The organism is Actinomadura chokoriensis, from assembly GCF_039529475.1.
GTDB lineage: Bacteria > Actinomycetota > Actinomycetes > Streptosporangiales > Streptosporangiaceae > Spirillospora > Spirillospora bangladeshensis.
Genome location: NZ_BAAAMW010000003.1, coordinates 337149 through 390320, shown reverse-complemented (window position 1 = coordinate 390320; position 53172 = coordinate 337149). Strand labels below are relative to the sequence as shown.

Annotated in this window: 64 protein-coding genes, 2 tRNA genes, 1 other RNA gene and 1 pseudogene (2 of these 68 running past the window's edge); 28 read left to right on the top strand and 40 right to left on the bottom strand. The window is 71.7% G+C overall.

The genetic code is table 11. The features are described 5' to 3' along the window. A protein-coding gene (metG, locus tag ABFX46_RS09885) for a methionine--tRNA ligase (RefSeq protein WP_346041189.1) crosses the window boundary here: on the top strand, nt 1–381 show its final stretch. The gene continues 1098 nt to the left of window position 1, outside the view; only the last 381 of its 1479 coding nucleotides appear in the window; its start codon lies beyond the left edge, outside the window; the stop codon is at nt 379–381. Nucleotides 382–484: 103 nt separating this feature from the next. Continuing rightward, nucleotides 485–2143: a catalase gene (locus ABFX46_RS09880; RefSeq protein ID WP_346041187.1), complete on the top strand. Its 1659-nt coding sequence runs from the start codon at nt 485–487 to the stop codon at nt 2141–2143. A gap of 83 nt (nt 2144–2226) precedes the next feature. On the opposite strand, the gene ABFX46_RS09875 is transcribed toward ABFX46_RS09880, so the two are convergent. The 4 genes from ABFX46_RS09875 to ABFX46_RS09860 all read right to left on the bottom strand — a co-directional run bounded on the left by ABFX46_RS09875 (nt 2227) and on the right by ABFX46_RS09860 (nt 5699). After that, nucleotides 2227–2679, bottom strand: coding sequence for a PucR-like N-terminal domain-containing protein (locus ABFX46_RS09875; RefSeq protein WP_346041185.1), 453 nt, complete (start codon nt 2677–2679; stop codon nt 2227–2229). Next, nucleotides 2676–3554, bottom strand: coding sequence for an SDR family oxidoreductase (locus tag ABFX46_RS09870; protein ID WP_346041183.1), 879 nt, complete (start codon nt 3552–3554; stop codon nt 2676–2678). The genes ABFX46_RS09875 and ABFX46_RS09870 overlap by 4 nt, the downstream gene beginning before the upstream one ends. 90 nt (nt 3555–3644) lie before the next feature. After that, nucleotides 3645–4388 carry a MerR family transcriptional regulator gene (locus tag ABFX46_RS09865; RefSeq protein ID WP_163062151.1) on the bottom strand — a complete coding sequence of 248 codons (744 nt, stop codon included), beginning with the start codon at nt 4386–4388 and terminating at the stop codon, nt 3645–3647. 204 nt (nt 4389–4592) lie between these two features. Then, a complete protein-coding gene (locus tag ABFX46_RS09860; RefSeq protein WP_346041181.1) occupies nt 4593–5699 on the bottom strand; it encodes a diaminopropionate ammonia-lyase in 1107 nt (368 codons plus the stop codon). A gap of 90 nt (nt 5700–5789) precedes the next feature. Between ABFX46_RS09860 and ABFX46_RS09855 the strand changes: the two genes are divergently transcribed. The 3 genes from ABFX46_RS09855 (at nt 5790) to ABFX46_RS09845 (ending at nt 7267) form a co-directional block, all read left to right on the top strand. Continuing rightward, nucleotides 5790–6710 (top strand): LysR family transcriptional regulator, encoded by a 921-nt coding sequence (locus ABFX46_RS09855; RefSeq protein WP_346041180.1) that lies wholly within the window; start codon nt 5790–5792, stop codon nt 6708–6710. Nucleotides 6711–6802: 92 nt separating this feature from the next. Further along, nucleotides 6803–7075 (top strand): hypothetical protein, encoded by a 273-nt coding sequence (locus tag ABFX46_RS09850; RefSeq protein ID WP_346041178.1) that lies wholly within the window; start codon nt 6803–6805, stop codon nt 7073–7075. A gap of 30 nt (nt 7076–7105) precedes the next feature. Further along, nucleotides 7106–7267: a hypothetical protein gene (locus ABFX46_RS09845; RefSeq protein ID WP_346041176.1), complete on the top strand. Its 162-nt coding sequence runs from the start codon at nt 7106–7108 to the stop codon at nt 7265–7267. A 3-nt stretch (nt 7268–7270) separates the two neighbouring features. On the opposite strand, the gene ABFX46_RS09840 is transcribed toward ABFX46_RS09845, so the two are convergent. Further along, nucleotides 7271–7501: a hypothetical protein gene (locus ABFX46_RS09840; protein WP_346041174.1), complete on the bottom strand. Its 231-nt coding sequence runs from the start codon at nt 7499–7501 to the stop codon at nt 7271–7273. A gap of 120 nt (nt 7502–7621) precedes the next feature. Here ABFX46_RS09840 and ABFX46_RS09835 point away from each other — a divergent pair, with 120 nt between their 5' ends. The 3 genes from ABFX46_RS09835 to ABFX46_RS09825 all read left to right on the top strand — a co-directional run bounded on the left by ABFX46_RS09835 (nt 7622) and on the right by ABFX46_RS09825 (nt 11259). Beyond that, complete coding sequence (locus ABFX46_RS09835; RefSeq protein ID WP_346041172.1) at nt 7622–8374, top strand: MerR family transcriptional regulator; 753 nt, start codon at nt 7622–7624, stop codon at nt 8372–8374. A 71-nt stretch (nt 8375–8445) separates the two neighbouring features. Continuing rightward, entirely contained in the window at nt 8446–10215 is a 1770-nt protein-coding gene (locus tag ABFX46_RS09830; protein ID WP_346041170.1) for a S9 family peptidase, read from the top strand. 582 nt (nt 10216–10797) lie between these two features. Next, nucleotides 10798–11259 (top strand): hypothetical protein, encoded by a 462-nt coding sequence (locus tag ABFX46_RS09825; RefSeq protein ID WP_346041169.1) that lies wholly within the window; start codon nt 10798–10800, stop codon nt 11257–11259. A gap of 41 nt (nt 11260–11300) precedes the next feature. Here ABFX46_RS09825 and ABFX46_RS09820 read toward each other — a convergent pair whose 3' ends face one another. The 3 genes from ABFX46_RS09820 to ABFX46_RS09810 form a co-directional block, all read right to left on the bottom strand. Beyond that, a complete protein-coding gene (locus ABFX46_RS09820) occupies nt 11301–11969 on the bottom strand; it encodes a TetR family transcriptional regulator (protein ID WP_163062158.1) in 669 nt (222 codons plus the stop codon). Between the two features lie 100 nt (nt 11970–12069). Beyond that, the gene (locus ABFX46_RS09815) at nt 12070–13128 is read right to left on the bottom strand and encodes an aspartate-semialdehyde dehydrogenase (RefSeq protein ID WP_346041434.1); all 1059 of its coding nucleotides are present in this window, start codon (nt 13126–13128) and stop codon (nt 12070–12072) included. 177 nt (nt 13129–13305) lie between these two features. Further along, nucleotides 13306–14580, bottom strand: a complete 1275-nt coding sequence (locus ABFX46_RS09810; protein WP_163062159.1) for an aspartate kinase — start codon at nt 14578–14580, stop codon at nt 13306–13308. Nucleotides 14581–14959: 379 nt separating this feature from the next. Between ABFX46_RS09810 and ABFX46_RS09805 the strand changes: the two genes are divergently transcribed. Next, the gene (locus tag ABFX46_RS09805; RefSeq protein WP_131936036.1) at nt 14960–15322 is read left to right on the top strand and encodes a hypothetical protein; all 363 of its coding nucleotides are present in this window, start codon (nt 14960–14962) and stop codon (nt 15320–15322) included. Between the two features lie 288 nt (nt 15323–15610). Beyond that, complete coding sequence (locus tag ABFX46_RS09800; RefSeq protein WP_346041166.1) at nt 15611–15889, top strand: hypothetical protein; 279 nt, start codon at nt 15611–15613, stop codon at nt 15887–15889. Between the two features lie 22 nt (nt 15890–15911). Here the strand turns inward: ABFX46_RS09800 and ABFX46_RS09795 are convergent, their stop codons facing one another. From ABFX46_RS09795 to ABFX46_RS09785, 3 genes are all read right to left on the bottom strand, one after another. Beyond that, nucleotides 15912–16463, bottom strand: a complete 552-nt coding sequence (locus tag ABFX46_RS09795; RefSeq protein ID WP_346041164.1) for a DUF5063 domain-containing protein — start codon at nt 16461–16463, stop codon at nt 15912–15914. After that, nucleotides 16456–17055: a recombination mediator RecR gene (gene recR / locus ABFX46_RS09790; protein ID WP_131936043.1), complete on the bottom strand. Its 600-nt coding sequence runs from the start codon at nt 17053–17055 to the stop codon at nt 16456–16458. The genes ABFX46_RS09795 and recR overlap by 8 nt, the downstream gene beginning before the upstream one ends. A 93-nt stretch (nt 17056–17148) precedes the next feature. Then, complete coding sequence (locus tag ABFX46_RS09785) at nt 17149–17514, bottom strand: YbaB/EbfC family nucleoid-associated protein (protein WP_239067764.1); 366 nt, start codon at nt 17512–17514, stop codon at nt 17149–17151. 244 nt (nt 17515–17758) lie between these two features. Here ABFX46_RS09785 and ABFX46_RS09780 point away from each other — a divergent pair, with 244 nt between their 5' ends. Further along, nucleotides 17759–18337 carry a sugar O-acetyltransferase gene (locus ABFX46_RS09780; protein ID WP_346041161.1) on the top strand — a complete coding sequence of 193 codons (579 nt, stop codon included), beginning with the start codon at nt 17759–17761 and terminating at the stop codon, nt 18335–18337. A 96-nt stretch (nt 18338–18433) separates the two neighbouring features. Further along, on the top strand, nt 18434–18781 hold the full coding sequence (locus ABFX46_RS09775) for a VOC family protein (RefSeq protein WP_346041159.1): 348 nt from the start codon (nt 18434–18436) through the stop codon (nt 18779–18781). Between the two features lie 28 nt (nt 18782–18809). Here the strand turns inward: ABFX46_RS09775 and ABFX46_RS09770 are convergent, their stop codons facing one another. Together ABFX46_RS09770 and ffs are read right to left on the bottom strand one after the other, a co-directional pair. Continuing rightward, the gene (locus ABFX46_RS09770; RefSeq protein WP_346041157.1) at nt 18810–21059 is read right to left on the bottom strand and encodes a DNA polymerase III subunit gamma and tau; all 2250 of its coding nucleotides are present in this window, start codon (nt 21057–21059) and stop codon (nt 18810–18812) included. A 39-nt stretch (nt 21060–21098) separates the two neighbouring features. After that, nucleotides 21099–21194: signal recognition particle sRNA small type (ffs, locus tag ABFX46_RS09765), an RNA gene on the bottom strand. A 59-nt stretch (nt 21195–21253) separates the two neighbouring features. On the opposite strand from ffs, the gene ABFX46_RS09760 reads away from it, so the two are divergent. From ABFX46_RS09760 to ABFX46_RS09740, 5 genes are all read left to right on the top strand, one after another. Then, on the top strand, nt 21254–21598 hold the full coding sequence (locus tag ABFX46_RS09760; RefSeq protein WP_346041155.1) for a DUF952 domain-containing protein: 345 nt from the start codon (nt 21254–21256) through the stop codon (nt 21596–21598). A gap of 10 nt (nt 21599–21608) precedes the next feature. After that, nucleotides 21609–21693, top strand: a tRNA-Ser gene (locus ABFX46_RS09755). Between the two features lie 115 nt (nt 21694–21808). Beyond that, complete coding sequence (locus ABFX46_RS09750; protein ID WP_346041153.1) at nt 21809–22078, top strand: type II toxin-antitoxin system Phd/YefM family antitoxin; 270 nt, start codon at nt 21809–21811, stop codon at nt 22076–22078. Beyond that, a complete protein-coding gene (locus ABFX46_RS09745) occupies nt 22068–22538 on the top strand; it encodes a type II toxin-antitoxin system VapC family toxin (protein ID WP_346041151.1) in 471 nt (156 codons plus the stop codon). The genes ABFX46_RS09750 and ABFX46_RS09745 overlap by 11 nt, the downstream gene beginning before the upstream one ends. Before the next feature lie 109 nt (nt 22539–22647). After that, nucleotides 22648–22956, top strand: a complete 309-nt coding sequence (locus tag ABFX46_RS09740; RefSeq protein ID WP_163062168.1) for a type II toxin-antitoxin system VapB family antitoxin — start codon at nt 22648–22650, stop codon at nt 22954–22956. On the opposite strand, the gene ABFX46_RS09735 is transcribed toward ABFX46_RS09740, so the two are convergent. From ABFX46_RS09735 to upp, 7 genes and pseudogenes are all read right to left on the bottom strand, one after another. Further along, nucleotides 22957–24207 carry a CynX/NimT family MFS transporter gene (locus ABFX46_RS09735; protein ID WP_346041149.1) on the bottom strand — a complete coding sequence of 417 codons (1251 nt, stop codon included), beginning with the start codon at nt 24205–24207 and terminating at the stop codon, nt 22957–22959. Between the two features lie 66 nt (nt 24208–24273). After that, nucleotides 24274–24966 carry a FadR/GntR family transcriptional regulator gene (locus tag ABFX46_RS09730; RefSeq protein ID WP_346041147.1) on the bottom strand — a complete coding sequence of 231 codons (693 nt, stop codon included), beginning with the start codon at nt 24964–24966 and terminating at the stop codon, nt 24274–24276. Between the two features lie 145 nt (nt 24967–25111). After that, on the bottom strand, nt 25112–26596 hold the full coding sequence (locus tag ABFX46_RS09725; protein ID WP_346041145.1) for a helix-turn-helix domain-containing protein: 1485 nt from the start codon (nt 26594–26596) through the stop codon (nt 25112–25114). A 400-nt stretch (nt 26597–26996) separates the two neighbouring features. Then, nucleotides 26997–27506: pseudogene (locus ABFX46_RS09720) on the bottom strand (PH domain-containing protein); the annotation flags it as partial. Between the two features lie 7 nt (nt 27507–27513). Beyond that, complete coding sequence (locus tag ABFX46_RS09715) at nt 27514–27672, bottom strand: hypothetical protein (RefSeq protein WP_165965273.1); 159 nt, start codon at nt 27670–27672, stop codon at nt 27514–27516. A gap of 90 nt (nt 27673–27762) precedes the next feature. Continuing rightward, nucleotides 27763–28020 (bottom strand): hypothetical protein, encoded by a 258-nt coding sequence (locus ABFX46_RS09710; RefSeq protein ID WP_346041143.1) that lies wholly within the window; start codon nt 28018–28020, stop codon nt 27763–27765. 242 nt (nt 28021–28262) lie between these two features. After that, entirely contained in the window at nt 28263–28901 is a 639-nt protein-coding gene (gene upp, locus ABFX46_RS09705) for a uracil phosphoribosyltransferase (protein ID WP_346041141.1), read from the bottom strand. 222 nt (nt 28902–29123) lie between these two features. On the opposite strand from upp, the gene ABFX46_RS09700 reads away from it, so the two are divergent. Together ABFX46_RS09700 and ABFX46_RS09695 are read left to right on the top strand one after the other, a co-directional pair. After that, nucleotides 29124–29336 carry a hypothetical protein gene (locus ABFX46_RS09700; protein ID WP_163062052.1) on the top strand — a complete coding sequence of 71 codons (213 nt, stop codon included), beginning with the start codon at nt 29124–29126 and terminating at the stop codon, nt 29334–29336. Nucleotides 29337–29491: 155 nt separating this feature from the next. After that, nucleotides 29492–29977 (top strand): tRNA adenosine deaminase-associated protein, encoded by a 486-nt coding sequence (locus ABFX46_RS09695; protein ID WP_163062174.1) that lies wholly within the window; start codon nt 29492–29494, stop codon nt 29975–29977. 8 nt (nt 29978–29985) lie between these two features. On the opposite strand, the gene ABFX46_RS09690 is transcribed toward ABFX46_RS09695, so the two are convergent. After that, the gene (locus ABFX46_RS09690) at nt 29986–31311 is read right to left on the bottom strand and encodes an alkaline phosphatase family protein (RefSeq protein ID WP_346041138.1); all 1326 of its coding nucleotides are present in this window, start codon (nt 31309–31311) and stop codon (nt 29986–29988) included. Between the two features lie 189 nt (nt 31312–31500). On the opposite strand from ABFX46_RS09690, the gene ABFX46_RS09685 reads away from it, so the two are divergent. The 3 genes from ABFX46_RS09685 (at nt 31501) to ABFX46_RS09675 (ending at nt 32529) form a co-directional block, all read left to right on the top strand. Beyond that, on the top strand, nt 31501–31938 hold the full coding sequence (locus ABFX46_RS09685) for a tRNA adenosine deaminase-associated protein (RefSeq protein ID WP_346041136.1): 438 nt from the start codon (nt 31501–31503) through the stop codon (nt 31936–31938). Between the two features lie 55 nt (nt 31939–31993). Beyond that, on the top strand, nt 31994–32431 hold the full coding sequence (tadA, locus tag ABFX46_RS09680; RefSeq protein ID WP_346041432.1) for a tRNA adenosine(34) deaminase TadA: 438 nt from the start codon (nt 31994–31996) through the stop codon (nt 32429–32431). Between the two features lie 10 nt (nt 32432–32441). Continuing rightward, nucleotides 32442–32529 (top strand) — tRNA-Ser (locus tag ABFX46_RS09675). A gap of 74 nt (nt 32530–32603) precedes the next feature. Here ABFX46_RS09675 and tgmC read toward each other — a convergent pair. The 8 genes from tgmC to ABFX46_RS09635 form a co-directional block, all read right to left on the bottom strand. Then, nucleotides 32604–33779, bottom strand: coding sequence for an ATP-grasp peptide maturase system methyltransferase (gene tgmC, locus ABFX46_RS09670; protein WP_346041134.1), 1176 nt, complete (start codon nt 33777–33779; stop codon nt 32604–32606). Next, nucleotides 33776–34744: an ATP-grasp ribosomal peptide maturase gene (tgmB, locus tag ABFX46_RS09665; protein ID WP_346041132.1), complete on the bottom strand. Its 969-nt coding sequence runs from the start codon at nt 34742–34744 to the stop codon at nt 33776–33778. Before tgmB ends, tgmC begins: the two co-directional genes overlap by 4 nt. Before the next feature lie 7 nt (nt 34745–34751). After that, a complete protein-coding gene (gene tgmA / locus ABFX46_RS09660; RefSeq protein WP_346041130.1) occupies nt 34752–35114 on the bottom strand; it encodes a putative ATP-grasp-modified RiPP in 363 nt (120 codons plus the stop codon). A gap of 174 nt (nt 35115–35288) precedes the next feature. Beyond that, nucleotides 35289–35798, bottom strand: a complete 510-nt coding sequence (locus tag ABFX46_RS09655) for a hypothetical protein (RefSeq protein WP_346041128.1) — start codon at nt 35796–35798, stop codon at nt 35289–35291. Beyond that, nucleotides 35795–36052: a hypothetical protein gene (locus ABFX46_RS09650; protein WP_131939673.1), complete on the bottom strand. Its 258-nt coding sequence runs from the start codon at nt 36050–36052 to the stop codon at nt 35795–35797. Before ABFX46_RS09650 ends, ABFX46_RS09655 begins: the two co-directional genes overlap by 4 nt. Nucleotides 36053–36300: 248 nt before the next feature. Next, nucleotides 36301–37011 (bottom strand): GntR family transcriptional regulator, encoded by a 711-nt coding sequence (locus tag ABFX46_RS09645; protein ID WP_346041126.1) that lies wholly within the window; start codon nt 37009–37011, stop codon nt 36301–36303. Between the two features lie 3 nt (nt 37012–37014). Then, a complete protein-coding gene (locus ABFX46_RS09640; RefSeq protein ID WP_346041124.1) occupies nt 37015–37455 on the bottom strand; it encodes a GntR family transcriptional regulator in 441 nt (146 codons plus the stop codon). Between the two features lie 185 nt (nt 37456–37640). Beyond that, complete coding sequence (locus tag ABFX46_RS09635) at nt 37641–38258, bottom strand: dihydrofolate reductase family protein (RefSeq protein WP_346041122.1); 618 nt, start codon at nt 38256–38258, stop codon at nt 37641–37643. Nucleotides 38259–38362: 104 nt separating this feature from the next. On the opposite strand from ABFX46_RS09635, the gene ABFX46_RS09630 reads away from it, so the two are divergent. Next, on the top strand, nt 38363–38932 hold the full coding sequence (locus tag ABFX46_RS09630; protein ID WP_346041120.1) for a TetR/AcrR family transcriptional regulator: 570 nt from the start codon (nt 38363–38365) through the stop codon (nt 38930–38932). 19 nt (nt 38933–38951) lie between these two features. Here the strand turns inward: ABFX46_RS09630 and ABFX46_RS09625 are convergent, their stop codons facing one another. The 3 genes from ABFX46_RS09625 to ABFX46_RS09615 form a co-directional block, all read right to left on the bottom strand. Next, nucleotides 38952–39833, bottom strand: a complete 882-nt coding sequence (locus tag ABFX46_RS09625; RefSeq protein WP_346041430.1) for an EamA family transporter — start codon at nt 39831–39833, stop codon at nt 38952–38954. Beyond that, nucleotides 39833–40498: a B3/B4 domain-containing protein gene (locus ABFX46_RS09620; protein WP_346041118.1), complete on the bottom strand. Its 666-nt coding sequence runs from the start codon at nt 40496–40498 to the stop codon at nt 39833–39835. The genes ABFX46_RS09625 and ABFX46_RS09620 overlap by 1 nt, the downstream gene beginning before the upstream one ends. Nucleotides 40499–40576: 78 nt before the next feature. Then, a complete protein-coding gene (locus ABFX46_RS09615) occupies nt 40577–40984 on the bottom strand; it encodes an HIT family protein (RefSeq protein ID WP_346041116.1) in 408 nt (135 codons plus the stop codon). Between the two features lie 294 nt (nt 40985–41278). Between ABFX46_RS09615 and ABFX46_RS09610 the strand changes: the two genes are divergently transcribed. After that, a complete protein-coding gene (locus ABFX46_RS09610) occupies nt 41279–41842 on the top strand; it encodes a helix-turn-helix domain-containing protein (protein ID WP_346041114.1) in 564 nt (187 codons plus the stop codon). A 126-nt stretch (nt 41843–41968) separates the two neighbouring features. Next, nucleotides 41969–42961, top strand: a complete 993-nt coding sequence (locus ABFX46_RS09605) for a hypothetical protein (protein WP_346041112.1) — start codon at nt 41969–41971, stop codon at nt 42959–42961. A gap of 6 nt (nt 42962–42967) precedes the next feature. Here the strand turns inward: ABFX46_RS09605 and dnaN are convergent, their stop codons facing one another. The 3 genes from dnaN to ABFX46_RS09590 all read right to left on the bottom strand — a co-directional run bounded on the left by dnaN (nt 42968) and on the right by ABFX46_RS09590 (nt 46172). Then, nucleotides 42968–44113 (bottom strand): DNA polymerase III subunit beta, encoded by a 1146-nt coding sequence (gene dnaN, locus ABFX46_RS09600; protein ID WP_346041428.1) that lies wholly within the window; start codon nt 44111–44113, stop codon nt 42968–42970. A 65-nt stretch (nt 44114–44178) separates the two neighbouring features. Then, entirely contained in the window at nt 44179–44691 is a 513-nt protein-coding gene (locus tag ABFX46_RS09595; RefSeq protein WP_346041110.1) for a methylated-DNA--[protein]-cysteine S-methyltransferase, read from the bottom strand. 8 nt (nt 44692–44699) lie between these two features. Continuing rightward, nucleotides 44700–46172 (bottom strand): AlkA N-terminal domain-containing protein, encoded by a 1473-nt coding sequence (locus ABFX46_RS09590; protein ID WP_346041108.1) that lies wholly within the window; start codon nt 46170–46172, stop codon nt 44700–44702. A gap of 95 nt (nt 46173–46267) precedes the next feature. On the opposite strand from ABFX46_RS09590, the gene ABFX46_RS09585 reads away from it, so the two are divergent. Next, a complete protein-coding gene (locus ABFX46_RS09585; protein ID WP_346041106.1) occupies nt 46268–47326 on the top strand; it encodes a hypothetical protein in 1059 nt (352 codons plus the stop codon). A gap of 24 nt (nt 47327–47350) precedes the next feature. Here the strand turns inward: ABFX46_RS09585 and ABFX46_RS09580 are convergent, their stop codons facing one another. The 3 genes from ABFX46_RS09580 to ABFX46_RS09570 all read right to left on the bottom strand — a co-directional run bounded on the left by ABFX46_RS09580 (nt 47351) and on the right by ABFX46_RS09570 (nt 50460). Beyond that, nucleotides 47351–47575, bottom strand: a complete 225-nt coding sequence (locus ABFX46_RS09580; protein ID WP_346041104.1) for a hypothetical protein — start codon at nt 47573–47575, stop codon at nt 47351–47353. Next, a complete protein-coding gene (locus ABFX46_RS09575) occupies nt 47509–48732 on the bottom strand; it encodes an MFS transporter (RefSeq protein WP_346041102.1) in 1224 nt (407 codons plus the stop codon). The genes ABFX46_RS09580 and ABFX46_RS09575 overlap by 67 nt, the downstream gene beginning before the upstream one ends. A 72-nt stretch (nt 48733–48804) precedes the next feature. Next, nucleotides 48805–50460 (bottom strand): protein kinase domain-containing protein, encoded by a 1656-nt coding sequence (locus tag ABFX46_RS09570; RefSeq protein ID WP_346041100.1) that lies wholly within the window; start codon nt 50458–50460, stop codon nt 48805–48807. A 73-nt stretch (nt 50461–50533) separates the two neighbouring features. Here ABFX46_RS09570 and ABFX46_RS09565 point away from each other — a divergent pair, with 73 nt between their 5' ends. Continuing rightward, complete coding sequence (locus ABFX46_RS09565) at nt 50534–51391, top strand: helix-turn-helix transcriptional regulator (RefSeq protein WP_346041098.1); 858 nt, start codon at nt 50534–50536, stop codon at nt 51389–51391. Here the strand turns inward: ABFX46_RS09565 and ABFX46_RS09560 are convergent. Continuing rightward, nucleotides 51388–51756: a YrdB family protein gene (locus ABFX46_RS09560; protein ID WP_346041096.1), complete on the bottom strand. Its 369-nt coding sequence runs from the start codon at nt 51754–51756 to the stop codon at nt 51388–51390. The two genes, ABFX46_RS09565 and ABFX46_RS09560, sit on opposite strands and share 4 nt — an antisense overlap. 18 nt (nt 51757–51774) lie before the next feature. On the opposite strand from ABFX46_RS09560, the gene ABFX46_RS09555 reads away from it, so the two are divergent. After that, on the top strand, nt 51775–52911 hold the full coding sequence (locus tag ABFX46_RS09555) for a methyltransferase (protein ID WP_346041094.1): 1137 nt from the start codon (nt 51775–51777) through the stop codon (nt 52909–52911). Between the two features lie 16 nt (nt 52912–52927). On the opposite strand, the gene ABFX46_RS09550 is transcribed toward ABFX46_RS09555, so the two are convergent. After that, nucleotides 52928–53172, bottom strand: the 3' end of a protein-coding gene (locus ABFX46_RS09550; RefSeq protein ID WP_346041092.1) for a helix-turn-helix transcriptional regulator. 616 nt of this gene lie beyond the right edge of the window; only the last 245 of its 861 coding nucleotides appear in the window; its start codon lies off the right edge, out of view — the gene reads right to left on this strand; its stop codon occupies nt 52928–52930.

Below are 53172 nucleotides of genomic sequence, written 5' to 3'. Positions count from 1 at the left end.
CACCGGTACCGGGGCGGGCTCGTGCCGGCGGCCGAGGAACCCGGCGAGCTGGCCGAGGTCTGCGGGGAGGTGGAAGGACGCGTCGGCGCCGCGCTCGGCGACTTCGATTTCCGGCGGGCGACCGCCGCCGTCTGGGAGATCGCGGACGAGGCGAACCGCTACGTCAACCGAGTCCGCCCCTGGGAGCTGGCCAAGAGCGGGGACGGGCGGCTCGACGCCGTCCTCGCGGAACTCGTCCTCGCCTGCCGGGTCCTGTCCGAGCAGCTCGCGCCCTTCCTGCCCGGCCTGGCCGCACGGATCGGACGGCAGTGCGCCGGGGACCGGCTTCCGAGCCCCGACCCCGTCGTCGCGCGGCTCCCCGTGCCCGAACCGGAGAGGTGACGCCTCCCGCCTCCGTACCGCCGGGCGTTTACCTGTTTCGGGCCGTTTACTTGCCGGGTTTCGGGTAGGGCCGCACTCGAACCCGTGGAGAGGAGCAGGCGTCGTGACGGACGTTGCGAGCAGGGGACCGGAGCCGGGGGACGACCGTTCGGTGCTGACTAACCGGCAGGGCCACCCGGTGTACGACAACCAGAACCAGCGGACGGTCGGGTCGCGTGGCCCGGCGACGCTGGAGAACTACCAGTTCCTGGAGAAGATCAGCCACTTCGACCGGGAGCGGGTGCCGGAAAGGGTCGTCCACGCGCGTGGCGTGACGGCGTACGGGTTCTTCGAGGCGTATGGGAAATGGGGCGACGAGCCCATCGCGAACTACACCCGGGCCAAGCTGTTCCAGAGCGAGGGGAAGCGCACTCCGATCGCGCTGCGGTTCTCCACGGTCATCGGCGGGCGGGACTCCTCGGAAGCGGCGCGCGACCCGCGCGGATTCGCCATCAAGTTCTACACCGAGGACGGCAACTGGGACCTCGTCGGCAACAACCTGGCGGTCTTCTTCATCCGGGACGCCATCAAGTTCCCCGACGTCATCCACTCCCTCAAGCCGGACCCGGTGACGTTCCGGCAGGAGCCGGCGCGCATCTTCGACTTCATGTCGCAGACGCCCGAGGCGATGCACATGCTCGTCAACCTGTTCAGCCCCCGGGGAATCCCGGCCGACTACCGGCATCAGCAGGGCTTCGGCGTGAACACCTACAAGTGGGTGAACGAGTCGGGCGAGACGAAGCTCGTCAAGTACCACTGGATGCCGAAGCAGGGCGTGCGGAGCATGACCGGCGAGGACGCGGCGAACGTGCAGGCCAACGACCTCGGGCACGCGTCGAAGGACCTGAAGGACGCCATCGACCGCGGCGACTTCCCGGAATGGGAACTGCTCGTCCAGATGATGGACGACCACGACCATCCGGAACTCGACTTCGACCCGCTCGACGACACCAAGGTGTGGCCGGAGAACGAGTTCCCCGCGAAGCCGGTCGGCCGGATCGTCCTCGACCGGAACGTCGACGACACCTTCGCCGAGAACGAGCAGATCTCGTTCGGTACCGGCGTCCTGGTCGACGGCCTCGACTTCTCCGACGACAAGATGCTCGTCGGGCGGACGTTCTCCTACAGCGACACCCAGCGCTACCGCGTCGGGGCGAACTACCTGCAACTGCCCGTCAACCGCGCCAAGGGCGCGAATGTGCGGACGAATCAGCGCGACGGCCAGATGGCCTATCAGGTGGACGCCTGCGGCGAGAACCCGCACGTGAACTACGAGCCGTCCATTACGGGCGGGCTGCGGGAAGGCGAATACCCGACGCATGACGAGCAGGGCCCGGAGATCCGCGGCCGGCTGACGCGCATGCGCATCGCGCGGACGAACGACTACAAGCAGGCGGGCCAGCGGTACCGCCTCATGGAGGACTGGGAGCGCGACGACCTCGTCCGCAATTTCGTCGAGAACATCTCGCAGGCGGCGCGTAACGTCCAGGAGCGGATGGTGTGGCATCTCCTGCTCGTCGAGGACGACCTCGGGCTGCGCGTCGGCGAGGGCCTCGGCATCGGGCCGGACGACGTCGAGCACCTGGACCCGCTGCCCGGCCAGACCCTCACCGACGAGGACAGGCAGCGCCTCGCGAACCTGGGCAAGAACGGCCCCCGGGACGTCACCGGCCTGAAGATGACGCACTGCGTCCCGAACGAGCGAGCCGTCCAGCAGCGCTGAGCACCACTTCGTTGATCTGCGGCGTGTTGTTGTTATGGAGGCGCTCATAACAACAACACGCCGCAGGTCAACGTGTTGCGGGGTTAGTTTTCGGTGAGGAGGGGGTGGAGGCGGCGTGCTACGGCGGGGCGGGCCGCGCGGCGGTTCGCGTCGATGGCGGCGCCGACGATTTCGGTCTCGGCCGTGAACGCGTTCTCCATCACCGCGATGAACTCGGCCGTCGGCGGGTAGAGGCGGGCCGCGGCGCCGGCCGTCCGGCGGACGAGGACGCGGGCGCCGGTGCGCAGCGCCGACTCGAAGTGCCCGGCGTCGTGCCCGGCGCACGCCTCGCCGGCGCCGAGCGCGCGGAACACCGGCAGCACGGCGCGCGGCTCGCGCGCCCCGGAGTAGACGGCGATGGCCTCCGCGACGAGGTTGGCGATCTCGGCGGGGCGCAGGTGCGCGTAGGCGGGGACGCGGGCGGCGATCTCGGCGGCCGTCTCCGCGGCGATCTCGTCGATGCGGTCGGCCAGGAACCGGTACAGGTCGGGCTTCATGGGACGTTCCGGATCTCGTTGGCGGCACCGCCCGCGCCGACCAGGCGGGTGTCCGCGCCGCCGGCGAGCCACTGGGACTCGGCGTCGGCGAGGTGCCGGCGCGCGTGCCGGGTCACGGTCGCGGGCACGAAGCCGCGGACGGCCTGCAGGAGCGGCAGCCAGCGCTGCCCGTACACGTGCGCGCGGCGGCGCAGGATGCCGGCCACCAGCCGATCGACCGTCGGTTCCAGCGGATAGGTGCGGTTGGTCGGGAACGGGAGCTTGGCCCGCATCTCCGCGAGCGCGGCGTCCTGGTCGGCGCCCCGGACCATGTCGGTGTCCGTCCAGCTCAGGTAGCCGATGCCGACGCCGACGCCGTGGTGGGCGACCTCGGCGCGCAGGCTGTGCGCGAACGCCTCGACGCCCGACTTGCTGGCGCAGTACGCGGCCATCATCGGCGCCGAGCACAGCGCGGCGAGCGACGCGACCTGGAAGAAGTAGCCCTTGCTCTCGCGGAGCGCGGGCAGGAACGCGCGGGCGGTGGCGACGCTGCCGAGCAGGTTGACCTCGATGACGCGGTTGAACGTGCGCGGGTCGGAGTACTCGACCGGGCCGCCGGTGGCGATGCCCGCGTTCGCGATCACAATGTCGATCCGCCCGTACACGGCCTTGATCTCGGCGGCGACCCGGGCGAGGGCGGCGTCGTCGGTGACGTCGGCCTCCCAGTGCCGGGCGTCGCGGCCGCAGGCGGCGGCGGTCTCGGCGAGCTCGGCGGGCTCCAGGCCGAGCAGCGCGACCTTCATGCCCCGGTCGGCGAGGCCGCGGGCGAGCAGCGCGCCGAGTCCGCGGGCGGCGCCCGTCACCACTGCCACCCGGCCGTCGTTCGTCCCTGCCACCGTGCCTGCCCCCTCCGCGACTCGCTCCCAGTTGAGACTGGGATTGTTGGCCGAGAGTAACCAATCCCGCGGGGATGCGGTAGGGGTATGTTACCGGCGCGTAGGCCGGATTCGCTCCTTGATCTCCGAAATGTCCTTGGTGAGGCGGCGGTCCATCGCGCGGGCGAAATGCTCGTCGGCGACCGTCCTGGCGAGCGGCCGCAGCCGCCCGACCAGCGCGGCCAGCCGGTCCAGCTCCTCGGGGGACGGGTCGCCGGCGGGACGGTCGGGCAACTGCCCCCGCACCAGCTGGACGAACCCGAACGCCATCCGGTCGAACGCGGCCTCCAGCTCCCAGCTCATCGCGAGGATCGAGCGCAGCGGGATCCCGGCGCGGGCCAGCTGGACCGCCGCGTCGAACAGCCGCGGGCTGCTGATCACGACCCGCTCGCCCTCGACCGCCACATACCCCAGTTCGGCCGCCTCCGCGAGGATCTCCGGGGTGAGCCGGCCGTCGAACACCGCGGCCAGCTCCGCCAGGCTCATCTCGGCGGACTCCCGGTCGGCCCAGGGCGTGGCGGCGGCCCACTCGTAGCCGAGCAGCTCGGTGACGTCGCGGCCCTCGTCGGCGGCGGCGATCAGCTCCTCGATGCCGTCCAGCCGGTGGCCGCGGTCGAGCAGCTCGGCGATCAGCCGCAGCCGGCCGAGGTGGGAGGCGTTGTAGAGGGCGACCCTCCCCTGCCGCCGGGGCGCGGGCAGCAGCCGCCGCTCCTGGTAGTAGCGCAGCGTCCGGACCGGGATGCCCGCCGCGTCCGCCAGCTCCTCGACCCGGTACTCGCGGTCCTCGTCGCCCATTCGCGCTCACCTTAACAATCGGGACTGGAAGAATCAGACGCGCTCGGCACGGAACGTCCGCACGCTCATACGCGCGTGCCGAGCCACCTCGCTCAACGACAGAGCACGCCGCAAATGCTCCAGCGCCACGACACCGGGACGAGCACCCGATGCGCGGCCAGATCTTTCCACACCGCACGATCCGGCCGACGGCGGTCGGCCGGGTCAGGGGAGGGACGGGTTGGCCGCCCGGCCTTCCGTGTTCAGGAGGACGATCGTCTCGCCGTGCTCGGGGGCCAGTGCGCGACGGTAGGACAAGGCGGTGCGGGTGCCGGCCAGGGAGGCCGCGCCGCAAGGGCCTGCGGAGATGCCGGCGTCGGCCAGATCGTGCGCGGCTTGGGCCGACTCCGCGTCGGTAATCGCAACGGCCGCGTCCAGACCGGCGCGTAGGACGGGCCAGGCGAGAGTGGACGGGGTGGTGCAGTTGAGGCCCGCCATAGTGGTCGACCCCGTCTCGACGGTCACGGGCTCGTCTTCGTGGAGGCTCGCCAAGATGCAGGCAGCGGCATCGGGTTCCACGGAGAGCACAGTGGGTGCGGTCGGGCCTGACCTGTAGTGGGCCACGGCTGCCTGGGCCAGCGAACCCACCCCCACTGGGACGGCCACCAGGCCCGCTGGGGCGGCGCCCACCGCGGTGAGCTGCTCGTCGATTTCGGTGAAGAGGGTGGAGTAGCCGTCCACGATCCACTGGGGGACGCGTTCGTAGCCGGGCCAGGACGTGTCCTGGACGAGGAGCGCCTCAGGGTCGGAGGCCGCGACGTCCGCCGCGAGGCGCACCGCTTCGTCGTAGGGCCCGGGGACCTCGGTCAGTCCGGCGCCCTCCGCCTTGATCGCGGCCATGGCGGCGGGGTGGACGCCGTACGGGACGTAGACGTCGGCGGCCAGGCCGAGGAGGCGGGCCATCGCGGCGACCGCGCGGCCGTGGTTGCCGTCCGTCGCCGTGACCAGCCGGACCGGGCCCGGCGCGGCGCGCAGCCGGGCCGGCGGCGGCAGCGAGGCGGCCGACAGGCCGTACCTGTCGCAGAGCGCCCGGTAGATCCCCCACGAGGCGCCGAGGATCTTGAAGGCGGGAAGCCCGAGCCGCGACGACTCGTCCTTCACGAAGACGCGCCGCACGCCCAGCTCGGCGGCCAGTGGCGGCAGTTCCACGAGCGGCGTCGGGACGTATCCGGGGAGCGTCCGGTGGAAGGCGGCGACGCCGGCGGGAGCGGGCGGGCCCGTCCAGGCGCGGGCGGCGGGGCGGCTGAACCAGGCGGCGGGGGCGTTGACCATGGACGATACGCTTCCGTAGCGTCCTATGGTCGGTCCAGCGAATGTTTTCGAGCGATAACCGTCAGCAGAACCGATGAATGGACGCCGCGCATGCTCGACCTCCACCGGCTGCGCCTCCTGCGCGAGCTGAAGCACCGCGGGACGCTCGCCGCCGTCGCCGAAGCCCTCTCCTACAGCCCCTCGTCGATCTCGCAGCAGCTGTCCGTGCTGGAGAGGGAGGTCGGGGTCCCGCTGCTGGAGCCGGTCGGGCGCCGCGTCCGGCTGACCGCGCAGGCCGAGATCCTCGTCGCACACACCGAGGCGGTGCTGGAGCGGCTCGAACGCGCGGAGGCCGACCTCGCCGCGTCGCTGGAGGGCATCACGGGCGTGCTGCGGGTCGCCGCGTTCCAGACCGCCGCGCTCGCGCTCGTCCCGGACGCCCTCACCCTGCTCCGCGGCGCGCACCCGCGGCTGCGGATCGAGATCACCCAACGGGAGCCGGAGAGCGCGCTGCCCGCCCTGCTCGCCCGGGACTTCGACCTCGTCATCACCGAGGAGTACCCGGGGGAGCCGGGGCCGCGCCCGGCGGGCGTCGAGTACGCCGAACTGGGCGAGGACGAGATCGGGCTGGCGGTCCCGGACGGCGCGGCCGGCACCGGCCTGCGTGGTTTGGCCCGCGTCCCGTGGGTCATGGAGCCGGTGGGGACGGCGTCCCGACAGTGGGCGACGAGGCTGTGCCGCGAGGCCGGGTTCGATCCGGACGTCCGGTTCGAGTCCACCGACCTGCTGCTCCACCTGCGGCTGGTGGAGCGGGGCCATGCCGCCGCGCTGCTGCCCGGCCTGGTGTGGGCGGGGCGTCCGCCGACGGTCCGGGTCGTCCGGCTGCCGGCGGAGCGGCGGACGCGCCGGCTGTCCACCGCGTCCCGCCAGGGCGGCGGTGAGCATCCGGCCGTGCGCGCCTTCCGGGCGGCGCTCGCGGAGGGGTTCGCGCGGCAGAACGGGTCGGCCGGGGGATCACTCCACCGTGATTAGGGGTTTTCCCCTATGGCGATGACTTCGCCCGGCGGGCAGAGTCGTATGTGGCAGCAGGGGGACGAGGCCCCTCCGCAGGAAGAAGGCACACGATGTCGAACACGCCGACCCTCACCTCGATGACCGCCTCCGACCTGGCCGAGATCCTGTTCTGCAGCAGGCTGCAGGAGTCCGACCGCCCCACCGCCGAGCAGGTCCGCGCGGCGATCGACGACCGGATCGGCGCCTGCGGCGGCGACCGCTCCGCCTGCCTCGCCGGCGTCGCGCAGGAGGCGGGCGACCATCCGGAGACCTACCGCGCCCGGATGCGCTGGGCGCTCGACACCGTGGCCGCCGCCTACCCCTTCGTCCGCACGGCCGCCTGACCTCCCGAACAAACGAACAGGGAGAATCCGATGCGTTCACCGTTCATCGAGCGACGCGAGGAGATCCTTCCCCGGTCGCTCCGCGAGCTCCTCGCCGCCGAGGCGGCGGCCCCGCCCGGCCGGGTCCGGTCCGGGAGCGAGAGGCCCCGGCGCCGGCAGCGCAGGCTCAGGACCGTCCGGCGGGCCCCGTGACCGTCAGCGGTGCGACTTGGTCTTGGACGTCTTGCTCTTCGTCTTCTTGTAGTTCGTCTTGTGGCCGCCGTCCGTCTCCCACTCGTACCCGGTGGTGCCGTTCTTGCAGAAGCGGTCGCTGACCTTGGTGTCGGTGGCGTCGTGCTCGCACCACCGGTCCTGGCCGCACGCGGTCAGGCCGAAGGCGGCGACCAGGGCGGCCAGCGCGAGTGCGGCGGGACGGGTCTTCGACATGAGGCGCCTTTCTGTCAACTGCGGCGACGACGCAGGTCCGACGCCCGCCGCGCCGGTCCCGTTCCGCCGCCGCGGGCGGTGGGGGCTGACCGGGTCCGGCCGCGAACTATGCTGACGCCCGTGAGCGAAGAGCCGACGGAGGACCGTCCAGCGGACGGCGGACGCGAGTACCGGATCGGCGAGCTCGCCTCGGCGGCGGGCATCCCCGTCCGGACGCTGCGCTACTACCAGGAGCGCAAGCTGCTGCCGCCGCCCCGCCGCGAGGGGCGCATCGGCCTCTACACCGAGGACCACCTCGCCCGCCTCCGCATGATCGCGAACCTGCTGGAGCGCGGGCACACCCTGGAGGGCATCCGGGAACTGCTGTCGGCGTGGGAGCAGGGCCGCGACATCGAGGCCCTCCTCGGCGTCGAGAAGGCGGTGACGGCGCCGTGGTCGAACGAGGTCCCCGTCACCATGACGCTGGACGAGGCGGCCGCGCTGTTCCCCGGCGAGATCGGCCCCGAGTCCATCGCACGGGCGATCGAGCTCGGCCACATCGAGGTCGACGGCGACCGCATCACGCACTGGAGCCGCCGCCAACTGGAGGCGACCGTCACGCTCGTCCGGGCCGGGGTGCCGCTGGACGCGGTGCTGTCGGCCGGCCGGGAGCTCCAGCGCAGCATGGACGACCTGGCCGCCATGTTCGTCGGGCTGATCACCACGCACGTCGTGCAGAGCATCGACGACCAGGACCTCGGCGAGCTCACCGAGACCCTCGCCCGGCTGCGTCCGGGCGCGCAGGTCACGGTCGAGGCCGGGTTCGCGCGGGCCATGGACCGGCAGGTCCGCGCCGCGATCGACCAGCTCCTCGGCCGCCTGACCACGCCCTGACCACGCCCTGAGCCCGCTCTGAGCCCGTGCGCCCGAGCCCGTCCGGGCCGCGCGGTCGGGATACTGGGGGCATGGTCGACGACGAGCGCTGGAAGGCGCGTTTCCGGGCCGCCCGGATGAGCCTGCCCCGATGGGCGCGTGACGCCCCGAACCGCAGCATCTACCGGTCGAACGTGACCGGGACGTGGGAGATCTACGCGTGGGACCGGGAGACCGGTGCGCAGCGCCAGATGACGGATCGTCCCAACGGGACGTGGATGGGAACCGTCGACCCGTCCGGCGAATGGGTGTGGTGGTTCGCCGACACGGACGGCGACGAGTTCGGCGTATGGAACCGCCTCCCCTTCTCAAGCGAGGGCATGGAGAGCGAGCCGGCCGTTCCGGGGCTGGAGCCGTCGTATCCGTCTGGGCTGTCCCTGGGCCGCAGTGGTCTCGCCGTCATCGGACGGACGACCGACCAGGGCAACACGATTCACCTCTGCCGCCCTGGGGCGGAGCCAGAGGTGCTCTACCACCACGCAGAGGACGCCCACGTCGCCGCCCTCTCCCGTGACGAGACCCTCATCGCCATAGGCCACAGTGAGCACGGCGACAGCCGGCACATGGCGCTGCGCGTGCTGCGCCCCGACGGCTCCACGGTCGCCGACCTGTGGGACGGACCGGGCAAGGGCGTCTACGGCGCCGGATTCGCCCCGGTCGATGGCGATTCACGGCTGCTCGTCAACCACGAGCGGCGCGGCCGCGACGAGATGCTCATCTGGGACCCCGTCGCCGGGACCGAGCGGGAGATCGTCCTCGACCTGCCCGGCGAGATCGGCGCCGACTGGTACCCGGACGGGACGGCGCTGCTGATCTCCCACTCGCACGAGGCGCGCGACGAGCTGTACCGGTACGACCTGACCGACGGGTCCCTGACCGGGATCGACACCCCGCGCGGGGTGATCGGCGGGGCCGGTGTCCGGCCGGACGGGACGGTCGAGTTCTCGTGGTCGTCCGCCGCCGAGCCGCCGGTGATCCGCTCCACGTCGGGCGCGGTCGTGCTCACCCCGCCCGGCCCGGCGGCGCCGCCGTCCGTCCCGGTCGAGGACGTGTGGGTGGACGGCCCCGGCGGCCGCATCCACGCCCTGGTCAGCAGGCCGGACGGCGACCGCCCGTACCCGACCGTGTTCGACGTCCACGGCGGGCCGACCGCGCAGGACGACGACTCGTTCGTGCCGACCGCCGCCGCCTGGGTCGACCACGGGTTCGCGGTCGTCCGCGTCAACTACCGGGGCTCCACCGGATACGGCTCGGAATGGCGGGACGCCATCGAGGGCCGTGTCGGCCTCACCGAACTGGAGGACATCAAGGCCGTCCGCGACTGGGCCGTCGCGTCGGGCCTCGCGGACCCGTCCCGGCTCGTGCTGACGGGCGGCTCGTGGGGCGGCTTCCTCACGCTGCTCGGCATCGGCACGCAGCCGGACGACTGGAGCGTCGCCGTCGCCGCCGTCCCCGTCGCCGACTACGTCGCCGCGTACGAGGACGAGATGGAGGGCCTGCAGGCGTTCGACCGCTCGCTGTTCGGCGGCTCGCCGGACGAGGTCCCGGACCGCTACCGCGCATCGTCCCCGATCACCTATGTCGAGGCGGTCAAGGCGCCGGTGCTGGTGCTGGCCGGGGAGAACGACCCGCGCTGCCCGATCCGGCAGATCGACAACTACCTCGCCCGCCTCGCCGGCCTGGGCCTGCCGCACGAGGTGTACCGGTACGACGCGGGGCACGGCTCCCTCGTCGTCGAGGAGCGGATCACGCAGATGGCCGCGGAGATGAACTTCGCCCGCAAGCATCTCGGTATGTCGTGATCTTCCGGGGGACGGGCGGCGCGGCCGCCCGTCCCCCGCGTTTACAAGATCGAACCTTGGGCATCCTCGGGTCGGCCGTTGATCATGACGGCCGGCCTACCCCCCGGTAATCGAAGAGCACCGATCGGGGGGACCCAGATGACACGCCTTCGGCATGCCCGTGCGCTCGTCCGGCACGCCCATGCGTTCGCCGCACGCACCTTCGGCGACCGAATACCGAGCCCGCACGGCCCGGCCTTCCGGCTGACCGGCGCGGTCACGGCGCTGGCCGTCGCGGCGACGGCCTTCACCCCTGTCCCGGCCGCCGCCGACACTCGTGAAGCCCGTCTCACCTCGGCGCATCCGAGCACATCGTCCGCACGTACGGCACCGCTCCGGCCCGGCCGCGCCGGCCGCGCCGACCGCGCCGACCGCCCGATTCCAGCCCGTACGCGCCTCCGTGGCGCTCCGCTGACGCCACCCGCGCGGACTCCCCGTCCCGTGATCGCGGACCCGTCGGCCAGTGGCACGCCCACCGAGAGCACACCCCTCGCACCGGCGCAGGACCCGCCATCGGCGGCCCCACCTCTCACCCGTCCGCCGATGTCGTCGGATTCCGAACCCGCGGTCCCGGTCCAGGAGACGCTGCCGAAGTTGCCGGACCTGCCCGTGTCGCTGCGCCTTGAGCAGCGGTTCGCGGAGACCGCGCTGCGCGGCAGCGGCATCCGGTGGCGTTCGACCGGGGGCTGCTCCGACCGGACGGTCCGGACCTGCACGTCGTTCCAGGGCGTCCGCTGGGGGACGATCAAGGGCGTGATCGACTTCGCGGAGTCGAGCGGCTGCAAGATCACCATCACCGGCGGCACCGAGCGCGGGCACGCCCCCGGCACCTACAGCCATGCGAACGGCTACAAACTCGACATTGCTCCCGGACGCTGCGTGGACGCGGCGATCAAGCGCTACCCGTCCGCCGGCACGCGCGGCGACGGGGCCCGCCTCTACCGCTCACCGGACGGCACCGTCTTCGCCCGCGAGAAGGACCACTGGGACATCACCTTCCGCTGACCCGGCGAGCATGTGCGGGGGCCACCCGAGCATGTGCGGGGTCAGGCGCGGACTTCGCGGATGATGCCCACCAGTTCCCGCGTCACCGACTTGAAGCCGGGCAGGCGCGACATCGCCACCATGCGGTTCACCAGCGGGACCGTCCGCTCGACGAGGAGGTACGTCTTGCGGCAGCCCGGCGAGTTGTCGTGCACCCAGTACAGGACGATGCCCATCGAGTAGATCCACAGCAGTTCGGGCAGCTCCGCCCGGAACTCCCGGTCGATCTTCAGGTCGGAGCCCTCGACGACCTCGCGGTAGATCGCGACCGCCGAGTCGCGGGCCGGGCCGGACTCGGCGCTGAACGGGTTCAGCGGGCTCGTCGGCTCGGCGGCGAACTTGAAGAACTTCCCGGCGAACTCGTGGTAGGGGACCATCGTGTCGACCCGGGCCTTCAGGACGCCGAGCAGCCGCGGCGCGAACTCCGTCTCGGTGTCGAGGACGGCCCGGCAGGCGGCGACGTGCTCGTCCTGCAGCTCGTCGTAGTAGGCCTGGATCAGCTCTTCCTTCGACCCGAAGTAGTAGTAGGCGTTGCCGACCGAGACGCCCGCCTCCTTCGCGATCGCCCGCATGGTCGTCGCCTCGTATCCGCGCTCCCGGAACAGGCGCAGCGCCGTCTCGACGATCGCGGCCCGCGTCTGCTCGGACTTCACGGCCTTCGTCTCGGTCACGCATGCCACTTTAGGTCCCCGCCCCGGCGTCCCGCTCGCGCGGAGCCCCGGTCGCGCGGAGCCCCGGTCGCGCGGGCGGGCCGCCGGCGCGGGTCCGGGGTCAGCCGGTCAGTTCGGCGGCCACCAGCTCGGCGATCTGGGCGGTGTTCAGCGCGGCGCCCTTGCGGAGGTTGTCGCCGGACAGGAACAGGTCGAGGGCCCGCGGGTCGTCGAGCGAGCGGCGGACGCGGCCCGCCCACGTCGGGTCGGTGCCGGCGACATCGGCGGGCGTCGGGAACTCGTGCGTCTCCGGGCTGTCGCACAGGACCACGCCGGGCGAGCGGGCGAGGATCGCCTGCGCCTCCCGCTGGTCGGTGCGCTCCTCGAACACGGCGTGCACGGCCATCGAGTGCCCGGTGACCACGGGCACGCGGACGCAGGTCGCCGCGACCTTCAGCTCCGGCAGTCCGAGCACCCGGCGGGTCTCGTCGCGCAGGCCGAGCTCGTCGGACGTCCAGCCGCCGTCCGCCTGCGTCCCCGACCAGGGCACGACGTTCAGCGCGAGCGGCGCCGGGAACGGGCCGAGGTCGCCGACCGCGCCGCGGACGTCCCCGGCGCGGTTGCCGAGCGCCCGGTCCCCGCCGACCTTCTCCAGCTGCGCGTACAGGGTGTCGACGCCGTGCCGGCCCGCGCCGGAGGCCGCCTGGTAGGACGCGATCACCAGCTCCCGCAGCCCGTACCGCGCGTGCAGCGCGCCGACCGCCACGATCATCGAGAGCGTCGCGCAGCCGGGGCCCGCGACGATGCCGCGCGGCCGGTCGCGCACCCGCTCGGGGTTCACCTCCGGGACGACGAGCGGAACGTCCGGGACGGCCCGGAACGCACGCGACCCGTCCACCGCCACGGCACCGTGGCCGGCCGCGATCGGCGCCCATTCGGCGGCCACCCCGTCCGGCACCGCGAACACCGCGACATCGGCGCCCGCGAAGACTTCGGGCGCGAGCGGCACCGCCTCGGCCGGCTCGCCGCGCACCCGGAGCACGCGCCCCGCGGACCGCGCCGACCCGGCGAGCCGGATCTCCCCGTACACGTCCCTGCGGGTCGACAGCAGGTCGAGCATCACCGCACCGACCGCCCCGGTGGCGCCGACGACCGCGAGGGTCGGCAAGGCGGAGCCCATCGTCGCACTCACACCCACAGAACTACCGCCGCGCACGACCGGTTCCCAAAGCGCACCACCACCCGCGAACACCCCCATACCGGCGTCCGCGCCCGCGGGCGCACCGGGCGCGCATGCGAAAGGCCGCGCCGCTCCGGGCCAGGCTCTCCCGGGGCGGCGCGGCCCTCCGTGGTCGCGTCAGCGGCCGGTGCCGCCGTAGACGACGGCCTCGACCTGGTCGGAGTCGAGGTCGAAGGCGTGGTGGGCGGCGGCGACCGCGGTGTCGATGTCGTCCTGGGCGACGACGACCGAGATCCGGATCTCCGACGTGGAGATCATCTCGATGTTCACCCCGGCGTCGGCGATCGCGCTGAACAGGTTGGCGGTGACGCCCGGGTGCGAGCGCATCCCGGCGCCGATCAGCGACACCTTGCCGATCCGGTCGTCGTAGCGGAGCGACTCGAAGCCGATGCGGCCCTTGAGCTTGTTCAGCGCGGTCAGCGCGGTCTGCCCGTCGGTGGACGGCAGCGTGAACGAGATGTCGGTCCGCCCGGTGGACGCGGCCGACACGTTCTGCACGATCATGTCGATGTTGATCTCGGCGTCGGACAGCACCGAGAAGATCGCGGCGGCCTCACCGACCTTGTCGGGCACCCCGACCACGGTGATCTTGGCTTCGCTCCGGTCGTGCGCGACACCGGAGATGATCGCCTGCTCCATGTCCTGTCCTTCGATCTCGCTGCTGTCGACGACCCACGTACCCTCCTTCTGACTGAACGAGGACCGCACATGGATCGGGATGTTGTAGCGGCGCGCGTACTCCACGCAGCGCAGGTGCAGGATCTTGGCGCCGTTCGCCGCCATCTCCAGCATCTCCTCGTAGGAGATCTTCGGGATCTTACGGGCCGCGGGCACGATGCGCGGATCGGCGGTGAACACGCCGTCGACGTCGGAGTAGATCTCGCAGACGTCGGCGTCCAGCGCGGCGGCGAGCGCGACCGCGGTCGTGTCGGAGCCGCCGCGGCCGAGCGTGGTGATGTCCTTGGTGCCCTGCGAGACGCCCTGGAAGCCCGCCACGATGCAGATCGAGCCCTCGTCCAGCGCGGTCCTTATCCGCCCCGGCGTCACGTCGATGATCTTGGCTTTGCCATGCGAGCCGTCGGTGATCACACCGGCCTGGGAACCGGTGAACGAGCGGGCCTCGTGGCCCAGGTTCGCGATGGCCATCGCCAGCAGCGCCATCGAGATCCGCTCGCCGGCGGTGAGCAGCATGTCCAGCTCACGGCCCGGCGGCAGGGGGCTGACCTGCTTGGCCATATCGATGAGATCATCCGTCGTGTCGCCCATGGCGGACACGACGACGACCACGTCGTTGCCCGCCTTCTTCGTTGCGACGATGCGCTGGGCGACCCGCTTGACGCCATCGGCGTCGGCGACGGAGGAGCCACCGTACTTCTGCACGACTAGAGCCACGAGTGGGCGCTCCTCGGATCGGGGTCGGGCGTTCCGTTGGACGAGTCTACCGAGCGCCCGCCCATCGATTACGACCAGGTAACTCGACTGTGGCCGCGAACGCGTCCGAGCCCTGCCCTGGGCCGCCCCTGGCCTGGTGGAGCGGCCGCTATGGGTCACCGCCTTTCCGAACTAAAAGCGTTCGGGCAGGTCAAGGCCCGGCTTCCGGGCGGGGGACGGCCGCGGGGGCCGTACGCGGGCTCCGCATGGGGGACGTTGTCCCACATCAGCGGCCTTTTCGGGATTATGATTCACTGCTCGACATCTCGCGCGCGCACGCGCGACACATCCCGTCCGGCCATCGCGGGCGGACGCCGGTACCCCCTGACGAAGGAACATCATGGCCGATTCCGTCAAGATCCACGTGACCGGTACGCCCGACCAGGTCCGTCCCGTGCTGGAGCAGGTGCTCGGAGCCGAGGGCTTCCGCTTCACCTGGGAGAACCCCGGCGAGTGCATCATCGAGAAGGGCAGCCGCACCAAGGCGCTGCTGCTCGGCGCGTTCGCCACCCACTACAAGTACCGGATCATCCTGCGCCCGCAGCAGGACGGCAGCGTGGTCGTCGACGCCGGCCTCGCCACGACCGGCATGTCCGGCGGCGCGATCGGCGTCGCCAAGGTCCGCAAGAAGCTCGACGAGGTCGGCCGCATCCTGGACGGCGCCTTCCAGAACGCCGGCACCTTCCGCGGCCGCGTGGCCTGACGGCCCGAACGCCCCTCTCGCCACCGGCCCCGACCGACCCGGCGCCCCGCGCCTCCGGTCGGGGTCGGTCGTTTCCGGGCGACTGACGCGGCGGAGGGTTGCTTGGCATCGCGCGCGCCCGCTCGCGCGCCCGGATCCCCGGGTCTTCACGGACCACCCGAAAGGGGGGCGAAGCGTCTACGTATCGGCGGGGTGCCGTGGTTCATCTCGTCCACGCGTGAGCCGTACGCGTCCGCGCCATGACCCGGCGGGGCGTGCGCGGCGGTGACCGAGCCGATGGGAGAGCCGATGGCCGCGTCCGATGAACTGCCGCACGTCCGCAGGGGGCCGCTGTACTCGCTGTACGCGGCGCTGCGGCGGCGCGCCCCGCAGGTGTCCGCGGCACCGCCGGAGGATTCCGTGCTGCGCGTCGGGTACCGAGGACGGACGGCGGCCGTCGTCTGGGACGGCGACCTCGGCGAGTACGCCTGGGAATCCGGCGGGCAGCTCGGATCGGACGCCGAGAAGGCCGCCGAACTCGTCGCGTGGGCCCTGGACGCGCCCGCGACCTCCCCCTCGGACGGCTAGCCGACCGTCCGCGCGGAGCCGGTCAGGCGGTCGCGACCTCCGCCTCGGGGGCGACGTCCAGGCGGGCGTTCGCGACGAACGCCTGGAGGGCGCGCAGGGCGGCGCCGGCGTGGTTGCCCCAGTGGTTGAAGTAGGAGTACTGCCACCACCAGAGGGCTTCCAGGGGGCGGTCCTGCTGGTAGTGGCGCAGCCCGTGGACGAGGTCGCTGGCGACGTCGACCAGGTCGTCCGACAGGCGGTACGACGTGGGCTCGGTGTCCTTGTACGGGTCGAAGACCTCGACGTACTCGTCCAGCGCGATGAGCCGCTCGGACAGGCCCTGCCGGATCGCGTCGAGGTCGGGGTCGTCGCCGACCTCCGGCTCCCAGTTGTCGGGAAGGATGACGTCGGCGCTGGCGCCGAGCTGCGCGCCGGCCAGCATGACCTGCGACACTTCGAGGAGGAGCAGCGGGATCGTGTGCGTCCCGCCGTCGCCGCGGGCGACCGCCTCCAGTCCGTTCAGGTAGTTGTCGACGTGGCACGCCACGCGCTCGGCGAGGGCGTTCCAGTCCTGCGGGCTGTTGGTGTCAGACATCGAGCAGCCTCCGTCCTTCGAATGCGCGGCCCAGCGTCACCTCGTCTGCGTACTCGAGGTCGCCACCCACCGGCAGGCCGCTGGCCAGACGGGTGACGGTAAGGCCCATGGGCTTCACGAGCCGGGCGAGGTACGTCGCGGTGGCCTCGCCCTCCAGGTTGGGGTCGGTGGCGAGGATCAGCTCCGTGACCGTCCCGTCGGCGAGCCGCTGCATCAGCTCGCGGATGCGCAGGTCGTCCGGGCCGACGCCCTCGATCGGGCTGATCGCGCCGCCGAGGACGTGGTAGGTGCCCCGGAACTCGCGGGTCTTCTCGATCGCGACGACGTCCTTGGACTCCTCCACGACGCAGATGACGTGGGGGTCGCGGCGGGCGTCCCGGCAGATCCGGCACTCCTCCTCCTCCGCGACGTTCCCGCACGTCTTGCAGAAGCGGACCTTGTCCTTGACCTCTTTGAGCGCCTTGCCGAGCCGTTCGACGTCGGCCGGGTCGGCGGCGAGCAGGTGGAAGGCGATCCGCTGCGCGCTCTTGGGGCCGACGCCGGGCAGCCTGCCCAGCTCGTCGATGAGGTTCTGGACCACCCCTTCGTACAACGGACCCCTCCTTTCCTAGTCTGTGCTGTACGCCTGGTACGCCATGGACGCCGTGCGTCCGGGACGCCGCGGGGCGCCCCGTGCGCTCCGGGTTCAGGCGCCGCCCGGGCCGCCGCCGAGGCCGGGGAAGCCGCCGGGAAGGTCGCCGCCGCCCGGCAGCCCGCCGAGGCCCTGGGCCAGCGGTCCCATCTTCTCCTGCTGGAGCCGCTGCGCCTCGCGCGCGGCGTCCCGGATCGCGGCGAGGACGAGGTCGGCGATGGTCTCCGCGGTGTCGGCCGGGTCGTCGGGGTCGACGGCCTTCGGGTCGATCGACAGGCCCGTGACCTCGCCCTGGCCGTTGACCGTCGCGGTGACGAGCCCGCCGCCGGCGGTGCCCTTCACCTCGGCCTCCGCGAGTTCGCGCTGCGCGTTGAAGAGCTGCTCCTGCATGGCCTGCGCCTGCTGCAGAAGCTCCTGCATGTTCAACTGACCACCGGGTTCCACGGTGCACTCCCTTTTCCGGCCCCCTTGCCGGGACCTTCTCTCTGGCGCTCCGCCAGCCACCGGACGTCCGTCCCCCGAGACTACGGGTTCGCGCCATGATGCGGTAAGTACGCCCGTCACGATCTTGGCGGGAGTGGTGCCACGCCAGCCGCACGTCAAACAACCCGGCGCACGGCCGCCGCTGACGTCCAAGGGCGTCCCGGAGCTAGGGTCGTGTTCGATGACTGACTTCTTCGCCGGGGACACGCGGAGCAACCGCGAGCGGATGCTGGCCGGTGACCTGTACATCGCCGACGACCCCGACCTGGCGTCGGCCTCCAAGCGTGCGATCGCCCTGGCCCACCGGTACGGGGAGGTCTACGCCACCGACCAGGAGGCGGCCCGGCCGATCCTGGAGCAACTGCTCGGGTCGATCGCCCCGGACGCGCACATCCGTCCGCCGCTGTACGTCGACTACGGCTCTTACATCACCGTCGGTTCCGGCACGTTCGCCAACTACGGCCTGACCGCCCTGGACGTCGCGCCCATCACCATTGGCAACGACGTACAGATCGGCCCGAACGTCCAGTTGCTGACGCCGACCCATCCTCTCGACGCCGAGCAGCGGCGGGCCAGGCTGGAGGCGGCCGAGCCGATCGTGATCGAGGACAACGTCTGGCTGGGCGGCGGCGCCATTGTGCTGCCCGGCGTCACCATCGGGATGAACAGCGTGATCGGTGCCGGTGCGGTCGTGACCAAGGACGTCCCGCCGAACGTCGTGGCGGTCGGCAACCCCGCCAAGGTGGTCCGCCACCTGTAACGGCTCCGGTTGGCCTGGGGTGCCATCCGTCCAAGACGGCGGCGGGGTCGCGGGAGACGATGGGCGCAGTGGTCAGATGCAGATTGGGAGTCGTTGATGACTGTTCGCCGTGTCGTGCCCAACATCCGGACGGAGGCCGCGGAGGAGAACCGGGAGTTCTACGGGTTGCTGGGCTTCGAGGAGGTCATGAACCAGGGCTGGATCGTGACGGTCGCCTCCCCGTCCAACCCGACGGCCCAGGTCAGCTTCATGACCGAGGACAAGACGGGGCCGGTCGTCCCCGACATCAGCGTCGAGGTGGACGACGTGGACGCGGTCTTCGCGGCCGTGCGCGAGAGCGGCGCGGAGATCGTGCACCCGCTCCAGGACGAGGAGTGGGGCGTGCGCCGGTTCTTCGTCCGCGACCCGAACGGGCGAGTGGTCAACGTCCTGAGCCACCGCTGAGCCGTCGGCGGCGCGCCGCCGCCCGCTCCTAGTTCGAGTTGTCGATCTCGCGGATGATCTGGCCGCCGAGTTCCCGCTGGATGAGGGCCATGCCGTTCATCTCGGCCTCGGTGCCGTCGGCGTCCGCGTCGCCTTCGGGGTCGACCTCGTCGCTCTCGTCCATCGGCGCGGGTTCGGGGGGCGGCGGGGGCTCGTCCGGCGGCGGGGGCATCGGCCCGGGGTCCGCCTGCCGGGCCGCCCGGCTCTCGCCGTTCGCCGGGCGCGGGACGGGGTTCGGGCGGGGCGGCTGGGACGCGGGCTGCGATGCCTGCACCTCCGGCGCGCCACCGAATCCGCCGGACGCGGCCTGCCCGCCGCCGCCCGACCCGAAGCCGGAAGACTGCGCGGAACCGAAACCGCTCCCGGGGCCGCCGCCGGGACCCGGCCGTCCGCCCCCTCCGGGGCCCTGGCCCGGGGGACGTCCGCCTCCGCCGCCGACCACGGTCTCGATGCGCCAGTCGACGCCCATGCGCTCTTTGAAGACCTCGCGGAGGACGGTGTCACGCCCGCCGTTCACAAAGCCCAGCCGACGTCCCTCGGCGTCGAACCCCAGGGTCAGGACCTTGCCTTCCAGCGACACCGGCTGCACCCCGGACATGATCGTCATCCAGGTGGCCCGGCTCTTCTGCTTGACCGCCTCGACGACGTCCGGCCACAACCGCTGAATACTCCCGAAGTCCATCCCACCCCCGGCGCCGGGCGGGGGACCGGACGGTGCGGCTGGGGCCGGGCCGGCCGGCGGGGCCGGCGTGGAGGGAGCGGGTGCGCTTGCGGGGGCCGAGCGGGGGCCGGTGCCGCGGTTATCCACAGAACCGGGTTCGGCCGATGCCGCATGGGGGCGGGGGTTGACACTGGAAGTGGGGTCGGCCCCCCGGGAGGGAGGGGATTGCTCTCCGCGCGCTTGTGCAGCACCGCCGCCATGTCCCTGTGCCGGCCCGCTCGGTGCGGCCCCACCCTCCGCCGGGCTGCCCTGGCCGGCGGTCGCCTGCGCCGGAGGGGCCTGAGCAGCGGGCGGCGCGGCGGCGAAGGCTTGCGCCGGGCCGTCGCCGAAACCGGGCCGACCGCCACCGAAGCCGCCCTGGGAGGCTTGGCGTTCCAGGGCGTCGAGGCGGGCGAACATCGACGACTCGTCCTCGTAGGCCGCGGGCAGCAGGATGCGCGCGCAGATCAGTTCCAGCAGCAGTCGCGGGGACGTGGCGCCGCGCATCTCGGTGAGGCCGGTGTGCAGCAGGTCGGCGGCGCGCGTCAGCTCGCCCGGCCCCATCGAGGACGCCTGCCGCCGCATCGCCTCCAGCTCGTCCGGCGGGACGTTCAGCAGCCCCGTCCCGCCGGCCTCCGGGACGTTCGACAGGATCACCAGGTCCCGGATGCGTTCCAGCAGGTCGGCGGTGAACCGGCGCGGGTCCTGGCCGCTCTCGACCACCCGGTCGATGGCGGCGAAGACGGCGGCGCCGTCGCGGGCCGCGAAGGCCGCGATGACCTCGTCCAGCAGGGCGGAGTCGGTGTAGCCGAGCAGCGAGACGGCTCGCGCGTAGGTGATGCCCTTCTCGTCCGACCCGGCGAGCAGCTGGTCCAGGATGGACAGCGTGTCGCGGGCGGAACCCGCCCCGGCCCGCACGGCCAGCGGCAGCGCGGACGTCTCGTAGGGGACGTCCTCGGCCCGCAGGATCTCCTCGACGAGCTCCTGCAGCACGCCCGGCGGGATCAGCCGGAAGGGGTAGTGGTGGGTCCGGGACCGGATCGTCCCGATGACCTTCTCCGGCTCGGTGGTCGCGAACACGAACTTCAGGTGCGGCGGCGGCTCCTCGACGAGCTTCAGCAGCGCGTTGAAGCCCTCGCGGGTCACCATGTGCGCCTCGTCGATGATGTACACCTTGAAGCGCGCCGCCACCGGCGCGAAGAAGGCGCGCTCCCGCAGGTCGCGGGCGTCGTCGACACCGCCGTGGGACGCGGCGTCGATCTCGATCACGTCGATGTGGCCCGTCCCGGACGGACCGAGCGCGACGCACGAGTCGCATTCGCCGCACGGGTCGGGGGTCGGCCCCTTCTCGCAGTTCAGGGAGCGGGCGAGGATCCGGGCGCTGGACGTCTTGCCGCAGCCGCGCGGACCGCTGAACAGGTACGCGTGGTTGATCCGGCCGTTGCGCAGCGCCTGCTGCAGCGGCTCGGCGACGTGCTCCTGCCCCTTCAGCTCGGCGAACGTCGCTGGCCGGTACTTGCGGTACAGCGCCAGACTCATCGGGGGTCCGCCCTCCTGGAGTAGCAGAGCGTCACAAACGAAAGGGACCCCCCGCACACCCGCCAGAGCCTGTTTATCCTTGCTGCCTTCCGGCCCTGGGGAGGTTCACAGGATGACGCCATGCGAGGGGTCTGCCCAGAGTCTATGTCATCCCGGCCCCTGGATTGCCACGCTTCCCGCGTAGTCTCCGCCCCATGCCCGCCGCACCCCAGGACACGCTCCTGCACATCGCCGAACGAACCCACTGGGAATCCGCCCGTGCCGCCGGTGTGTCGTACACCATGTCCACGCTGGGCCGGACGCTGGACGAGGAGGGCTTCATCCACTGCTCGTCCGACATGGCCCAGGTGGACGGCGTCCTCGCCCGCTTCTACCCCGGCATCGACCGGGACGACCTCGTCCTCCTGGTCATAGACGTGTCCCGACTGGACGCCCCCGTCCGCTACGAGCCGGCCGGCGACGACGTGTTCCCCCACATCTACGGTCCGGTCCCGGTCTCCGCCGTAATTGATGTCAGGTCACTGCCCGGGAACCGGTAGGCTTTCCCGTGGAGGATTCGCCTAGTGGCCTAGGGCGCACGCTTGGAAAGCGTGTTGCGTGCAAGCGCTCGCGAGTTCGAATCTCGCATCCTCCGCCGCACCGAGGCCGGTGCCCGCGACGGGCACCGGCCTTTCGCGTCCCCGCACCCCGCCGCAGCCGATCTGTGCCACGGTGTGGCACGGCGTGGCACGACCGCCTACTCTGGTGGTATGCGTGCCCAACCTGAGGTCACCCAACGGGATCTGCGCAGCCGGTCCAAGGAGATCATGGATGCGGTCGAGCACGGTCAGGCGTTCACCGTGACCCGTGACGGCCACAAGATCGGTGAGTTGATCCCGTTGCGGCGCCGCCGCCGGTTCGTCCCTCGTGCCGAGTTCGCGGCCATGTCCACCAACGCGCCCGCCATCGCGCTGGAGGCGTTCCGCGCCGACCAGGACACCGCCGCCGACCAGGACGCGAGCGACCCCTATGAGCGCTGAACAGCACGTGCAGGGGTTGCTCGACACCAACATCATGATCTTGCGCAGCTGGATCGATCCGGCGGAACTGCCCGACGAGATGGCCATCAGCGCGATCACGCTCGCCGAGTTGTCGGCCGGCCCCCACGAGGTCCGGCGCAACGAGGAGCAGGCCGCCTATGACGAGCACATCGAACGGGCACGGCGGTTGGACGTGCTGCAGCGCACGGAGAACGAGTTCGACCCGATTCCGTTCGACGTCGAGGCCGCCCGGATCTACGGACGGGTGTGCGCGGCGGTGGTCGCGGCGGGCCGCAAACCGCGGCACCGGATCGCCGACCTGATGATCGCCTCTGTCGCCATCGCCGAGGGACTGCCGCTTTACACCACCAACCCGCAGGACTTCGTCGGTCTGGAGGAGCTGCTGACCGTTGTTCCCGTCACCAGGCCGGACGCCAGGGCCGCGGACGGAAGTTTGTGACGGGCGGGTTGAGCTGGCATGTAACTGGTTTACCGAATGAGGCAACTCGAGTGACACGTGTTGTTGCGTTGCCTTCTCCGGGCGGAGGGCGACGCCGTAGACTCGAAGGGTGATCTTCAAGGCGGTGGGTGACGGAAGGCCCTATCCGGACCACGGGCTCTCGTCCCGTGACTGGGCCAAGATCCCGCCTCGCCAGGTACGCCTCGACCAGCTCGTCAGCACCAAGCGCGAGATGGACCTGCAGTCGCTGCTCTCGAAGGACTCCACGTTCTACGGCGACCTGTTCCCCCACGTCGTGCAGTGGCGCGGCGAGCTCTACCTGGAGGACGGCCTGCACCGGGCGCTCCGGGCCGCGCTGCACCAGCGGCAGGTCCTGCACGCGCGCGTCCTGGACCTGGACGTCGTCGACATGTCCTGATCAGCGCGTACGGGCGGGCGCCAGGGCGCGGGCGCGCTCCGCGGGACGGGTCCGCGGACGGGCCGGGCGGACGAACCCGGGCCGCGCCGCGAGCAGCCCGAACGCCACCTCGGGCACGACCAGCGCGAGCAGGAGGCCGAGGGGGACGGCCCAGCCGCCCGTGGCCTCGTGCAGCACCCCGACCGCGAGCGGGCCGACGCCGGCGAGGAGGTAGCCGCCCGTCTGCGCCATCCCGGACAGCGCCGCCGCCACGGACGGGCTCGGCGCGCGCAGGCTGAGCAGTGTGTACGCGAGCGGGAACGCGCTGCCGGTGCCGATCCCGAGGACGATCGCCCACACCCAGCCGGCGGACGGCGCGAGCAGCAGCCCGCCGATGCCCACGACCATGGTGACGGCGACGGCCACGATGAGGGGGCGCTGGTCGGGCAGCCGCGCGGCGAACACCGGGACGACGAAGCCCAGCGGGATGCCGACGATCAGCATGGCCGACACCATCATCCCGGCGGCGGCGGGCGCGAACCCGGCGTCCTGCATGATCTCCGGCAGCCACGACATCAGGACGTAGAACATCAGCGACGTCAGGCCCATGAAGACGGCGACGTACCAGGCGACGCGGGAGCGCAGCAGGGAGCCCTCGCCGCGCGGGGCCGTGACGGGGGCGGTCGGAGAGCGCCGGCCGCGGAGGGCGAGCGGCCCCCACACGAGCGCGGCGACCAGCGACGGGACGGCCCAGACGGCGAGCGCGAGCCGCCATCCGCCGGACTCCTCCAGCGGCACCGCGAGCCCGGCCGCGACGGCGCCGCTGGTCGCCATGAGCATCATGGCGAGGCCGGTGAGGGAGCCGACGCGGGACGGGAACACGCGCTTGATCACGGCCGGCATGAGGACGTTGCCCATCGCGATCCCGGCGCCCGCCAGGACCGTTCCAACGAACAGCGACACCGGCGACTCGACCACGCGCAGCACGATCCCCGCCGTGATCATGACGAGGGAGCCGACGATGGCGGTCTCGGTGCCGACCCGCCGCGCCACCACCGGCGCGGCGGCGGCGAAGACGCCGAGGCACAGCACCGGCAGCGTGGTGAGGACGCCGACCTCGGCGCCCGACAGCCCGAACGCGTCCCGCAGCTCGCCGAGCACCGGGGCGATGCCGGTGATCGCGGCCCGCAGGTTGACCGTCAGGAGCACCAGCCCGACGAGCGACCAGACGGCCGTCGCGCGGGAAACCGGAGTCGTCGCAGAAGTACTCATCTCACCTTGCTCGTCACATCGTTCCCGGCGGTCGAACACCGGGCGGTACGGGGGAATCGGGGCCGGTCAGGGCTCGGCGGGGCTCGCGACCGGCGCGGTGGAGGCGAGGATCTGGTCCAGGCACGCGTGCGTGGCCCGGCTCGCGGCGTCGGCGTCGCCCGCCTCCACGGCCGCGGCGATGGGCCCGTGCGGGACGTCCGCGTGCTCCAGCAGGACGCCCGCGGCGCCGATGCTGGCCCGCAGCGCGGCGCTGAAGTCGCGGTAGAGGTCGGTCAGGACGCGGTTGTGGGTGGCCTCGACGACGGCGGTGTGGAAGGCCAGGTCCGCCTCGACGAACGCGGCGTGCTCCCCGGCCGCCCAGGCGGCGTCGCGGCGCGCGAGGGCGACCGCGATGGCGGCGATGTCGGCGTCGGTGCGGCGGCCGGCGGCGAGCCGCGCCGCCTCGACCTCCAGCCCGCGCCGGACCTCCAGGATCTCGACGAGCTCCGCCCTCTCCAGGCGCCGCCGGACGGCCCCGGACAGCTCGCTCGTCGCCCGGACGTACGTCCCGTCGCCCTGCCGGCTCTCCAGCAGCCCCGCGTGCGTGAGGGCGCGGACGGCCTCCCGGACGGTGTTCCGCCCGACCCCCAGCGTCTCCGCCAGGACCGGCTCGGGCGGGATCTTCGCGCCGACCGGCCAGGTCCGTCCGACGATCTCGCCTCGGAGCTGCTCGATCACCTGGTCGACCAGGGACGACCGCCGAGTCGTGCGCAACGTCATCCGAACCTCCGGTCAACCAGTCATCCTACGTTTAGGTTAAAGCAAGATCGGGCTCGCTTTGTTCCCGCTCAATGGGGACATGCGTCACAACACACCCCGCCCGGTCGGGTGGGTGCCACGTCGATTCCCGCGACAGCGGGTGAGGTCAGAGGCCGGGGTCGTCGTGGGGGCCGTGGAGGGAGTGGGCTCGGGCACCGGGCGGCGGGGACGCGATCTGGGACGCGGAGAGCCCGGCGGCCTGCAGAGCCTGGCGGTAGGCGTTGGCCGCGCTCTCGGTGTCCTGGACGAGTTCATACAGCTCGCCCAGTTCCCTGAACAGGTGCGCCGCCGGACGTCCCGCGGGAAGCGTCAAGAGCTGCTCCGACGCGGCCCGCAACACGACCTGGGCCGCCATGCGGTCGCCCTGCGCCACGCGTGCGCGCGCGAGGACGAGCCTGGCCAAGATGGTCTTCTGCGTCCGCACGGCGAGGTCGCTGCCGGGCTGCGGAGTCACGGTGTGGCTGCTGGTCGGCGGGGCCAGGGCCATGCCGGTGTTGAGGAACTGCTCCAGCGTGGCGATGGCGTCGTCCAGCTCGCCCATGAGCACCAGGGCACGCGCCTTGGCGATGGTGCTCTCGGTGGACTCGTCGCCTTCGAGGTCGTCCGTGGCCTGCAGAAGCTCCAGGGCCTCTTGCGCGGCCTCACGCGTGCCCTCCGGCCGCGGGTTCTCGTACCCGAACTCGACGGACGCCATCGCCCCCGGAGGCGCGATGGCCGAGAACGGGAGGACGCCCCTGAGCAGCGCCTTGGCCCCGGCCAGGGCGAGACGCGCGCGGCTCTGCACGGGAGTGGCGTCGGTACGCGCCGCCAGGGCCTGGTCGGCGAAGTACAGGGAGTCGCCGACGGTCCCCTCTTCCAGCGCCCGCATGCTGGCCCGCTGGTAGTGGACGCTCACCAGCTCGTCCTCCGCGGACTGCTCCGGGTGCAGGAGGCGGCGTCCGAGCTCGTGCGCGCGCGCGGGATCGGAGCGATCCACGTAGGCGAGGAGCAGGATCCGGCCGGCCTCGGTGAACTCGTGGCCCACGCCGAGTTCGAGCTGTTCGAGCCGCTCGACGGCGCGCTCGCCGAGCGCGATCGCCTGCCCCAGGTCGCCGACGGCGTGGTAGCACCTGGCCAGCGCGATCACGGGCGGCAGCCAGCTGGCCCGGCCCGGGTCGCGTTCGGCCTGCTCGCGCAGCTCCTCGAACAGCGCGATCGCGGCGTCCGTCCGGCCCAGCTCCTCCAGGGCGCGGGCGCGGCCCCAGCGGGCCCGGGACGTCAGGTCGGGGTCGTCACTGCGCGCGATCACCTCGTCGAACCCGGCCTCGGCGGTGGCGGCGTCGCCGCGCAGCAGCGCGAGGTGGGCGTGCCGCTCCCGCACCTCCAGGTGGGCGCGCTGCTCCGGCTCGACGCCCTCCGCGAGGTACTCCGGGGTGCAGCCGAGGCGCTCGGCCAGCATCCGCAGGACGGTCGGCGTCGGCGTGCGCTTGCCCGACTCGATCAAAGAGATGTAGCTGTCGGAGAGGTCGTGACCGGCGAGCTGTGCCTGCGACAAGCGTCTGGTCAGCCGCAGGTTGCGGACACGTTCTCCGACATTGCCTGGACCCGGCATGTGGACTCACTTAGCGGAAGTAAACAGGCGGCTGGGGTGCCGACATGATTGCACATTGCGCGTTATCGCACATCGAGAGCAATGAAGCGGGGTGCTGGGACGCCGTCCGGCCCGACCCGCCCGGCTCCCGCGCGCACGCTGCCGGATCGCGGTGGGCGCGCCGGTCCGTGCCGTGGAACGTCCGGCGGTCGCGACGTCTGTCACCCAGCAGACGGTAGCCGACCGGGCGCCCAAGATCTCGGACACCGCCGATATTGACCACTCCGCCGCGCTTTCCGGCCAGCGGCCGCGCGGGTCAGGGCTCCGAGTCGGGGCCGGGGGAGGTGGGGACGTCCTCCGTGCGGCGGGGCCGGCGCGGGGGCGGCGGCGGGGGGAGCGTCTTCTCCGGGGGCTCCGGGTTCTTGTTGGGGAAGATCATCTCGCAGACTTCGAGGTACAGCTGCTCCGGGTAGGGGAGGTAGTCGACGTTCGTGAGCGCCTGGTCCTGGCCGGCGGACTCCAGGATGAACTCGCCGTAGCCGAGCATGCGGCCCGCGATCGTCCGCTTGAAGCTCATGTCGGTGACCTTGGCCAGCGGCATCATCGCGACCTTGCGGGTGATCAGGCCGGTGGTCAGCAGCATCCGCTGGTTGGTGATCACGAAGTAGTCGACGGACCATTCGGCGACCCGCCAGACGAACCAGGCGAGCAGGATCAGCCAGCCCCACCAGATCCAGCTGATGACCGTCCCGGCGTCGCTGGCGACGGTGTTGCTCAGCACCCCCGCGATGATCAGGCCGCCGAGGACGAGCCCGACCGGGACCATCAGGATCGCCGGATGCCGGCGCACCGTGATGACCTGGTTCTCGTGCGGGAGGAGGTACTTGTTGACCGATGCCGGCGCGGAGTCTCCCGGAGTGACGAGCCTCATCCCGGCCTCAGGCGAGCGCGTTGACGAAGGTGGCCAGGGAGCCGGCGGCGGAGGCGATCCCGTTGGCGGCGCTCTCCACCGACTGGGCCGCGCCGTCCGGCTGCTTGATCACGTAGAACGCCACGAAGGCCGCAGCGGCCCACGTGATGTACTTCTTTGCGGGCACGGCTGCCTCCCGGAGCGTTGACCCACGGACCCCGGTTCAGTTTCGCACAGCCCGCCCTACCGGCAAAGCAAGGCCTGTGGCGCGTCCGGTCTAGGGAGCGTTGTCCAGCGAGGAGCGGCTGGCCTTGCGGCGCTTCTCGGCCGCGACGGTCGCGAGCACCTCCAGGTGGCGGCGCGCGATGCGCTCCACGAAGTCGGGCGGCGCCGACCCCGTGACCTCCTCGGCGCCGTAGCGCGCGGCGGAGACGCACCGGTCCACCGTGTCGGCCCCGTGCACCCCGTCGAACTCCTCGATGAGCCGCTCGCCGATCGCGGCGTAGCGCGGCAGGTCGTCCCCTTGGTGAGCCATGATGATTCCCCCGGACTCGCTCGCACCGCCCGGTCCGAAACGGTCCCCTGTGCCGGGACGGCGGAGGGAACGCGCACCGGCGTTCCACAGGGGCTTGGTACCCCGTGCGGCCGTGAACGAACATCGCAGGTCACGTCCGGTACCGGGCCGTGACCTGCCGGCCGCGGGCCCGTGACCCGCGCCCGCCGGGGCGGGGGTCGGACGACGCCGGGGGGCGAGTCGGACGACGCCGGAGGGCGGGGTCAGACGACGCCGTACAGGCGGTCCCCCGCGTCCCCGAGGCCGGGCATGATGAAGCCCTGCTCGTTGAGGTGCGAGTCGACCGCGGCCGTCACCACCTTGACCGGCGCCGAGATGTCGGCGAACGCCTGCTCCAGGTACTTCAGCCCCTCCGGCGCGGCGAGCAGGCAGATCGCGGTGACGTCGTCGGCGCCGCGGTCGAACAGCAGCCTGATCGCGGCGGCGAGCGTCCCGCCGGTGGCGAGCATCGGGTCGAGGACGTAGCACTGCCGCCCGGACAGGTCGTCCGGCAGGCGGGTCGCGTACGTCTGGGCCTGCAGGGTGCCCTCGTCCCGGATCATGCCGAGGAACCCGACCTCGGCGGTGGGGAGCAGCCGCGTCATGCCGTCCAGCATGCCGAGGCCGGCGCGCAGGATCGGGACGACGAGCGGCTTCGGGCTCGCCAGCTGGACGCCCTGCGCCTCGACGAGCGGGGTCGCGACGGTGGCCTCCGCCACCCGGACGTCGCGGGTGGCCTCGTAGGCGAGCAGGGTGACGAGCTCGTCCGCCAGACGCCGGAAGGTGGGGGAGTCCGTGCGGACGTCCCGCAGGGTGGTGAGCTTGTGCGCGACGAGGGGGTGGTCGACGGCGAGGGTCTGCATGGGGTCACCGTAGCCCAACCGGCCCGCCCGGCCGGACCCTGCCGATCTAGGATAGGACGCCGCTGAGCTGGGCAGTATGGCGGTATGAACAGCGAGAGCGATCACCAGCCGAGGGGACCGGCGCCCCCCGCAGAACCCGCCGCTCCCGAACCTCCCGAACCTCCCGAAAGCGCTGCTCCCGCCCCGTCCGCCGAGACCGCGCCCCCGTCCGCGCACGGCGAGGTGACCGATGTCACAGCCCCGGACGACCCGCCTCGGCCGGGCCCGCAGGGCGACATCTCCCCCGAGGAGGTGCGCGAGCACCTGCGCCGCCGGGCGATCTTCCTGCGCGAACTGGCGGAGGCCCGCGAGCTGCGCGCCCGGGTGACGCCGCACCGGTCCCGCCGGGCGCGGATCCACGCGCAGCTGCGCCGCCGCACCTTCCGCATCAATTGATGCGGATTGGATAGGTTCGTGGCGCCAGGTACCAGTAAGCGGTGCCGCCTCCCGGGCTCGGCCCGGGACGCGGCGCCGAGTTTGACGGTGGGGCACGCGAGCGCGCGCCGCATCTGCGACCATGCCCTGGCAGGAGACGTGCCGGTGGGGTGGAAATGACGGATGTTGACGCGGCGGACTTCGCCGTCGTGGTGTATCGGGAAGACGAGAGCTGGGAGGCCGAGATCCTCCCGGTCGCGCTGACCGAGGACCTCGCGGGGATGATCCATGCCCTGCGCCAGCAGCCGAGCCTCGGCGGCACGATCGGGCTGGTCTCGGTCGGCGACGACTTCTTCGTCGCGATCCGCCTGCTCGGCGACGACGTCATGGTCTTCCTGTCGGACGTCACGGCGTCGGTCGACTGGCCGCTCGCCGGCCAGGTCCTCGAGTACCTGGACATCCCGATCCCCGACGACGAGGAGCTCGACCAGGTCCTCCCCGTCGGCGACATGTCCATCTTCGCCGACCTCGGGCTGGACGAGATGGAGCTCGGCGCCATCTCCGGCGACCTGGAGCTCTACCCGGACGAGATGCTGCTCAGCATCGCGGGCCGCATCGGCTTCGCCCCGGCCTTCGAGCGCGCCCTCGACGCCGTCCCGTAACCGGGGCGTCAGGTGGGGCCGGGGAAGCCGTGGGTGCGGGCGTAGTCGTTGAGGCCGGCCCAGTCGTCGCCGGTGTGGCTGTGGGCCGGGTCCAGGCAGCCGAGGCTGATCGGGCGCTTCGCGTCGTAGCGGGGTGCGCGGGTGTCCGGCGGCGCCGTGAAGTCGAGGGCCTCGGCGATGTTGCGGGCGGCCGCGTCCCGGACGGTCAGCGGCTCCAGGCCCCAGCGCCACTCGATGGCCTTCAGCACGGACGTGTGGTCGTACACCTCGTGCGCGACGGCGCCGCGCCGGGCCCGAGGGGAGATCAGCAGGCACGGGACGCGGAATCCGCGCAGCCCGGTGCCGAGGTCGGGACGCGGGTCGGGGCCGACCGGAGGCGGGACGTGGTCGAAGAACCCGCCCCACTCGTCGTAGTTGATCACGAAGAGGGTGCGCGGCCAGTTCGGTGACGTGACGACCGCCGTGTAGACCTCGTTCAGGAACGCCTGCCCGAACCGGATGTCGGCGAGCGGGTGCTCGTCCTCGGACATGCCCGGCAGGAAGATCTCGCCGAGGAAGCCGGGCTCGACGAAGCTGACCGCGGGCAGCCGGCCGGTGGCGGCGTCGGCGCGGAACTCCCAGATGCTCCGGCTGATGTCGAGGTGGCGCAGCCCCCAGATCGCCGTGAACGGGACGTCGCTGAAGTAGTAGCGGCACGAGACGCTTTTGGCCTTCAGCCGGTCCCAGATCGTGGGGATCTCGGCGATCGTCAGCGCGTTGTCGATCCGGTCGGTCTGGGCCGCGTGCTGGAAGATCCGGTTCGGGAACGTGGACGACATGACCGCCGGGAAGTAGCGGTCGCAGACCGTCCAGTCGAGGGCGGCATGGCCATGGAAGCCCAGGTCGGGGCCCTCGTAGTAGCCGATGGAGAAGACGTCGTTGTCGCCGGCGCGCAGCCATCCGTCGCATTTGCCGTCGTTGTACTCGGTGCGTCCGCCCGCGTAGGAGTGGTCCGGGTCCTGGAAGCCGCAGCCCCACGGCACCGTGAGGTGGTGGGTGTCGTGCGCGTTGCCGGCGGCGTCGGTGAAGGTGAGTCCCGCCTGGCGCCCGTCCGCCCCGGGGAGCCAGCCCATGTAGTGGTCGAAGGACCGGTTCTCCATCATCACGACCACGATGTGGTCGATGCCGGATTCCTCCGGAGCGGGGAGTTCGGCCACCGGCGCCCGTTTCGCCGCCACGAGCTGGGCGGCATGCGCCTCGGCGGAGGAGCCGCCGGCCGCGCTCGTCGCGAGGATCGCCGCGGCGCCGGCCGTCCCGGCGAGAAACCCTCGCCTGGTGAGTTCGTCCGCGCTCATGGCGTCTCCTCCCGGATCGGGGCCGCTGTGCAGTATGCGGACTCCCGGGACGCGGGGGGAAGCACGGCGGCCGTCCGCCACCGGACAGAACCCGAAGTTTATTCACAACCTTCGCCGGGCAGTCGGTACCGGAATTGCACCCCTGCAAAGGGTTGTGACCGGGGCGTTCCCGTGGGTCAGAATGAGCACGTGTCCTACTTCGCCGCCGTGTTCGCGCAGACCCCCCAGGGCTGGGTCGGCACCGAGGCCGTGCTCGCCGAGGCGGACCACGTCGACGACGTCGCCGACCTGATGCGGGAGGCCGCCGTCGAGTCCTACGGCGACCCGGTGCTGCTGATGATCGAGCAGGACGACGACTGGTTCGCCGTCGTCCGGCTGGACGGGGAGGACGAGCCGCGCGCCTTCGTGTCCACCGTCCGGGAGGACGGGCTCGGCGCGCTGTTCCAGCAGCTCGTCGGCGAGGTCCCGGACGGCGACTCCGCCGGCGACCCGGCCCTGCTCGAAGACCTCGGCCTCGACGCCGAGCAGCTCGCCGACCTCGGTGAGCGCGCCCTCCCCGGCGACGCCCTGCTCACCGTCGCCGAGCAGGCGGGCTTCGGCGAAGAGTTCGACCGCCTCCGTGACTGACCCCGGCCGCCCGCCCGCCCCCGAAGACCCGGTGCTCGCGAGCTACGCGCCGGCGATGCGGCTGGCGCTGGAGGAGGCGCGCAAGGCGGCGCAGGACGGCGAGATCCCGGTCGGGGCGGTCGTTCTGGACGCGTCCGGCGAGGTGATCGGGACCGGCCGCAACGACCGCGAGCACTCCGCCGACCCGACCGGCCACGCGGAGGTCATCGCGATGCGGGCCGCGGCGTCCGCCCTCGGGACATGGCGCCTGTCGGGCTGCACGCTGGTCGTCACGCTGGAGCCGTGCACGATGTGCGCGGGCGCGTCCGTCCAGGCCCGCCTCGACCGCGTCGTCTACGGCGCGGTCGACCCGAAGGCGGGCGCGGTCGGCTCCCTGTGGGACGTCGTCCGGGACCGGCGGCTCAACCACCGGCCCGAAGTGATCGCCGAACTGATGGCCGACGAGTGCGCCGCACCCCTAATCGAGTTCTTCGCGCACCGCAGAGTCAGGTAGGCTCTCCCGCGGTGGTGTCGCCTAGTGGACGAGGGCGCACGCCTCGAAAGCGTGTGAAGGGCAACCTTCCGTGGGTTCGAATCCCACCACCACCGCCAACGCTCAAGGCCCGTTGACCGGCAATCCAGGTCAGCGGGCCTTCGTCGATTCGCCCCTGTGGGGCCGTCCTTCGCTACGAGGGGAGCCGCCAGGAAGGGCCCGCGGGTGTGGCGAACCACACGCGCTGCTCTGCGGCGGTCGCGGTGATCCCAAAGCTCGACCAGTCGGGACGGCCGAGGTCGTGCCAGGTCTGGCCGGCCGACTCGATCAAGTCCCAGAGCCTGCGTGGTCCGCCCTGTTCGACACGTCGCAGGCCGTGCTCACCGGTGAGATGGACCTCAGCCCAAGAGCCATCGGGAGCGCTCAGCCCATAGAGTTGGAAGCCGTCTTCGTGCGTGGCCCAGTAAGGCGCGGCTTCACCGACATGGAGTTGTGCCATGAACGCGAACGCGGCGTCGTCAAGAGCGCGAGGGCCGAGTGGCGTCTCACGCGAACATTCGGCGTCAGGGTAGTTCGGTTCTGGAGTGGAGCCGAGGGATCGTGCGGGCATGAACCCGGCCCACTCGGGGAGGTAGCGGCCGGTCGCCGTTCCGCCTTCGTCCATGCGGGCGACGGCCATGGCGCCGCCGATCCCTCCGGCGATGTTGACGAGGACGAGACCACCGGGCTTGAGCTGGTCGAGCCATGCGGGAGGGATATTGGGGAACGCGCAAGTGGAGATGATCCGCTCGTAGGGCGCGCGACCGGGATGGCCCTCGCGGCCGTCGACCGCCGCGACGGTCGGCCGGTACCCGAGGCTTCGGAGGCGCCGCCGGGCTGTGTCCACCAGTTGCTCGCTGATGTCCACGGACGTGACATTGTGCGCGGCGAGGCGTTCGCTCAGCAGCGCGGCGTTGTAGCCGGTCCCCGTCCCTATCTCCAGGACCGTCATACCGTCCGCGACATCGAGAGCTTCCAGCATGCGGGCCATGAGTCCGGGTGCGGTCGAAGAGCTGGTCCACGCGCCCGTACCGCGTCCGCCGGGGAGGGCGGCCTCGACCGGACGCCCATTGATCTGCGTGATCAGTGTCTCGTCGGAGTAGACGCCGTTGAGCCATTCCTCGCGCTGTCCGGGGTCATCACCGCTGACGAGCACATATCGCGTGCCTTCCGCAGCGTGCTCGTAACGTCCGTAGGACGGGACGAAGACATGCCGCGGGACGCGAGCGAACGCAACGCGCCAGGCCGGGTCGCCGATGTCACCGGCTCGGAAAAGCCGGTCGGCGAGGGCGGCGGCACGCCCGCCCGCATCACGATCGGTCCCGGTCAACGCATGCTCCTCTCCAGCGCATCGGCGATCGACGCCGCGATCGGCAGCTCGCAGTGATGGGCGAGCCATCCCCATTCGCCGTTGGGGTTGATGTCACCGAGGAAGACCCACTCTCCTCCCGGGTTGATGGCGAAGTCCGCCGCACAGTAGACCAGCCCGAGCCGATCCAGGCATGACCGTAGACCGGCGCGCACGCCGCCGGGGACGGGTACGACCTCGTACCGGTGCACGGCGTAGTCGGCGCGCCAGTCGATCCGGCCCTCGGGCGAGTCGGCGTGGATCACAACGGCGAACATGTCGTCACCGACCACGGTGACGCGAGCCTCCGCCCGCTTCGGCACCCATTCCTGGAAGCAGTGTGCGGTCATGCGGACCGCTGGATCGTCGAGCATGGCGAGGTCGTCGATCGACGTCGCGTACAAGATCTTCGTCGTCCTCGCTTCGATGTGCACCGATCCTGCGAGCGGCTTGTAAACGATCGGAGCGCCGACCTCTTTCGCCCATGCGAGGGCGTGGTCGGGAGAATTGCCGATGAACGTCCGCGGGATGCGGAGCCCGGCGGCGACGGCCGCTGATAGTTGGGCCGGCTTGTACTCGGCGGCTGCCGCACGTTGCGGGTGGTTCACCCATGCGCAGTCCAGTGCCTGGAGAACACCGCCGAAGCCGATGCGCGCCTCACCGTAGGACCAGAGCTGTTCGGGCTGCGTCATACCGTCCGGTAGGTCGAACTGCCCCGGGCGCCGGTAGTAGGCGCCGGCGACGGAGTCCAGCCGAACCGAGCGGTGGTCGCCGACCAGTGAGCCCGACCATGCGCCGGGCCCGCACTGCCCCGACAACGCCAGCCGCTGCGGGAAGTCGGCCGCATCGAACCGCATGACCGGGGTTCCGCGCTCGTTGAGTTCGTGGACGACCCGGTCGGCCGTACTGTCTTCGCGGTTCGTGATGACGAGAATGGTGGGGGTCATCACCCGCTCAATCCTTGGTCGTCTCTTCGGGGGACGGCTTGCTCCCGTCAGGAGTACCCGTCGTCTCTTTCGTTCCGCCTTTGTGCTTGAACACGGGGCTACCTGTGGCCACGTCGACCGTCAGCTGCGATACGGGGTCATAGGTCACCGGCTCGGCCGAGGGGACGATGCGGGGGTCGGGCAGGCGAACGAACCGCAGCCCCCACGGCCGGACGCCCGACGTCGACGGTGGTTCAGTGCTCGCCGTGTACACCTCCGGAGCGGGGTCGAGGGGGAACAGATCGCCGACCCGCGCGATCAGACCGCGGGATTCGCCGTCCGGCGAGCGGAGCAGGCCGTTCGGCCGTTCGGGATCGGGACGCGAGATCATGCGCTTCTCCATGGTTCCGGGAGCCCGCAGACCGGGACTCGCTTGCGCTGTTCCGAGTGCCGGGAGAAGGCGGACGCACCCTCTCCCGGCAGATGAAAGGGGTGTGCTCATGAACTTCGTGCTGGTCGTGCAGGCGCACTTGGGCCGGTGGCCGACTCCCGTTACGGAGCCTGGTCACGGGCAGTCGTCGTTCTTTTTATGGACGGACTGCCGACACCTCTCGAGGAGCCGCCGGAACCGGCTCGGCGGCGGGAAGAAGAGATCGGTCGGCTGAGGACGCATGGCCGGTTCGGCGGACACCCGTCTGGCGTGTGTCCCGATGGCGTTCGCACGCGTGCGAGTAGCCCCGTGCGCAGGACGTCGAGGAACTGCCTGACCGACCGTCCGTGCCCGAGGTGGGTCTGACTGGGTGCCCTGCCGTCCAGCGTCCGGCGCCCAGGCCCCCGACGATCGGGTTGACAGGCGTGCCGGCACGACGATTTCACCGATCCGCGCGAGCAGGGCGCGTGGGTCCCTGAATTCCTCCAGTCGGTCACTGCGCAACAGCCAGAACGAGCCCGTGAACTCGCCCGCCCATGCGACCACGCCCGGCAGCATTCGCTGCGCCTCGGCGAGCACGACACCGGGATCGACCTCGGCCACGTCCCATGGACGGCGGCCGACCTCGTCGATGGCGGCGGTCATGACGCCGACTCGTTGAAGCCTCGTTCGACCGTCTCAGCGATCTCGATCCGTCCGGCCAGGGTGTGCTGAGCCTCGCACACGATCACCAGCTCGGTGATCGACCGCGCCGTCACCGTCTCCAAGCACCCGTGGCCGAGCTGGTAGTCGGTGAGCGGCCCGAGTCGCTTGGCGACGAGTTGCCCATCAATCCGCTCCGTGCACCAGCCAGGGCACAGCCCGCTCAGGTCGATCGGCGTCCTGGGGGTGTCTAGCATGGCGGCACCTCCTCCGTTGGGGATGGTGGCCGCGCGGTCGGGAGAGGTCTCCCAATCTCAGCCCCGACCGCGCGGCGGTTCCTTCCGCTTCCGTCGTGGCCCGCGATCTGCGCTGAGGGGTTGGGGTCCTGCGCTACCAGATCGGGGGGACACGATAAGAATCACTTTAATGCCTATCGCGATAAGCATACAAGAGGAGAAGGTAGAAGGCTGCGCCCAGTCCGGCTGACTTGAGACGTAAGTGCAGGTCAGACGCTTAGTCGGTACAGCAGCTCGTACAGGTGGGAGCCCTTGATCAAGATCGATGCCTCGACGGGGCGGTCCTCATCGGAGTAGACGACCCGGAACTGGCGGATGACCGGGACGTTCGGCAGCGACAGCAGGTCGGCCTCCTCGGCCGTCGGCATGCGCGCCGAGACCGCGTCGACGTGGTGACGTTGCGGAAGCCCCGCGTCTGCCAGCACGCGCGGTGCACCGCCGCGGATCCTCCGCCGCTCAGCGAGCTCCGTGCCGCGAGCCAGCTCCAGCGGGTAGTACGACCAGTCGACTTCGACGGGCCGTCCCTCGTGTCGCAGCAAGCGGTGGCGCATCTGCACCCGCTCCCCGGCGGTCAGCCCGAACGCCCCGGCGACCTCGAGCGGCGCTACCACTTCGCCGACATCCAGTAGTTCGTAGGAATAGCCGCCCGGCGCGGGCTCGAAATAGGTCCCGGCCTCGATCCGGAACGGCTGGCGGTCCCGGACGAACACGCCCTTGCCCTGCCGGCTCGTCAGATACCCCTCGCCCTTGAGCACGGCCAGGTCCTTCTGCACGGTGGTGTTGGACACCCCGAACTCGTCCACAAGGTGGGCGGTGGAGGGCAACTGGGTTCCGGGTGTGAGTTCGCCCGCCATGATTCGAGCCCTCAGGCTCGCGGCCATCTGCTCGTACGGCGGCCGCTCGTCGGCCCGTTTTGCCACTGGTCAACCCGCAATCAGCCGGTAGCGCAGACGGCGGTCCTGCGGAGCCATCACCATCACCGACACTTCGAACGGCACCCCTTCGGCGGTCAGGGAGGTGCGCCACAACACGATCACCGGCGCGCCCTCCGGCAGGGCGAGTTCGGTTGACTCCTCCGCTGTGGCCGCGCGCACTTCGATCTCCTCCCGCGCCTCATGCACGGTGTACCCGAGATCAGCCAGCAGGGTGACCGCACCGCCCTTGATCTTGCCGGGCCGGGCGAGCGCCGTCCCGGCCGCGATACCGGCTGGATACCACGAATCGGCCTGCTCGACCGGCCGGCCGTCCAGCAAGATCGTCCGCCGCCGGACGACGGCCGCGGCTCCTTCGGGGAGGCCCAGCGCTTCGGACACTTGCGCAGGCGGGACCTTCTCACCGACCTCGCGGATCTTCTGGGTTCCCACGCGTCCAGCGTCTGCCGCCTCCTGGGACCAGGCATCCGCCTGATCCGCTCCCCGCGGAGACAGATAGGGCAACGAGCTGGCAATCCACATGATGCACCCTCCAAACTGGCCTACTTCTCGCGAAAGCCATTATGGAACCCATCATGCATGCCTGCGTCCCAGCCGACCTGGTCGGCTCGGAGTCTTCAGGGGCGGGGGGCGGGGGGCGTTTCGGTGGGGCGGTCGTAGGTGAGGAAGGCGGCGCCGCTGCCGAGCACGGTGTGGTCGGTCAGTTTCCAGGTGTGCGGGGCGAAGGCGGCCGTGCGGCCGAACAGTGGGATGCCGGTGCCGATGGTCATCGGGGCCACCTTGAGGATGAGCCGGTCGATCTCGCCGTACAGGGCGCCGGCGAGTTCGCCGCCGCCGACCAGCCAGATGTCCTTGCCGTCCTGGCGCTTGAGTTCGCGGACCTTCTCGGCGGGGTCGGTGGCGACGAGTTCGACGGCGGGGTCGGGGCTCTCGGCGAGGGTCCGGGAGAAGACCAGGTGCCGCAGGTGCGGGTACGCGTCGGTGATCCCGGCCTTCAGCCCGATCTCGTAGCTGCGGCGTCCTTCCAGGACGGTGTCGAAGCAGGTGCCCTCGGCGGTGACCGAGAGTGCCGTGCGTGCCGGGCCGGGGAGGGTCTCGGGATAGTTGGCCACCAGGTGCTCGATGTAGTCGGCGGGGATGGGCCAGAAGCCGTCCGGGCCGGTGGGGTCGGCGCCGTCCGGGCCGGCGATGAAGCCGTCGAGGGTGGTGGCGATGTAGTAGACGAGCTTTCGCATGGAGACGCCCTTTCGGTCACTGCAAACGTAGTACTGTGCTTGGAGTGGTCTGAACTTTAGTACTGCACTTGCAGTGGTGTCAATCGTCCCCTGTGGAGGCCCCCATGCGGCAGAACCCGGCCCGGCGCACCGCGCTGCTCGACGCCGCCATCGACGTCCTGGCCCGGGAGGGCTCGCGCGGTCTGACTCTGCGCGCGATCGACAAGCAGGCGGGTGTGCCCACCGGCACCGCCTCGAACTACTTCGCCAACCGCGACGAGCTGCTCTCCCAGGTGATGCGCCGCACCCGCGAGCGCCTCACCCCCGATCCCGAGGCGCTCGCTAAGACCATGGAGCAGGCGCCGTCGCGCGAGCTGGCCGCCGAGCTGATGCGCCAGCTGCTGGCCCGGATGCGCGGCGACCGCGCCGGCAACCTCGCCATGCTGGAACTGCGCCTGGAGGCCACCCGCCGCGCCGACCTGAACGCCGAGCTCAGCGGGTTCCTCACCGAGGAGCACCGGGAGATCGTCGACTACCACGTGAACGCGGGCCTGCCGGGCGACCGCACCGGCGTCGCCCTGCTCTACTTCGCCATGTCCGGGCTGATCGTCGACGACCTCACCGCCCCGGCCTTGTTGGCGCCCTACTCGACCGACGACCTCATCGAGCAGATGGTGAACCGGCTCCTCCCCTGACCCCGCCGCGGCGTGTGTCTCAGCCCACCGTCACGAGGGCTACGCCGGCGACGGCTACGGCCATGCCCACGCGCTGGACGACGCGCAGGTGTTCGCTGTAGGCGACCCTTGCGAGCAGCACGGTGATGGCCGGGTAGAGGGATGTGAGGACGGCGGCCAGGCTGAGCATGCCGTCGTGGACCGCCAGGAAGTACAGGACGTTCGCGCCCGCGTCCAGGCTGCCGGACAGGAGCGCCAGGCCGATCAGCGTCCGTCCCGACACGCGCGGGCCCTGGTCGCCGCCGCGGAACGCCAGGAACGCCAGCGCAACGATGACGATGACCAGGTTGCCCAGGCGCGCGCCGACGATGGGCCAGAGGCCGCTGCCGTCCCCGGCCTCCTTCAGCAGGACGAAGAAGACACCGAAGCAGATGCCGGATACGCCGGCCATGACCGGGCCCGAGTCGAGGAGCCGCCGCCACCCGTCCGCGCGCGGCGCCGCCGCTCTCGCCGGGTCGTCCGCCTCCATGCTGACCAGGCCGATGGCCACAAGGCACAGCAGGACGCCGATCAGGACGGACGCGTCGAGCCGCTCGCCCTCCGCGATGCCCACGCCGACGGGCAGGACCGCGGCGGCCAGCGCGGACACCGGCGCGACCACGCTCATCGGGCCGCGCGCCAGCGCCCGGTAGAACGTGATCAGACCGGCACCGCCGGAGATCCCGGCGACGAAACCCCACGTCATCGGCCCTGCGCTCGGGCTGCCGCCGCTGAGCAGCGCCGACACCAGGACGACCGCGAGGCCGATCGGAACGCACCAGGTCAGGGCCCGGATAGCGGTCGATCTGCGGGTCACGGTGCCGCCGAGGAAGTCGGCGACCCCGTACGCCAGCGCGGCGCTCAGCGCGAGGACGGTGACCATCACCGCCCGCCGATGAGCCGGCTTCCGATCCGCACGTCCGGCGTGATGACGCGGAGCCGCTCGGCCAGCCGGTCGCCCGCCTCGGTCAGCCGCTCGATCGGGTACGGCTCCAGGCGCTCCAGGAGGAACAGGGCGTTCTTCGTGTCCTCGGTCAGCCGGGTGCGGACGCACTGCCGCCAGTTCCAGCGCCGGCACGTCACGCCCGCGTCGTCCCGCCAGACGACCTCGCCCGCGTTCGGGTGCTCCACGGCGGGCTCGCCGCCCGCGACCACGTCGAACGGCTCGTCCCCGGTGGCCCTGACCAGGTGCGCGGGCCCCTGGTAGGCGTCGAGGTCCTCACCGCCGATCGGCAGCGCGTACTCGACGCTCACCGCGTTGTAGGCGTCCACGACCCTGTTGATGGACGGGAGCGCGTCGGCGCGCCGGAGCAGGGCGTCCACCGACGGGCGCGTCCGCTGCGGCTTGGCGCCGAACGCCCGGTACGCCTCGCGCCACGCCTCCACATGCGGGTCTCCGGCGTCCGCCTTGCCGGCGGCCTCGGCCAGCCACTCCTCGGAGACCCGATCGCTGGGCCCGTTCGCCAGGCCCTCGGCGGTCATGACGAGCACGGCGAAGTCCGGCCGCAACTCCAGCACGGCCTCGTCCACCCCGACCCGCTCCAGCATCCGAACCCCTCCACCGGTCACTTTAATGACATCGACATACCACTATACCGACCGACGGGCTTCGCATCGGCAATACCGTCATCGTGCGGTGAGGCGCTCCCACGTCCGGGCCAGGTCCTCGGCGGACGCCGGTGCCGGGTCCCACATGAGGCGGAGATCGTCCCCGCGCCAGCGCGGCACAACATGAACATGGAAGTGGAACACCTCCTGCCAGGCCGCCTCCCCGCTGGAGTGGACGACGTTCAGCCCGTCCGGCGCGAGAACATCGTTCAGCAGGGCGGCGACCTCGTGGACCATGCGCGCGACCTGGGCATGGGCGGCCTCGGAGATGTCCCAGATGTCCCGCACGTGTGCGCGCGGGACGACAAGCGTGTGCCCCGTGCCAGCCGGCGCGATATCCAGAAACGCGACGGCATGCTCGTCCTCGGCCACCCGATAAGACGCCAGCCGCCCGGCAACGATCCCGCAGAATGCACATCCGCTCATCCCCCGATGATCCCCGACCGCCACCAGCTCCGCCGGCGATGCAACGACCGCCCATCCAACTGCGGCCAGCGGTGCCGACCACCGCGCATGCCACGCGCGGCCTGGCGCCGTCTCCCCATGGACGCGGCGCTTGGGGCTGTCGTGCCGGCGTGGGGAATCGTCAAGTCACCGTTGCGCGGGTGCCGGCTTGGGACTGCGGGAGACTGATCGGTGTGGAGTGGGCGAGGCGCACGCTGTCACTGGCGGAGGGCGTCCGTTCGTCTGGCGGCAACGCCTGAAAAGGGCTGGAGGGTGATGGGCGGGCAGGAGGCGATCGGGGAGGCCGTCGCGCGGACCGTGCGGGCGCTGCGGGCCGGGCACGGGTGGAGCCTGGACGAGCTCGCCGGGCGCGCCGGGGTCAGCAAGGGCGTGCTGGTCGGGCTGGAGCAGGGGCGCGGCAACCCGAACCTGGGGACGCTCATCCGCATCTCGGACGCGCTCGGCGTGCCGCTGACGCGGCTGGTGCAGGTGGAGGAGGAGCCGCCGGTGCGGATGTTCCGGCCAGAGCGGCACGTCGTCCTGTGGGAGGGCGAGCACGGCGGGACGGGGACGCTGCTCGCCGGCAGCGACCCGCGGCCGTCGCTGGAACTGTGGAACTGGGTGCTCCGGCCCGGTGAGACGCGGGAGAGCGACGCGCACGTGCCCGGCACCAAGGAGATCGTCTACGTGCAGGAGGGCACGCTGACCCTCGGTGTCGACGGCCGCACGGACCTCGTCGAGGAGGGCGCGGCGGCGGTGTTCGTCGGCGACCGTCCTCACTCGTACGGCAACGCGAGCGAAGACGAGGTTCGGTTCGTCCTCGCCGTTCTGGACCTCTAGCCCTGTCTTGTTCCCCCGTACGGGGGAGTGGATCGCCTGTATTTCGTCCTGTGGCGGGTCCTGCGAGACGGGCCGCTCCGGGAGGCTCGCCGTTGTCGCTCCGTTCTCAGGCGAGGAATGTCCAAGATGCAGGATTCGGCAACGCTTCCAGCGGCGGACGCGCGGTGGCGCGCGGTGGGCCGGTTCGCCGGGTATGGCGCCGCGCTCAGCATGGCGCTCTATCTGGTGGTCAAGGTGGTGTGGATCTCGGCGGCCCTGCTCGGGCACCGCCCGGACGACTTCGGCACCGCTGACTGGGTGGCGCTGAACTCCGTCACCGTGGTGATGGCGGTGACCGGGGTCGCGCTGGGGTTGGCGCTGGCCCGGCCCTGGGGGCGCCGGCTGCCCGCCGCACCGGTCGTCTTCTTCTCGTGGGCGGGGTCGGGCTTCCTTGTTCCGATGCTCCCGTACGCGCTGCTCAGCGGGGTGATCGGCGCGTTCGGGGACGGCTCGGGTGCGGGTGACCCGGGATCGGCCGACTCCGGCTCGGTTCCGCAGTGGGAGTCGGTCTTCCTCACCGTCAGTTTCATCGGAATGGCCGCCGGGCTGGCCGTGGCGGTGCCGGTCTACCTGCGGGACCGGTGGCCGGGAGCGTTCGTCGGCCGGGCGGGGGACGCGCACGGCCGCCCGTCGGCGTCGCTCGCGGTGGCGGGGACGGCGGCCGCCGCGCTGGGGCTGCTCTGGTCGCACTGGGCGCTGGGCGGGACGGCCGGCCTCGACCCCGCCCACCGCGATCACTGGGACCTGAACGGGCGGCTGCTGAACGGGAGTTCGGCGCTGTGGGCCCTGCTCGGCGCATGGAGCGTGCGGGCGCTCACGCGCGGCCGGCCTGCCCGGCCGCCGCGGTGGATCCCGATGGCGCTGGGCTTCGCGGCTTCGGGCTCGCTGTTCGCGTGGAGCGGCTGGAAGCTGCCGATGGTGATCATCCGGCCGGGGGGCTTCGTGACGGTCGAGTACATGCCGGTGGCCGTCGTGGAACACCTGGCGGGCATCCTCGCCGGGCTGACGCTGATGGCCGCCGTCCTGCGGTCCGTGCCGAAGGGGGAGGACGCCCCCGGGGGCCGACCGTCCGACGCGTGAGGCCGGTCAGGAGGTTAGGCGGACGGGCATGGCCAGGTAGCGGTAGCCCGTGTCGGTCTCGGGTGGGGTCTCCTCGTCGTCCTTCTTGTCGGGGATGGCGGTCAGGAGGGCGGCCTTCGTGGGGCCCGCGCATTCGAGGCGGGCGTATTCGGTGTCGATGCCGGCCAGGCCGTCCAGGAGGTACTGGGGCGCGAACGCGATGTCGATGTCGTCGCCCGTGAGGGTCGCGGACAGGGACTCGTTGGCGCGGGCGGAGTCGCCCGTGGCGGCGCGGATGCGAACCTCGTCGGCGGTGAAGGCGAGGCGGATGGGGGTGCCGCGCTCGGTGACGAGGGCGGCGCGTTTGATCGCCTCGACGAACGGGGCGACGGGGATCTCGGCGACGGACGACCAGGTGCCGGTGAGCCGGGACCGGTAGTTGATGTACTGGTCGTCGAGCAGGCGGCTGGTCATGCTGCGGCCGCCGCCGGAGACGCCGATGAGGGTGTCGGCGGTGCCGCCGAGGTCGATGGCGACGTCCGCGCCCCGCTTGATCGCCTTGGCGGTGTCGGCGAGGGTGCGGGCGGGGACGACGACGCCGGCGGTGAAGGCGGGGTCGTCGGGCGACCAGGTCAGCTCGCGGGCGGCGATGCGGTAGCGGTCGGTGCAGGCGAGCCACATCGTGTCGCCCTCGATGTCGATGCGGACGCCGGTGAGCATCGGCAGGGTGTCGTCGCGCCCGGCGGCCGGGGTGACCTGGGCGACCGCGGTGGCGAACAGGTCGCCGGGGATCGTGCCGGCGCGGGCGGGCGGGTCGGGGAGGGTCGGGTAGTCCTCGACGGGCAGCGTCAGCAGGCCGAACTCGGCCGGGCCGCACCGGACGACGACCTCCGAGCCCTTGGTGAAGACCTCCACCGGATGCGGAGGCAGATTTCGGACGATGTCCGACAGCAGTCGGCCGGGGACGAGGACCCGGCCCGGTTCGGTGACGGTGGCGTCCTCACGGGCGTGCGCGGACACCTCGTAGTCGAACCCGGCCAGGGTCAGTTCGCCCTCGTCGGTGGCCTCGATGAGCATCCCCGCGAGGACGGGCAGGGCTGGGCGCGTCGGCAGCGTCCGCGCCGCCCACGCGACGGCGTCGGCGAGCGTCTGCCGGTCGACTCGGAACTCCACCTCGATCAGCCTTCCCACGGTGAACGTCTATGCCGAGCACGTTAGCCCCAGCCTCTGACAAAGAGTCAGAACAGGGTCGCCTCCTCGGCCCGGGTGCGGGTCTTGCGCTCGAAGTCGAGGAGGTAGCGCTTGCGGTCGAGGCCGCCGCCGTAGCCGGTCAGGGAGCCGGTGGAGCCGACGACCCGGTGGCACGGGACGATGACGCCGACCGGGTTGCGCCCGTTGGCGAGGCCGACCGCGCGGGACGCGGACGGGTTGCCCAGCTCGGCGGCGAGTTCGCCGTAGGTCGTCGTCTCGCCGTAGGGGATCTCCTGGAGCGCCGCCCAGACGCGCTGCTGGAACGGGGTCCCGTGGAGGTCGAGCGGCACGTCGAACTCGGTCAACTCCCCCGCGAAGTACGCGGTGAGCTGCGCGGCGGCGGTCGCGAAGGGTTCGGCGTCCGGGTCGCCGGGTGCGCCGAAGGTCTCCTCGGACGGCAGGTGCCGCTGCTTCTCCATGTAGAGCCCGGACAGGGCGCCGCCTGTCGCAACCAACGTGAGCGGGCCGACGGGGCTGTCCAGGATGACGTGTGCAGGCATGAGGTTCCTCAGTGTGCCGGAAGCAGGTTGATCGGGTGGTCGCCCGTGGCCCACAGGTATTGGACGGCATAGGCCCGCCAAGGACGCCACTGGGAGGCGCGTCGGGTGAGGGCGGCCGGGGTGCTCGGGAGGTCGAGGGACTTGGCCGCGGCCCGGATGCCCAGGTCGCCTGGGATGAACGCGTCCGGGTCACCGAGGGCACGCATCGCGATGGTCTCAATGGTCCACGGACCGAAGCCGGGTAGTTCGGCCAAGCGCGCGCGGGCCTCCTCCCAGTCGCTCCCTACGCCGAGGTCGACTTTCCCGTTCGCCAGTGCTTCCACAAGGGTGATGAGCGTAGTGCGACGGGTCTTCGGGAACGCGAGATCCTCCGGGTCGAGTTCGGCCAGGGCGGAGGGTGTCGGGAAGAGGTGCGTCAGCCCGCCGCCTGGGTCGTCGATGGGGTCGCCGTAGGCGGTGACCAGGCGGCCCGCATGGGTGCGGGCGGCGGCCGTCGACACCTGTTGTCCCAGGACGGCCCGGACGGCGAACTCGGGGGCGTCCACGGTGCGCGGTACACGCCGTCCAGGGGCCTTGTCGACCAGCGGGGCGAGGACGGGGTCGGTGCGGAGCAGGTCGTCCACGGCGACGGGGTCGGCGTCCAGGTCGAGCATCCAGCGGCAGCGGCTGATCGCGATCGTGAGGTCGCGCAGGTCGGCGAGGTTGAGCGTGCACGCGATGTGGTCGGGCTGGGGCCGGAGGGTCGCGATGCCAGGTCCGTGGGGGAGTCGCATGGCGCGACGGAACGCGCCGTCCCGCCATTCCTCCACGCCCGGGACGGCGGTGGCCGTGAGGTGACCGAAGAGGTTGTCCGGGCAGAGCGGCGTACGGAAGGGCAAGCGCAGGGAGAGCACGCCTGAGCCGGCCGGTGGCTGCCCCTTGGCGACACGGTCGCGCAGGGCGGTGGGCGTCAGCGCGAACACCTCGCGGACGGTGTCGTTGAAGGCCCGGATACTCGCGAACCCGGCAGCGAACGCGACGTCCCCCATGGGGAGGGCCGTCGTTTCGATGAGGAGCCGTGCCGTCTGGGCACGCTGGGCTCGTGCTAGAGCGAGTGGACCTGCGCCCAGTTCGGCGTTGAGCTGCCGTTCGACCTGACGCGTGCTGTAGCCGAGCCGTCCTGCCAGGCCCGGCACGCCCTCGCGGTCGACGACACCGTCCGCGATGAGGCGCATGGCACGCGCGACGGCGTCCGCCCGGTGGTTCCACTCGGGGGAGCCGGGGGACGTGTCCGGCCGGCACCGCTTGCAGGCCCGGAAACCGGCCTGCTGGGCCGCCGCCGCGCTGGGGTAGAAGCGCATGTTCTCCGGCTTGGGCGGGACGACCGGGCAGCTCGGACGGCAGTAGATCCCGGTGGTCACCACCCCGGTGAAGAACCATCCGTCGAAGCGGGCGTCCTTCGACTGGACGGCCCGTACGCACCTCTCCACGTCCTCGTGCATGCACCCAGCATCACCGATGCCGGCACGCTCCACTAGCGGGAAAACGACATCATCGTCGCACCGCTACGATCGCTCCACGCCGCTAGGAGGAGATCATGGAGAGCCTGCCCGACGGTCCGGTGCTGCCGGTGTCCGAGCCCGGCGAGGTGGTGCTGAGACCGCCGCGCATGCTCCGGTGTCTCGCCTACGCGCAGGCGACCGTCGGAGTGCTGCTCCTCCTGGCCGCCGCGTTCGCCTTCTGGATCCAGGCATTGGCTCCGGCACTGTGCATCGCATTCATGGGTTTGGCCGCGATCGGCGCGACACTGACCATCCTGTTCGGCAAGGTGAAACTCGGCCCGGACGGACTGCACAACAACAAGGACTCCGTCAACCAGGTCTACATGGCCTGGGAGGGCATCACAAAGCTGGAAAAGCGCCGTCGCCTCTGGACGGAGGGAATCGGCGCCGTGAGCCCCGCGACCTCGGTGACCCTGGGCGCGCCGATTCGCCTCCGCTTCCGCCGCGACCGGGACTTCGAGGCCGCCGTCGCCGACCTCTCCAGCCGGGCGGGACGGGAGGTGACGCGCGGCCGCCCCCTGCTGACATGGCGATACGTCGTCGCGCACATCGCGATCCTCGCGACCTGGACGGTGCTCTTCGTGACGTTCGATCCGATCTGGCATCACCATGCGTGGCCCGGCCGCATGGAGGCGAGCGCCGTGCCCGATGCCTGCCGCGTCCTCGCCCCGGCCGCGAAGCAGATGGCCTCCACGGAGAAGCCATTGTCGGTCCGCGACGTCTCTGGCAGATCCATGTGCCGTTACGACACCATTTCACTGCACCTGGAGTACCAGCTGCACAAGTACGCATTGAGCCAGGACGGTGGAATCGAGCAGGCCGAAAGGAAATTCCGGGAAGGGTCCCCCGGGCCCGCCCCCGGTGACAAGGATGCTCGTCCATTGCCCGGCGTCGGCGACGAGGCGACGCTCGTCACGTCCACCCATCGGGACCCGAGCCGCGCAACGCAGATCCAGATCTCCGCACGCAAGGGCAATGTCACCATCTGGCTCACCTACACTCCTCGCCTGGAAGGCGAGGACGCCACGGGCAAGGCCGTCGCCCTCGCCGAGCGCCTCGCCCGTACCGCCGCCGACCGGGTCGTCCTCGACTGAACGACGGATCCATGGCGTCTCCGTTCAGGCGCGCCGCAGGAAGACCCCGGCCAGGACCGCTCCGGCGAGGACGATCAGGGCGTTCACCGCGATCGCGGTGTGGACGCCGCCCAGCACGGACGAGTTCGCGGTGGCCACGGCGCTCATCACCGGGATGCCGAGGGTGATCGCGACCTGCTGCGTCATGGTGGCGAGGCCGGTCGCGAGGCCCTGCTCGCCGTCCGGCAGCCCGGACGTCGCGAGCCCCATGAACGCGACGATCGCGACGAGGTTCCCGAAGCCGCCGATCGCGGTCGCGGCGAGCAGCAGGCCGAGGCCGCCGCGCGAGTCGCCGAGCCCCAGCAGCACGGCCGTCGCCGCGGCCTGCAGGACGAGCCCGGAGACGAGCGTCGCCCGGCGCCGAGCCGGCCCATGATCCGGGGCGCGGCGACGCCGCCGGCGAAGGTTCCGGCGCCGAGGACGCCGAGCGCGAGGCCCGTGGCCAGCGGCGAGAAGTCCAGGACCTTCTGGAAGTAGAGCGTCAGCAGGAACACCAGCGATGTCTCGGTGGCGAAGGCGACGAACCCGCCCACGTTGCCCCAGGTGACGGTCCGGCGGGTCAGCACGTGCAGCGGGGCGAGCGGGGCCGGCGCGCGGCGCTCGATGAGCACGAACGCCACCAGCAGGACGGCCGCGGCCCCGAGCGCGATGATCGCGGCCGGCGACATCCGCGAGCCGGCCGCCGTGATTCCGTACACGAGGGCGAGCAGCCCGCCGGTGACGGTCACCGCGCCCGGAACGTCCAGCTTCGCCCTGTCCCGCGTCCGGCTCTCACCGATCACGACCGGCGTGACCGCGACGATCAGCACCGCGACCGGCACGTTGACCAGGAACGCCCAGCGCCAGCTCAGCAGGTCGGTGAGCACGCCGCCCAAGATCGCGCCGACGGTGAACCCCGCCGACATGAGCGCGCCGCTGAGCCCGAGCGCCCGCGTCCGGAGCGGTCCCTCCGGGAAGGACGTCGTGAGCAGCGACAGGGCCGCCGGTGTCGCGATGGCCGTGGCCAGCCCTTGCATGACGCGTCCGACGAGCAGCATCGCCGGTGACAGGGCCAGCCCGCCGATCAGGGACCCTCCGGCCAACAGGGCCATGCCCGCCAGCAGCATCCGGCGCCGTCCGAACAGGTCGGCCACGCGGCCGAACAGAAGCGTGAAACCGGCGGCGGGGAGAGCGAACGCCGTGGCGATCCACTGCAGGTCGTCCAAGCCGAAGCCCAATCCCCTGCCGACGACGGGCAACGCCACGTTAAGGATGGAGAAATCGATGGCGAGCATGAACTGCGCGCCGAGCAGGAGGGTCAATACCAGCTTGTGCCGTGACGACATCCGCTCGATGGGGGCGGAAACGTCGGTGGTGAGTGCGGTCATACCTGCGACCATCGCGCTGTAGGGCGCGGTTACCCAGCCCCCGCCCGGTCGTACCACTCCCAATAGCAGGACTCAGGACGAGGAGGTCAGCGCCTCCAGACGGGTCGTGGCGTAGTCGCTCATCTTCTCGTCGTGCAGAAGACCGGCGACGTCGCGGGCCTGCTCGTACATGGCCTTCGCCTCGTCTCGGCGGCCGGTGTCGCGGAGGCACCCGCCGAGCTTGCAGCGGGTCCAGCCCTCCATGAGGCGATCGCCGCGCTCGGTGGCGATGTGCAGGGCGTTCTCCAGCGCCTCCCGCGCCGCGTCGAAGCTCTTCCGCCCGCGCGCGGACTCGCCGAGGTCGTACCAGGCCCAGCCCTCCCGGCGGTCGTCCCCGATCTCCTTCGCGGCGCGGGCGGCCCGCCGGTACAGCGACTCCGCGGCCTCGGGCTCGTCCTGGGCCAGCGCGCAGCGCGCCCGGCCGTTCAGCGCCTCGATCTGGATGTCCGGATGCTCCCCGGACGCGGCCACCCCCGCGTCGTAGCGGGCGGCGGCCTCGGCGTCATCGCCGCGACGCAGCGCGAGGCTCCCGAGGTTGCACAGGTTCCACGCGCGCAGCACGGTGTCGCCGACCTCCTCGGCGATGGCGAGCGCCGCGGCGAACGCCTCCCCCGCCGACGCGTACTCGCCCCGGCGGTGCCGGCAGACGCCGATCCCGTCCCAGGCCCAGCCCTCGTCCTGGCGCGCCCGGACGGCGGCGCAGGCGCCTCGCGCCTGCTCGAACAGGGTCTCGGCGCGGTCGAACCGGCCCGAGTAGCGTGCGGCGTGCGCCTGGTCCAGCAGGCTGCTCGCCGCGAGCGCGGTGTCCCCGGCCGCGACGGCGATCGCGTGCAGGCTGAACGCGATGCCCTCGGCGCGGGCGTGCTCGTGCGCGTCCCGCGCGTCCAGGTAGGCGGTGCGGAGCAGTTCCACGTGCGGCCGGTCCGCCATCGCCTCGCACAGCGTCCGGACGGACGGCCGGTGGTCCGGGTCCTTGGCGAGCGACCGGCCGACGATGCCGCGCAGCCAGCCGGGGACGCCGGAGAGGTCCGGTTCCACGGTGAGGATCTGGTTGATGATCGCCGGTTCCGAGTCCGCCGTGAAGCACGGCCGGCCGGTCGCCGCGTAGGCCATCACCGCGCCCCAGGAGAACACGTCCGCCGCCTCGGTCGGCTTCCTGTTCTCCACGAGCTCAGGGGCGATGTAGCTCCACGTGCCGACCCTCCTGGTCGTGATCCGGGTCTTGTCGACGTGATGGGCGATGCCCAGGTCGATGAGGACCGGCTCCCCGCCCGCCATGATGATGTTGGCCGGCTTCACGTCCCGGTGGATCAGGCCGGCGGCGTGCAGGGCGCGGAGGGCCCGCGCCAGGCCGAGACCGAGCCGGCGGAGGCCGTCCCGCCCGAGCGGACCCGACGACACGACCGCGTCCAGCGGACGCCCCTGGACGTACTCGGTGACCAGGTAGGGGGCCGGGCCCGCCAGATCGGCGTCGACGAACGCGGCGACGTGCGGGTCGGTGACCTTGCGCAGCGCGGCGGTCTCCCGCTCGAACCGCCGGTGCCCGTCCTCGCTGTGGAAGGCGAGCCGGTTCATGGTCTTCAGCGCGACGATCCGGCCGTCCGGCGCCCGCCCCAGATGGACGGTGCCCATCCCGCCCTCGCCCAGTTCGGACAGCAACTCGTAGTTCCCGAACCGCTGTGGGTACATCCGGCCCCCGCCTCCCTCACCCGGACAAGTGCGGAGCAACCGTAACGCAGCCACCGCCGATAGCCTCGGCGGCATGGCGTCCACCACCGAACTCGGCGAGTTCCTCAGGTCGCGGCGGGCGCGGCTGCGGCCCGAGGACGTCGGCATCCCCTCCTACGGGACGCGGCGGCGCGTCCCCGGGCTGCGGCGCGAGGAGCTCGCGCAGCTCGCCGGCGTCAGCGTCGCCTACTACATCCGGCTCGAACAGGGCACCGCCGGCGGCGTGTCCGCCGAGGTCCTCGACGCGGTCTCGGCGGCGCTGCGGCTGGACGGCGACGAGCGCGCCCACCTGCACCGCCTCGCACACCCGCCGCGCCGCGCGCCGGTCGCGGAGCCGCCGCGCCTGCGGACCCCGCTCCGCCATCTGCTCGACTCGATCACGCACGCGCCCGCCTACATCGTCGGCCACTACACGAACGTGGTCGCCTGGAACCGCCTCACCGCCGCCGTGTTCGTCGACCTCGCGAACGTCCCGCCGGACGAGCGGACCTGGTCGCACCAGATCCACCTGAACGCCGAGTACCGGGCCCGGCTCGGCGGCAACTGGCCGGTCGTGGCGCGCCGCAATGTCGCCTACCTGCGGTTCCGCGCCGGGCAGGACCCGGACGACCCGCGCCTGCACACGCTGATCGACTGCCTGCGCGAGCGCGCCCCCGAGTTCGCCGCGATGTGGTCCGACCACCACGTCACGGACCTGACCCACGGCGAGGCCCGCATCGACCACCCGCAGGTGGGACGGCTCGTCCTGCCGTTCGAGACCCTGCATCTGCCCGGCGATCCCGACCTCAGCCGCCTGATGCTGTACGCGGCCGAACCGGGCTCGCCTTCGGAGGCGGCGCTCAAGAAGCTGGCCGAGACGTCCACGCACCTGTCGAGCGCGGACCTCGCCTAGACGGCGGCGCGGAAATGGGCTTCGCGGTCGAGCGTCGCCAGGGCGGTGTTGAGGACGGCGACAACGGCGAACGCCACCGCCAGTGCGGCATGGTCCACGCCATAGAACGCCAGTGCGCCCGCACCGAAGACGACGGCCTTCACCAGAAGGACGATCGGTAGCGCGACCTTGAAGCGGGCGCGGGGAGCGGCGAACAGGCCCCACACGACCATCGCGGCCACCGGCGCGCCCACGCCCAGGATGACGTTGACGAGGATGTTCCCGCCGGTCGTGAAGCCCCACCAAGCCAGTGCGACGATGGCCGCGATCTCCAGCAGGAAGGCCAGGCCCTCGTTCAGCGCATGCAATGGCCCAGGTAGACGCACCCCGATACCGTACTGCTCGTGGACGACATCTCCTGGCGGGAGGGCGGCCGGGATCATCGCGTCCGTTGGCGGTCGGAGAGCGGTGCCCCGCCGCCCCGCCGCATCGTGGTCGCGGACGACGAGACCCGTGCGGACGACGCCTACAGGCTGGCCTGCGAGGGAACAGCGCTGCTGTGGCGCGGCGACTTCCAGAACGCCCGGCAGCTCCTCCAGGCGATGGCGCGGCGGATCGACCGTCCGCCACGGCGGCGCAAGCGGAAGCCGGAACCGTCCCAGGTACAGGCTTTCCACCTCCACCGGCAGGCACGCGCCCAGCGCGCGCGGACCCTCGGCATGCTGCTCATACCGTTCGACCCGGGACACGTGATCCCGCTACGCCGTGCACCTTCCGTCCAGGACGCCTGTACGGAGGCCTATGGGCCGGACGACCAGCCGTACGTCGTCTCCTTGCGCGAGCTGCTGGGCGTGATCGGCGCCCATGAGTGGCGGGAGAAGGGCGTCCCCATCCCCGCGTTGGGCGGCGACCGGATACACCCGCACTACGGGGTGTTCTCGCCGATCAGAGGGGAGTACGTCGACCTGGTCGGCGAGGCGCCACTTCCCTCGACGGCGACGGCGACGGCGTTCGACATCGGAACGGGGACGGGCGTCCTCGCGGCGGTCCTGGCCCGTCGCGGTGTGGAACGCGTTGTCGCCACTGACCTCGACCCGCGCGCGCTTGCCTGCGCCCAGGAGAACATCAACCGGCTGAAGGTGGAGGGCGAGGTCGAGGTCGTCCAGGCGGACCTGTTCCCGCCGGGACGTGCCGGGGTCGTCGTCTGCAACCCGCCGTGGGTGCCCGCCAAGCCCAGCTCACCCCTCGAACACGCCGTCTACGACCCGGGCGGACGCATGCTCCGCGGGTTCCTCGGCGGCCTCGCCGACCATCTGGAACCGGGCGGTGAGGGCTGGCTGATCCTGTCCGACCTGGCCGAGCACCTCGGCCTCCGCACCCGGGACGAACTCCGCGCGCTGTTCGCGGCGTCCGGCCTGGAGGTCGCGGGGAGGCTCGACACCCGTCCCGTCCACCCGCGCGCCGCCGACCCCGACGACCCCCTGCACGCCGCCCGCGCCGCCGAAACGACGTCCCTCTGGCGGCTGCGGCCCTCCACCTGACCGCTGGACGGCGCGTTCAGGGGTGGACGTGGCTGCGGTGCGCGGTCTCGGGGCCGATGACGCGCAGCAGCGCGAGGGCGTCGGACGCCGCGGTGCCGGGCGGCGGGGTGAAGACGACGAGGCGCTGGTCCTCGGCCGGCGTGAGCAGGACCTCCGCGTCGAACTCGATCGGCCCGACCTCCGGGTGCAGCACCCTCATCCGGCTGGTGCGGCGGACGGCGACCTCGTGCAGGTCCCAGGGCCGGGCGAACTCGCCGCTCG

Bases quoted from the DNA above. Each gene is read 5' to 3' on its own strand.
- ABFX46_RS09875 (WP_346041185.1), bottom strand. From the start codon at position 2,679: ATGAAGCCCGACCTGTACCGGTTCCTGGCCGACCGCATCGACGAGATC.
- ABFX46_RS09865 (WP_163062151.1), bottom strand. From the start codon at position 4,388: ATGGGCGACGAGGACCGCGAGTACCGGGTCGAGGAGCTGGCGGACGCG.
- ABFX46_RS09860 (WP_346041181.1), bottom strand. From the start codon at position 5,699: ATGGTCAACGCCCCCGCCGCCTGGTTCAGCCGCCCCGCCGCCCGCGCC.
- ABFX46_RS09855 (WP_346041180.1), top strand. From the start codon at position 5,790: ATGCTCGACCTCCACCGGCTGCGCCTCCTGCGCGAGCTGAAGCACCGC.
- ABFX46_RS09850 (WP_346041178.1), top strand. From the start codon at position 6,803: ATGTCGAACACGCCGACCCTCACCTCGATGACCGCCTCCGACCTGGCC.
- ABFX46_RS09845 (WP_346041176.1), top strand. From the start codon at position 7,106: ATGCGTTCACCGTTCATCGAGCGACGCGAGGAGATCCTTCCCCGGTCG.
- ABFX46_RS09840 (WP_346041174.1), bottom strand. From the start codon at position 7,501: ATGTCGAAGACCCGTCCCGCCGCACTCGCGCTGGCCGCCCTGGTCGCC.
- ABFX46_RS09830 (WP_346041170.1), top strand. From the start codon at position 8,446: ATGGTCGACGACGAGCGCTGGAAGGCGCGTTTCCGGGCCGCCCGGATG.
- ABFX46_RS09825 (WP_346041169.1), top strand. From the start codon at position 10,798: ATGTCGTCGGATTCCGAACCCGCGGTCCCGGTCCAGGAGACGCTGCCG.
- ABFX46_RS09815 (WP_346041434.1), bottom strand. From the start codon at position 13,128: ATGGGCTCCGCCTTGCCGACCCTCGCGGTCGTCGGCGCCACCGGGGCG.
- ABFX46_RS09805 (WP_131936036.1), top strand. From the start codon at position 14,960: ATGGCCGATTCCGTCAAGATCCACGTGACCGGTACGCCCGACCAGGTC.
- ABFX46_RS09800 (WP_346041166.1), top strand. From the start codon at position 15,611: ATGGCCGCGTCCGATGAACTGCCGCACGTCCGCAGGGGGCCGCTGTAC.
- ABFX46_RS09795 (WP_346041164.1), bottom strand. From the start codon at position 16,463: ATGTCTGACACCAACAGCCCGCAGGACTGGAACGCCCTCGCCGAGCGC.
- ABFX46_RS09785 (WP_239067764.1), bottom strand. From the start codon at position 17,514: ATGCAGGAGCTTCTGCAGCAGGCGCAGGCCATGCAGGAGCAGCTCTTC.
- ABFX46_RS09780 (WP_346041161.1), top strand. From the start codon at position 17,759: ATGACTGACTTCTTCGCCGGGGACACGCGGAGCAACCGCGAGCGGATG.
- ABFX46_RS09775 (WP_346041159.1), top strand. From the start codon at position 18,434: ATGACTGTTCGCCGTGTCGTGCCCAACATCCGGACGGAGGCCGCGGAG.
- ABFX46_RS09770 (WP_346041157.1), bottom strand. From the start codon at position 21,059: ATGAGTCTGGCGCTGTACCGCAAGTACCGGCCAGCGACGTTCGCCGAG.
- ABFX46_RS09760 (WP_346041155.1), top strand. From the start codon at position 21,254: ATGCCCGCCGCACCCCAGGACACGCTCCTGCACATCGCCGAACGAACC.
- ABFX46_RS09750 (WP_346041153.1), top strand. From the start codon at position 21,809: ATGCGTGCCCAACCTGAGGTCACCCAACGGGATCTGCGCAGCCGGTCC.
- ABFX46_RS09745 (WP_346041151.1), top strand. From the start codon at position 22,068: ATGAGCGCTGAACAGCACGTGCAGGGGTTGCTCGACACCAACATCATG.
- ABFX46_RS09735 (WP_346041149.1), bottom strand. From the start codon at position 24,207: ATGAGTACTTCTGCGACGACTCCGGTTTCCCGCGCGACGGCCGTCTGG.
- ABFX46_RS09730 (WP_346041147.1), bottom strand. From the start codon at position 24,966: ATGACGTTGCGCACGACTCGGCGGTCGTCCCTGGTCGACCAGGTGATC.
- ABFX46_RS09725 (WP_346041145.1), bottom strand. From the start codon at position 26,596: ATGCCGGGTCCAGGCAATGTCGGAGAACGTGTCCGCAACCTGCGGCTG.
- ABFX46_RS09710 (WP_346041143.1), bottom strand. From the start codon at position 28,020: ATGGCTCACCAAGGGGACGACCTGCCGCGCTACGCCGCGATCGGCGAG.
- upp (WP_346041141.1), bottom strand. From the start codon at position 28,901: ATGCAGACCCTCGCCGTCGACCACCCCCTCGTCGCGCACAAGCTCACC.
- ABFX46_RS09695 (WP_163062174.1), top strand. From the start codon at position 29,492: ATGACGGATGTTGACGCGGCGGACTTCGCCGTCGTGGTGTATCGGGAA.
- ABFX46_RS09690 (WP_346041138.1), bottom strand. From the start codon at position 31,311: ATGAGCGCGGACGAACTCACCAGGCGAGGGTTTCTCGCCGGGACGGCC.
- tadA (WP_346041432.1), top strand. From the start codon at position 31,994: ATGCGGCTGGCGCTGGAGGAGGCGCGCAAGGCGGCGCAGGACGGCGAG.
- tgmB (WP_346041132.1), bottom strand. From the start codon at position 34,744: ATGACCCCCACCATTCTCGTCATCACGAACCGCGAAGACAGTACGGCC.
- tgmA (WP_346041130.1), bottom strand. From the start codon at position 35,114: ATGATCTCGCGTCCCGATCCCGAACGGCCGAACGGCCTGCTCCGCTCG.
- ABFX46_RS09655 (WP_346041128.1), bottom strand. From the start codon at position 35,798: ATGACCGCCGCCATCGACGAGGTCGGCCGCCGTCCATGGGACGTGGCC.
- ABFX46_RS09650 (WP_131939673.1), bottom strand. From the start codon at position 36,052: ATGCTAGACACCCCCAGGACGCCGATCGACCTGAGCGGGCTGTGCCCT.
- ABFX46_RS09635 (WP_346041122.1), bottom strand. From the start codon at position 38,258: ATGCGAAAGCTCGTCTACTACATCGCCACCACCCTCGACGGCTTCATC.
- ABFX46_RS09630 (WP_346041120.1), top strand. From the start codon at position 38,363: ATGCGGCAGAACCCGGCCCGGCGCACCGCGCTGCTCGACGCCGCCATC.
- ABFX46_RS09625 (WP_346041430.1), bottom strand. From the start codon at position 39,833: ATGGTCACCGTCCTCGCGCTGAGCGCCGCGCTGGCGTACGGGGTCGCC.
- ABFX46_RS09620 (WP_346041118.1), bottom strand. From the start codon at position 40,498: ATGCTGGAGCGGGTCGGGGTGGACGAGGCCGTGCTGGAGTTGCGGCCG.
- ABFX46_RS09615 (WP_346041116.1), bottom strand. From the start codon at position 40,984: ATGAGCGGATGTGCATTCTGCGGGATCGTTGCCGGGCGGCTGGCGTCT.
- ABFX46_RS09610 (WP_346041114.1), top strand. From the start codon at position 41,279: ATGGGCGGGCAGGAGGCGATCGGGGAGGCCGTCGCGCGGACCGTGCGG.
- ABFX46_RS09605 (WP_346041112.1), top strand. From the start codon at position 41,969: ATGCAGGATTCGGCAACGCTTCCAGCGGCGGACGCGCGGTGGCGCGCG.
- ABFX46_RS09595 (WP_346041110.1), bottom strand. From the start codon at position 44,691: ATGCCTGCACACGTCATCCTGGACAGCCCCGTCGGCCCGCTCACGTTG.
- ABFX46_RS09590 (WP_346041108.1), bottom strand. From the start codon at position 46,172: ATGCACGAGGACGTGGAGAGGTGCGTACGGGCCGTCCAGTCGAAGGAC.
- ABFX46_RS09585 (WP_346041106.1), top strand. From the start codon at position 46,268: ATGGAGAGCCTGCCCGACGGTCCGGTGCTGCCGGTGTCCGAGCCCGGC.
- ABFX46_RS09580 (WP_346041104.1), bottom strand. From the start codon at position 47,575: ATGGGGCTCGCGACGTCCGGGCTGCCGGACGGCGAGCAGGGCCTCGCG.
- ABFX46_RS09575 (WP_346041102.1), bottom strand. From the start codon at position 48,732: ATGACCGCACTCACCACCGACGTTTCCGCCCCCATCGAGCGGATGTCG.
- ABFX46_RS09570 (WP_346041100.1), bottom strand. From the start codon at position 50,460: ATGTACCCACAGCGGTTCGGGAACTACGAGTTGCTGTCCGAACTGGGC.
- ABFX46_RS09565 (WP_346041098.1), top strand. From the start codon at position 50,534: ATGGCGTCCACCACCGAACTCGGCGAGTTCCTCAGGTCGCGGCGGGCG.